At 70.2% G+C, this 53,568-nt stretch carries 65 protein-coding genes and 3 pseudogenes (1 of these 68 only partly in view); 32 read left to right on the forward strand and 36 right to left on the reverse strand.

The window, feature by feature from the left end; translation table 11 throughout:
• A pseudogene (locus BMY61_RS31390) lies at nt 1-245 on the forward strand (SUKH-4 family immunity protein); the annotation flags it as partial.
• 6 nt (nt 246-251) lie between these two features.
• Here BMY61_RS31390 and BMY61_RS31395 read toward each other — a convergent pair.
• Nucleotides 252-464: pseudogene (locus BMY61_RS31395) on the reverse strand (transposase); the annotation flags it as partial.
• Nucleotides 465-588: 124 nt separating this feature from the next.
• Nucleotides 589-1,382, reverse strand: a protein-coding gene (locus tag BMY61_RS44395; protein WP_143094636.1) for an IS5 family transposase whose coding sequence is annotated in 2 segments (ribosomal slippage) — nt 589-1,034 and nt 1,034-1,382 — 795 coding nt in all. Because the reading frame shifts where the segments join, the coding sequence is not laid out codon by codon here.
• Between the two features lie 87 nt (nt 1,383-1,469).
• Here BMY61_RS44395 and BMY61_RS47990 point away from each other — a divergent pair.
• The 3 genes from BMY61_RS47990 (at nt 1,470) to BMY61_RS31420 (ending at nt 2,932) form a co-directional block, all read left to right on the forward strand.
• A complete protein-coding gene (locus BMY61_RS47990) occupies nt 1,470-1,649 on the forward strand; it encodes a hypothetical protein (RefSeq protein ID WP_042446939.1) in 180 nt (59 codons plus the stop codon).
• Between the two features lie 375 nt (nt 1,650-2,024).
• Nucleotides 2,025-2,477, forward strand: coding sequence for an STAS domain-containing protein (locus BMY61_RS46610; RefSeq protein ID WP_052438647.1), 453 nt, complete (start codon nt 2,025-2,027; stop codon nt 2,475-2,477).
• Entirely contained in the window at nt 2,474-2,932 is a 459-nt protein-coding gene (locus tag BMY61_RS31420; RefSeq protein WP_052438646.1) for an ATP-binding protein, read from the forward strand. Before BMY61_RS46610 ends, BMY61_RS31420 begins: the two co-directional genes overlap by 4 nt.
• 602 nt (nt 2,933-3,534) lie before the next feature.
• On the opposite strand, the gene BMY61_RS31425 is transcribed toward BMY61_RS31420, so the two are convergent.
• The 5 genes from BMY61_RS31425 to BMY61_RS31450 all read right to left on the reverse strand — a co-directional run bounded on the left by BMY61_RS31425 (nt 3,535) and on the right by BMY61_RS31450 (nt 7,729).
• Nucleotides 3,535-3,903 carry a low affinity iron permease family protein gene (locus tag BMY61_RS31425; RefSeq protein ID WP_042447096.1) on the reverse strand — a complete coding sequence of 123 codons (369 nt, stop codon included), beginning with the start codon at nt 3,901-3,903 and terminating at the stop codon, nt 3,535-3,537.
• Nucleotides 3,904-4,146: 243 nt separating this feature from the next.
• A complete protein-coding gene (locus BMY61_RS31430) occupies nt 4,147-4,539 on the reverse strand; it encodes a zinc-binding dehydrogenase (protein ID WP_052438645.1) in 393 nt (130 codons plus the stop codon).
• A gap of 885 nt (nt 4,540-5,424) precedes the next feature.
• On the reverse strand, nt 5,425-6,159 hold the full coding sequence (locus BMY61_RS31440; protein ID WP_042446935.1) for a class I SAM-dependent methyltransferase: 735 nt from the start codon (nt 6,157-6,159) through the stop codon (nt 5,425-5,427).
• Nucleotides 6,160-6,944: 785 nt separating this feature from the next.
• Nucleotides 6,945-7,304, reverse strand: a complete 360-nt coding sequence (locus BMY61_RS31445; RefSeq protein ID WP_143094616.1) for a hypothetical protein — start codon at nt 7,302-7,304, stop codon at nt 6,945-6,947.
• A 203-nt stretch (nt 7,305-7,507) separates the two neighbouring features.
• Nucleotides 7,508-7,729: a protease inhibitor I9 family protein gene (locus BMY61_RS31450; RefSeq protein WP_042446931.1), complete on the reverse strand. Its 222-nt coding sequence runs from the start codon at nt 7,727-7,729 to the stop codon at nt 7,508-7,510.
• A 193-nt stretch (nt 7,730-7,922) separates the two neighbouring features.
• Between BMY61_RS31450 and BMY61_RS31455 the strand changes: the two genes are divergently transcribed.
• From BMY61_RS31455 to BMY61_RS45405, 4 genes are all read left to right on the forward strand, one after another.
• A complete protein-coding gene (locus tag BMY61_RS31455) occupies nt 7,923-8,792 on the forward strand; it encodes a patatin-like phospholipase family protein (protein WP_236655989.1) in 870 nt (289 codons plus the stop codon).
• 18 nt (nt 8,793-8,810) lie between these two features.
• The gene (locus BMY61_RS31460) at nt 8,811-9,845 is read left to right on the forward strand and encodes a 1-acyl-sn-glycerol-3-phosphate acyltransferase (RefSeq protein WP_177240398.1); all 1,035 of its coding nucleotides are present in this window, start codon (nt 8,811-8,813) and stop codon (nt 9,843-9,845) included.
• Between the two features lie 516 nt (nt 9,846-10,361).
• Nucleotides 10,362-10,712, forward strand: a complete 351-nt coding sequence (locus tag BMY61_RS31465) for a hypothetical protein (RefSeq protein WP_177240399.1) — start codon at nt 10,362-10,364, stop codon at nt 10,710-10,712.
• A 103-nt stretch (nt 10,713-10,815) separates the two neighbouring features.
• Nucleotides 10,816-11,175, forward strand: a complete 360-nt coding sequence (locus BMY61_RS45405; RefSeq protein WP_143094617.1) for a hypothetical protein — start codon at nt 10,816-10,818, stop codon at nt 11,173-11,175.
• Between the two features lie 86 nt (nt 11,176-11,261).
• On the opposite strand, the gene BMY61_RS31475 is transcribed toward BMY61_RS45405, so the two are convergent.
• On the reverse strand, nt 11,262-11,627 hold the full coding sequence (locus BMY61_RS31475) for an SsgA family sporulation/cell division regulator (protein ID WP_177240400.1): 366 nt from the start codon (nt 11,625-11,627) through the stop codon (nt 11,262-11,264).
• Between the two features lie 431 nt (nt 11,628-12,058).
• Between BMY61_RS31475 and BMY61_RS31480 the strand changes: the two genes are divergently transcribed.
• The 4 genes from BMY61_RS31480 (at nt 12,059) to BMY61_RS31500 (ending at nt 15,156) form a co-directional block, all read left to right on the forward strand.
• A complete protein-coding gene (locus BMY61_RS31480) occupies nt 12,059-13,054 on the forward strand; it encodes an acyl-CoA desaturase (protein WP_042446920.1) in 996 nt (331 codons plus the stop codon).
• Between the two features lie 561 nt (nt 13,055-13,615).
• Entirely contained in the window at nt 13,616-14,074 is a 459-nt protein-coding gene (locus tag BMY61_RS31490; protein ID WP_052438644.1) for a class I SAM-dependent methyltransferase, read from the forward strand.
• Between the two features lie 357 nt (nt 14,075-14,431).
• Complete coding sequence (locus BMY61_RS31495; RefSeq protein ID WP_042446916.1) at nt 14,432-14,623, forward strand: hypothetical protein; 192 nt, start codon at nt 14,432-14,434, stop codon at nt 14,621-14,623.
• A gap of 137 nt (nt 14,624-14,760) precedes the next feature.
• On the forward strand, nt 14,761-15,156 hold the full coding sequence (locus BMY61_RS31500) for a cupredoxin domain-containing protein (RefSeq protein WP_082014973.1): 396 nt from the start codon (nt 14,761-14,763) through the stop codon (nt 15,154-15,156).
• Nucleotides 15,157-15,510: 354 nt separating this feature from the next.
• Here the strand turns inward: BMY61_RS31500 and BMY61_RS31505 are convergent, their stop codons facing one another.
• The 8 genes from BMY61_RS31505 to BMY61_RS31540 form a co-directional block, all read right to left on the reverse strand.
• Complete coding sequence (locus tag BMY61_RS31505) at nt 15,511-15,927, reverse strand: SsgA family sporulation/cell division regulator (RefSeq protein ID WP_082014972.1); 417 nt, start codon at nt 15,925-15,927, stop codon at nt 15,511-15,513.
• 142 nt (nt 15,928-16,069) lie between these two features.
• The gene (locus BMY61_RS31510; RefSeq protein ID WP_042446912.1) at nt 16,070-16,366 is read right to left on the reverse strand and encodes a putative quinol monooxygenase; all 297 of its coding nucleotides are present in this window, start codon (nt 16,364-16,366) and stop codon (nt 16,070-16,072) included.
• A complete protein-coding gene (locus BMY61_RS31515) occupies nt 16,363-17,415 on the reverse strand; it encodes a hypothetical protein (RefSeq protein ID WP_042446911.1) in 1,053 nt (350 codons plus the stop codon). The genes BMY61_RS31510 and BMY61_RS31515 overlap by 4 nt, the downstream gene beginning before the upstream one ends.
• Before the next feature lie 14 nt (nt 17,416-17,429).
• A complete protein-coding gene (locus tag BMY61_RS31520; RefSeq protein ID WP_042446910.1) occupies nt 17,430-17,900 on the reverse strand; it encodes a hypothetical protein in 471 nt (156 codons plus the stop codon).
• 10 nt (nt 17,901-17,910) lie between these two features.
• Entirely contained in the window at nt 17,911-18,330 is a 420-nt protein-coding gene (locus tag BMY61_RS31525; RefSeq protein WP_075004139.1) for a cupredoxin domain-containing protein, read from the reverse strand.
• Nucleotides 18,331-18,380: 50 nt separating this feature from the next.
• On the reverse strand, nt 18,381-19,022 hold the full coding sequence (locus BMY61_RS31530) for a hypothetical protein (RefSeq protein WP_143094618.1): 642 nt from the start codon (nt 19,020-19,022) through the stop codon (nt 18,381-18,383).
• 26 nt (nt 19,023-19,048) lie between these two features.
• Complete coding sequence (locus BMY61_RS31535; protein WP_052438642.1) at nt 19,049-19,765, reverse strand: class F sortase; 717 nt, start codon at nt 19,763-19,765, stop codon at nt 19,049-19,051.
• Between the two features lie 6 nt (nt 19,766-19,771).
• Entirely contained in the window at nt 19,772-20,572 is an 801-nt protein-coding gene (locus tag BMY61_RS31540; protein ID WP_082014971.1) for a hypothetical protein, read from the reverse strand.
• A gap of 420 nt (nt 20,573-20,992) precedes the next feature.
• Between BMY61_RS31540 and BMY61_RS31545 the strand changes: the two genes are divergently transcribed.
• The 4 genes from BMY61_RS31545 to BMY61_RS31560 all read left to right on the forward strand — a co-directional run bounded on the left by BMY61_RS31545 (nt 20,993) and on the right by BMY61_RS31560 (nt 24,390).
• Nucleotides 20,993-21,412: a hypothetical protein gene (locus BMY61_RS31545; RefSeq protein ID WP_143094619.1), complete on the forward strand. Its 420-nt coding sequence runs from the start codon at nt 20,993-20,995 to the stop codon at nt 21,410-21,412.
• Nucleotides 21,413-21,424: 12 nt separating this feature from the next.
• On the forward strand, nt 21,425-21,916 hold the full coding sequence (locus tag BMY61_RS31550) for a hypothetical protein (RefSeq protein ID WP_052438641.1): 492 nt from the start codon (nt 21,425-21,427) through the stop codon (nt 21,914-21,916).
• Between the two features lie 399 nt (nt 21,917-22,315).
• Nucleotides 22,316-23,929 (forward strand): FG-GAP repeat domain-containing protein, encoded by a 1,614-nt coding sequence (locus BMY61_RS47180; protein ID WP_042446907.1) that lies wholly within the window; start codon nt 22,316-22,318, stop codon nt 23,927-23,929.
• A 191-nt stretch (nt 23,930-24,120) separates the two neighbouring features.
• Nucleotides 24,121-24,390 carry a hypothetical protein gene (locus tag BMY61_RS31560; RefSeq protein ID WP_042446905.1) on the forward strand — a complete coding sequence of 90 codons (270 nt, stop codon included), beginning with the start codon at nt 24,121-24,123 and terminating at the stop codon, nt 24,388-24,390.
• 91 nt (nt 24,391-24,481) lie between these two features.
• Here BMY61_RS31560 and BMY61_RS31565 read toward each other — a convergent pair whose 3' ends face one another.
• Nucleotides 24,482-24,742, reverse strand: coding sequence for a hypothetical protein (locus BMY61_RS31565; protein ID WP_042446902.1), 261 nt, complete (start codon nt 24,740-24,742; stop codon nt 24,482-24,484).
• Nucleotides 24,743-25,064: 322 nt separating this feature from the next.
• Nucleotides 25,065-25,946: an SDR family oxidoreductase gene (locus tag BMY61_RS31570; RefSeq protein WP_042446899.1), complete on the reverse strand. Its 882-nt coding sequence runs from the start codon at nt 25,944-25,946 to the stop codon at nt 25,065-25,067.
• A 160-nt stretch (nt 25,947-26,106) separates the two neighbouring features.
• Here BMY61_RS31570 and BMY61_RS31575 point away from each other — a divergent pair, with 160 nt between their 5' ends.
• From BMY61_RS31575 to BMY61_RS31600, 6 genes are all read left to right on the forward strand, one after another.
• The gene (locus tag BMY61_RS31575; RefSeq protein WP_042446896.1) at nt 26,107-26,700 is read left to right on the forward strand and encodes a TetR family transcriptional regulator; all 594 of its coding nucleotides are present in this window, start codon (nt 26,107-26,109) and stop codon (nt 26,698-26,700) included.
• Nucleotides 26,701-26,776: 76 nt separating this feature from the next.
• Nucleotides 26,777-27,085 carry a ribosomal protein L7/L12 gene (locus tag BMY61_RS31580; protein WP_052438640.1) on the forward strand — a complete coding sequence of 103 codons (309 nt, stop codon included), beginning with the start codon at nt 26,777-26,779 and terminating at the stop codon, nt 27,083-27,085.
• A 229-nt stretch (nt 27,086-27,314) separates the two neighbouring features.
• A complete protein-coding gene (locus tag BMY61_RS31585; protein WP_042446893.1) occupies nt 27,315-29,588 on the forward strand; it encodes an MMPL family transporter in 2,274 nt (757 codons plus the stop codon).
• 138 nt (nt 29,589-29,726) lie between these two features.
• Nucleotides 29,727-30,995 carry a sensor histidine kinase gene (locus BMY61_RS31590; protein ID WP_063773236.1) on the forward strand — a complete coding sequence of 423 codons (1,269 nt, stop codon included), beginning with the start codon at nt 29,727-29,729 and terminating at the stop codon, nt 30,993-30,995.
• The gene (locus BMY61_RS31595) at nt 30,995-31,690 is read left to right on the forward strand and encodes a response regulator (RefSeq protein WP_042446890.1); all 696 of its coding nucleotides are present in this window, start codon (nt 30,995-30,997) and stop codon (nt 31,688-31,690) included. The genes BMY61_RS31590 and BMY61_RS31595 overlap by 1 nt, the downstream gene beginning before the upstream one ends.
• Before the next feature lie 316 nt (nt 31,691-32,006).
• Nucleotides 32,007-32,513, forward strand: a complete 507-nt coding sequence (locus BMY61_RS31600; RefSeq protein ID WP_143094621.1) for a hypothetical protein — start codon at nt 32,007-32,009, stop codon at nt 32,511-32,513.
• Nucleotides 32,514-32,692: 179 nt separating this feature from the next.
• Here the strand turns inward: BMY61_RS31600 and BMY61_RS31605 are convergent, their stop codons facing one another.
• The gene (locus tag BMY61_RS31605) at nt 32,693-33,025 is read right to left on the reverse strand and encodes a hypothetical protein (protein WP_042446883.1); all 333 of its coding nucleotides are present in this window, start codon (nt 33,023-33,025) and stop codon (nt 32,693-32,695) included.
• A gap of 90 nt (nt 33,026-33,115) precedes the next feature.
• Nucleotides 33,116-33,583 (reverse strand): hypothetical protein, encoded by a 468-nt coding sequence (locus BMY61_RS31610; protein WP_042446880.1) that lies wholly within the window; start codon nt 33,581-33,583, stop codon nt 33,116-33,118.
• Between the two features lie 256 nt (nt 33,584-33,839).
• Here BMY61_RS31610 and BMY61_RS31615 point away from each other — a divergent pair, with 256 nt between their 5' ends.
• Nucleotides 33,840-35,405: an oleate hydratase gene (locus tag BMY61_RS31615; protein ID WP_042446877.1), complete on the forward strand. Its 1,566-nt coding sequence runs from the start codon at nt 33,840-33,842 to the stop codon at nt 35,403-35,405.
• Between the two features lie 163 nt (nt 35,406-35,568).
• Here the strand turns inward: BMY61_RS31615 and BMY61_RS31620 are convergent, their stop codons facing one another.
• Together BMY61_RS31620 and BMY61_RS31625 are read right to left on the reverse strand one after the other, a co-directional pair.
• On the reverse strand, nt 35,569-35,952 hold the full coding sequence (locus BMY61_RS31620; protein WP_042446874.1) for a limonene-1,2-epoxide hydrolase family protein: 384 nt from the start codon (nt 35,950-35,952) through the stop codon (nt 35,569-35,571).
• A 48-nt stretch (nt 35,953-36,000) separates the two neighbouring features.
• Complete coding sequence (locus BMY61_RS31625) at nt 36,001-36,909, reverse strand: alcohol dehydrogenase catalytic domain-containing protein (RefSeq protein ID WP_042446872.1); 909 nt, start codon at nt 36,907-36,909, stop codon at nt 36,001-36,003.
• 87 nt (nt 36,910-36,996) lie between these two features.
• On the opposite strand from BMY61_RS31625, the gene BMY61_RS31630 reads away from it, so the two are divergent.
• Together BMY61_RS31630 and BMY61_RS31635 are read left to right on the forward strand one after the other, a co-directional pair.
• Nucleotides 36,997-37,539, forward strand: a complete 543-nt coding sequence (locus BMY61_RS31630) for a MarR family winged helix-turn-helix transcriptional regulator (RefSeq protein WP_042446869.1) — start codon at nt 36,997-36,999, stop codon at nt 37,537-37,539.
• A 127-nt stretch (nt 37,540-37,666) separates the two neighbouring features.
• Entirely contained in the window at nt 37,667-38,296 is a 630-nt protein-coding gene (locus tag BMY61_RS31635) for a TetR/AcrR family transcriptional regulator (RefSeq protein WP_042446866.1), read from the forward strand.
• Between the two features lie 7 nt (nt 38,297-38,303).
• Here the strand turns inward: BMY61_RS31635 and BMY61_RS31640 are convergent, their stop codons facing one another.
• From BMY61_RS31640 to budC, 5 genes are all read right to left on the reverse strand, one after another.
• Complete coding sequence (locus BMY61_RS31640; RefSeq protein WP_082014970.1) at nt 38,304-39,812, reverse strand: MFS transporter; 1,509 nt, start codon at nt 39,810-39,812, stop codon at nt 38,304-38,306.
• Nucleotides 39,809-40,636: an alpha/beta fold hydrolase gene (locus BMY61_RS31645; protein ID WP_052438639.1), complete on the reverse strand. Its 828-nt coding sequence runs from the start codon at nt 40,634-40,636 to the stop codon at nt 39,809-39,811. Before BMY61_RS31645 ends, BMY61_RS31640 begins: the two co-directional genes overlap by 4 nt.
• Nucleotides 40,637-40,674: 38 nt before the next feature.
• Nucleotides 40,675-40,839: a hypothetical protein gene (locus BMY61_RS45415; protein ID WP_236655988.1), complete on the reverse strand. Its 165-nt coding sequence runs from the start codon at nt 40,837-40,839 to the stop codon at nt 40,675-40,677.
• Nucleotides 40,840-40,970: 131 nt separating this feature from the next.
• A complete protein-coding gene (locus tag BMY61_RS31650) occupies nt 40,971-41,429 on the reverse strand; it encodes a cupin domain-containing protein (protein WP_042446861.1) in 459 nt (152 codons plus the stop codon).
• Nucleotides 41,430-41,706: 277 nt separating this feature from the next.
• The gene (budC, locus tag BMY61_RS31655) at nt 41,707-42,492 is read right to left on the reverse strand and encodes a meso-2,3-butanediol dehydrogenase (protein ID WP_042446858.1); all 786 of its coding nucleotides are present in this window, start codon (nt 42,490-42,492) and stop codon (nt 41,707-41,709) included.
• Nucleotides 42,493-42,667: 175 nt separating this feature from the next.
• Between budC and BMY61_RS47995 the strand changes: the two genes are divergently transcribed.
• Entirely contained in the window at nt 42,668-43,627 is a 960-nt protein-coding gene (locus BMY61_RS47995; protein ID WP_042446854.1) for a helix-turn-helix domain-containing protein, read from the forward strand.
• A gap of 118 nt (nt 43,628-43,745) precedes the next feature.
• Here BMY61_RS47995 and BMY61_RS31665 read toward each other — a convergent pair whose 3' ends face one another.
• On the reverse strand, nt 43,746-44,378 hold the full coding sequence (locus BMY61_RS31665) for a TetR/AcrR family transcriptional regulator (protein ID WP_042446851.1): 633 nt from the start codon (nt 44,376-44,378) through the stop codon (nt 43,746-43,748).
• Between the two features lie 73 nt (nt 44,379-44,451).
• Between BMY61_RS31665 and BMY61_RS31670 the strand changes: the two genes are divergently transcribed.
• Nucleotides 44,452-45,231 (forward strand): MBL fold metallo-hydrolase, encoded by a 780-nt coding sequence (locus BMY61_RS31670; protein ID WP_042446848.1) that lies wholly within the window; start codon nt 44,452-44,454, stop codon nt 45,229-45,231.
• Nucleotides 45,232-45,331: 100 nt separating this feature from the next.
• Nucleotides 45,332-46,198, forward strand: a complete 867-nt coding sequence (locus BMY61_RS31675) for an oxidoreductase (protein WP_042446845.1) — start codon at nt 45,332-45,334, stop codon at nt 46,196-46,198.
• An 8-nt stretch (nt 46,199-46,206) separates the two neighbouring features.
• Here BMY61_RS31675 and BMY61_RS31680 read toward each other — a convergent pair.
• The 3 genes and pseudogenes from BMY61_RS31680 to BMY61_RS31690 form a co-directional block, all read right to left on the reverse strand.
• Nucleotides 46,207-46,374, reverse strand: a pseudogene (locus tag BMY61_RS31680) (aldehyde dehydrogenase family protein); the annotation flags it as partial.
• A gap of 199 nt (nt 46,375-46,573) precedes the next feature.
• The gene (locus BMY61_RS31685; RefSeq protein ID WP_042446832.1) at nt 46,574-47,044 is read right to left on the reverse strand and encodes a nuclear transport factor 2 family protein; all 471 of its coding nucleotides are present in this window, start codon (nt 47,042-47,044) and stop codon (nt 46,574-46,576) included.
• Between the two features lie 110 nt (nt 47,045-47,154).
• Nucleotides 47,155-47,337 (reverse strand): hypothetical protein, encoded by a 183-nt coding sequence (locus BMY61_RS31690; RefSeq protein ID WP_042446829.1) that lies wholly within the window; start codon nt 47,335-47,337, stop codon nt 47,155-47,157.
• 91 nt (nt 47,338-47,428) lie between these two features.
• On the opposite strand from BMY61_RS31690, the gene BMY61_RS31695 reads away from it, so the two are divergent.
• Entirely contained in the window at nt 47,429-47,995 is a 567-nt protein-coding gene (locus BMY61_RS31695) for a TetR/AcrR family transcriptional regulator (RefSeq protein WP_042446823.1), read from the forward strand.
• Between the two features lie 61 nt (nt 47,996-48,056).
• Nucleotides 48,057-48,722: an NAD(P)H-binding protein gene (locus BMY61_RS31700; protein WP_042446820.1), complete on the forward strand. Its 666-nt coding sequence runs from the start codon at nt 48,057-48,059 to the stop codon at nt 48,720-48,722.
• A 66-nt stretch (nt 48,723-48,788) separates the two neighbouring features.
• On the opposite strand, the gene BMY61_RS31705 is transcribed toward BMY61_RS31700, so the two are convergent.
• Nucleotides 48,789-49,115, reverse strand: coding sequence for a putative quinol monooxygenase (locus BMY61_RS31705; protein ID WP_042446817.1), 327 nt, complete (start codon nt 49,113-49,115; stop codon nt 48,789-48,791).
• Between the two features lie 103 nt (nt 49,116-49,218).
• Entirely contained in the window at nt 49,219-49,593 is a 375-nt protein-coding gene (locus BMY61_RS31710; protein WP_042446814.1) for a nuclear transport factor 2 family protein, read from the reverse strand.
• 130 nt (nt 49,594-49,723) lie between these two features.
• Here BMY61_RS31710 and BMY61_RS31715 point away from each other — a divergent pair, with 130 nt between their 5' ends.
• Together BMY61_RS31715 and BMY61_RS31720 are read left to right on the forward strand one after the other, a co-directional pair.
• Nucleotides 49,724-50,539, forward strand: a complete 816-nt coding sequence (locus BMY61_RS31715) for a MerR family transcriptional regulator (RefSeq protein ID WP_042446803.1) — start codon at nt 49,724-49,726, stop codon at nt 50,537-50,539.
• Between the two features lie 254 nt (nt 50,540-50,793).
• Complete coding sequence (locus BMY61_RS31720; protein WP_042446792.1) at nt 50,794-51,075, forward strand: hypothetical protein; 282 nt, start codon at nt 50,794-50,796, stop codon at nt 51,073-51,075.
• A gap of 171 nt (nt 51,076-51,246) precedes the next feature.
• Here the strand turns inward: BMY61_RS31720 and BMY61_RS31725 are convergent, their stop codons facing one another.
• The 3 genes from BMY61_RS31725 to manA form a co-directional block, all read right to left on the reverse strand.
• Nucleotides 51,247-52,278, reverse strand: coding sequence for a WD40 repeat domain-containing protein (locus tag BMY61_RS31725; protein WP_042446789.1), 1,032 nt, complete (start codon nt 52,276-52,278; stop codon nt 51,247-51,249).
• Between the two features lie 99 nt (nt 52,279-52,377).
• The gene (locus BMY61_RS46620; protein ID WP_177240401.1) at nt 52,378-52,863 is read right to left on the reverse strand and encodes a hypothetical protein; all 486 of its coding nucleotides are present in this window, start codon (nt 52,861-52,863) and stop codon (nt 52,378-52,380) included.
• A gap of 97 nt (nt 52,864-52,960) precedes the next feature.
• Nucleotides 52,961-53,568: the 3' end of a mannose-6-phosphate isomerase, class I gene (gene manA, locus BMY61_RS31740; protein WP_042446786.1), read on the reverse strand. Its footprint extends 613 nt past the window's final position; the window shows 608 of its 1,221 coding nt (coding positions 614-1,221); its start codon lies beyond the right edge, outside the window; the stop codon is at nt 52,961-52,963.

Genomic DNA, 53,568 nt, shown 5'->3' on the forward strand with positions numbered 1-53,568 from the left:
CAACCGAGTCTTCGACCGCCAATCACGTGAACAAGGACCTCGAAGCCTTCCACCGGTGCGTCGCGGCCACCATCGCCCGCTTCCCGTTCTACGAGGAAGGCGAGGAGGGCAGGTTCGACGAGGCAGCGGACGACCTTCGCGAGCTCCTCGCCACCCTCGATGACACCGCGCTCGCACACAACGGGCTATGGGAGACCCTGTGCGACGACGTCGCGATGGGCGACTACGCGAACTGGGAAGACTGAAGCACGTCAGCCCCCCGGTATCAGACCCGTGGCCGTCAGGCAGCCGTCGACCAGATCCGGTCGGTACTGGATCCTCTTGAGGCGACGCTTCACGGCTCGGGTGATCTGGCTCAGGTCCGCGGCGGCGAGGCTGCCGATGTCGCGTTTGACCAGCGACCACACGCCCTCCTGAGGGTTCAGGTCCGGGGCGTAGGTCGGTAGCTGGAAGACGGTGAGCCAGGCGATGATGGCCACTGGCTGTGTCCTGCCAGGGCGTACCAACGACCGGGACCTCTTGATAGCCCGTCAGCCTCCCGTACCGGCCCCGACTCAGCCGCAGGAGCCATTCGCGCCATAAGAGGAGCTAACACAAAGCGCGGACTCGTCTGTAGGTGATGACGCAGCAGGCCAGCTCGAGGAAGGCCTCATGGATGTCGTCGCGGACGTCCCAACGGATTCGGAGTCGGCGGAAGCCGTGGATCCAGGCGTTCGTCCGCTCGACCACCCACCGGACAGAGCCGAGGCGGGACCCGTGCGGGACTCCGCGTCTTGCGATGACCGGCTTGATCCCGCGCTTCCACAGCAGGCAGCGGTACTTGTCGAAGTCGTAGCCCCGGTCAGAGCGGTGGCGTGGCCGGCCGCGGGCGCCGTGGATGCGGGGGATGGAGTCCAGAAGCGGGAGCAGTTGGGTCACGTCGTGGCGGTTGCCGCCGGTCAGCGAGATGGCCAGCGGGGTCCCGCATCCGTCGGTGATCACGTGGTGTTTCGAGCCGGGTCGGGCGCGGTCGACCGGGCTCGGTCCCGTTTTGGGCCGCCGCGACGGGCCTGGTGGTGCGAGCCGTCGATCACCGCCCGCGACCAGTCCAGGTCACCGGCGCGATGCAGCTCGGTCAGCAGCACCTGGTGCAGCCGGTCCCACGCCCCGGCCGCATTCCAGTCCCGCAGTCGCCGCCAGCGGGTCATGCCCGAGCCGAAGCCAAGCTCCTGCGGTAACCATTCCCACTGGATCCCCGTGTGCAGCACAAACAAGATCCCCTGCAGACACTTGCGATCGTCCAACGGCAGTCGACCAGGGAACCGACTTCGCCGCTGCCGCAATGGAAGCAGTGGCTCGATCCGCCCCCACGGGTCATCCGCCACCAGCCACGGCGGCCCCATCCCCTTGCCCACACCCTGACCAACGATGGATCAAGGGCAGGAACATGGCACGCGGCGCGCTTTGTGTTAGCTCCTCTTCGGAGGCTCATGGTCGTCGTGATTCTTGTCCTGTTGCTCGCCCTGATCCTGGGCGGCGCCAGGTTCGCATTCGCCGTACATGCGCTGTGGTGGATCGCACTGGCGGTCCTCGCCCTGTGGCTCCTCGGCTTCCTCTTCCGGACGGGAGAAGGAGTAGGAGGCGGACGTCGACGCTGGTACCGATGGTGACCGCCGAGACTCCACTTCAGCCGGATCGCGCGCCGGCCGTCTGAGACACGGCAAAGACCAAGGCGGTGGTCAGCGCTGACCAGCACGGCGCGCGTCCCCCGGCGGCCCTGGCGCTCCCGCCGGTGGATGTCCTCGATCGATGCCGTCATGGGCGTTGCCCGCAGGCTCTTCGGCCCGCTGCCCCCAGGCCGCACACTTCGAAACGACTTCGCACGAGACCGTTTCAGGTCGGGCCTCGGGGTATCCGCCCCAAGACGAACATCGACGGATCGGAGGCGGCTGGCATGGACAAGGCCACCGGACGGCCCCGGAGGAGCTCATTGGCGAGTCGGGGTCGGAATGACGACGAGACCGAGACTGCAGGGGAGGTGTTCCGTGCGTGACATCGAGTTCCCTGGCTCTCTTGTCGGATTGCACGCGGGGCCTCGGCTGAAGGCCGACGTCCACGAATCCGCCGGAACCGTCTTGTGCGTGCTGAATGGCGACCTCGATCTGCACACCCGATCAATCGTCCAAACCGTGGTCAACGACGCCCTCACGAGGCCTCCGCCCGTGCTCTGCATCGACATGGGTGGTGTCCACTTCTGCGATTCCGCCGGGCTCGCGCTGCTCCTGTCACTGCGCGCAGAGTGCAAGAGGCATGGAGGAACGCTCGCGCTCGTCGCGCCCAGCGCGCGCGTTAGCAGGCTGCTCGAACTCACCGACGCCGCCGCGCTGTTCCCGACCTATGCCGACTGGAGGGCCGCGACGGCCGGCCCGCCGTCACTGGAGCTGAAGCCTCGCGGCCTGGAGCACGCGCAGCACAGGCGCGTAGGGAGAGCGCCATGAGCCACGCGCGGGCGACCGCGCCCTCACCGGGGCCTCGCCACCTCGCCTTCTCGGACATCGAATGGCACGAGGGTCACGAGCGCGTCACCGCAGGCATCGACTTCGTGCGCCGGGCGGTGTCCGAATGGCAGGTGGGAAGAGAGACGCTGGGGGGTGATGAGGAGCAGGCAGTCGATGTGCTCCTCGTCGCCGCTGAACTGCTCAGCAACGCCGAACGCCACGGCGGCGGAGCCACCGCGATCGACCTCGAACCGCGAAGCGGCGTGCTGCGCCTGACCGTCACCGACGCCAGCCCCCTGCCGCCGCGGCCGGTGCGGCCGCACCGGCCGGAACGCACGGGCGGTCATGGCCTTCACATCATCGACTGCCTGTCAGCTGCGTGGGGCTGGGTAAGCTGCCGCTCGGGCAAGGCTGTCTGGGCGGAGCTCTCTGCCGATTCCCTGCAGGCGAGGTAGGGCCGTGGGGGCACGTGATCTTGGAGCTAGAGGAGCCTGCCCAGATCAGCACGTCGCGGTCGGAGACTGACTGGGCCCGAACGGCAAGGAGCACCCGAAGTTTCCCAAGCTCCGTGCCCAGGCGTTGGGTCCGCTCCGACCGCCGGGGCGGCGTGCGGTCTTCATCTGCGGCTACCGGGATATGGCGGCACTCTGAACGTACGACAGGCTCAAGGCGCAGCCCCGGCCACCATGGGGCGGCCGGGGCTGCGGCGGGGTCATGTGGTGTCAGCGGCCCCGGACGATGTCCGTGGCCCGTAGCCCCTCCGGGCCCTGCAGGACGTCGAACGTGGCACTCCCACCCTCGGCCGGCTCGCCGTGGCCGTTGCCGCTGGGTCGCCGAGTAGCGCGCGAAGACGTCCGGGCCGCCGACGTTCTGCGCGACAAGCCATCGTCGTTACCGGGCATGCCGAGGTGGGCTGACCTGGGGTGGAGGCACGTCGGGCCGCGCAAACTGGCAATCCGGTGCCCGAGCCGACCGGCGGCGCGGAGAGACGCAGCCACGCGGCGCAGCTACGACGTAGATGCGCCAGAGGCGTTGTCCAGCGATCAGTGTCGGCACGTCAGGTCTCTTCCTCCATCCGGATCGCGTCGTCCAGGGACTGGACGGACTTGTCGGTGTGGCCGCTGCGCTGCTCTAGGAGGGCAGCGGCGATCGCGTCGAGCTTGCGCTGGATGGCGTGCTCGGCCCTGCGCTCGGTGTTCTTCAGCAGCGCCAGCAGGACCAGGGTGACGGCGGTCATCACGTCACCGGCGAGCAGCTGCCAGCTGAGCGTGAGTCCGGCTGCGTGGACGGCCAGGAATGCGGCGACCAGGGCCAGGCACAGCAGGGAGAACAGTGGCGAGCTGGTGAAGTTGGAGGCACGCTCGGCCATGCGTTCGAATGGCCCGTGGCCGCCGTCGGCACGCTCGGCGGGGTGCTGGAACGACATCACTCCCACACCCCCACCGCTTCGCCGGCGACCGGATCTCCGTCTGCGTGGGGTGAAGGCGCAGGCCAGGCCCTAGGCGAGGTACGGGACCGCGTCGGCCGCGCCCGGGCGCCGGCGTTGCTGGTGGGGTGAGCAAGCATGGCAGGCTCCTGACGATGCGGCGGGGTGCGGCAGGACCGTGGTCCAGCCGTGGGTGCGCTTGTCGAAGTGCTCGTAGGCGCGTGGGGCCTGATCCAACGGCAGTTAGTGCGAGACGATCCTCGCCCCGTGGAGCGGACCACCTCGACGAGCTTGTCCAGGACCATCTCGGGGTGCTCCTGTTCCGGCAGGGTCGTGGGCCTGGTAGCCGACGGCCTCCACCCCACAGCCGACGCCCTGCCTGCCGGTGGCCTCCCCGATCACGTCAGCCGGGTCCGCGTCGGCGAAGTCGACCGCGGCGGCGCCGAGATCCGCGGCCAGGCGCGGTCGGTCGGATTCCTCGTCGAGAGCGAACACCCGGGCGGCGCCGCGCAGGATCGCGCTGTGCACGGCCATCGGCCCGACCGGTCCGGCGCCGAACATTGCGACGGAGTCCCCAGTGCTGACGTGGGTGAGCTCCGTGCCGTGGCAGCCGGTGGGGAAGATGTCCGACTGCATCGCGAAGTCGCTTTCCCACCGCTTGCCGGTAGCGGCCTGAGCAGGTTGCCGACCGTGACTTGCGGGGGCGCTCGTCCACGGCTGGATGCGGACCTGACCCGGCCGCGGCACGCGGACACGACACCTGGCTCAGGTCCGGCTCCGCAGTCTCCGCCAGGCCAGCAAGCCGGCCACTGACACGGTGGCGCCGACCGCAAGCGCGTTCCCGGGGCGGAGCCACTGCGTCGGCGCGGCACCGCGGCCGGCCTCCTTTACAGCGTCCGGGGTCGGCGCCACGATGTGTGCCGGCGCTCCTGCGCGGTCTTCAAAAGTGCTGCTCATATCGTTCCCCTTCCGGGAATCCTTAGCGCCACTGCCCGCTCGTGACCATGTAGTCGCGAGCGCGATTCACCAGCCCTGTGCTGGCTGCCAGGACCTCGTTCATCGGCGGGGTGTCCGTAGCCGCGGGGCGGGCTGCCCTCGATGCGCCGGGCACTGCGCTCGTCCGGGAGCTGTCGACGTACTCGGTGCCCATCTCCCGAGTGCCCCCGACGCTTCTGCGCCATGGGTTGTGGCGCTCGCACGGCTGGGTGATCGATGCGATGCCCTCCGTGATCCGAGGAACTCCCACGCTCATCGGTGCCTCCTCGCCAAACGGTCGAGCCGCGCCTGCCCCGCAGCAGTCCACCTAATCGCCTGCATTCGATCGGTGCAGTGGGCGGGTCCCGCGGCCACCACAGCCCGGACGCTGTCGGTGCGCGAAGTGCACGTCGCCGTTCCGGCCTGGTCGCGCCCGATCATGGCTCCGCGACGGAACCGCTGGTGCGGGACGGCTGCTCGGCAAGGCTCGACTGAGGGTGTGGTCCTTCTGGGAGCTTTCGACCGCTGGGGTGGTGGTGCGGACGGCTACTCCTGCGGTTTGCGTGCCGCGAGGAGGTCGGCGTGGGGGGCTTGCACACTGTGCAGTCCTGCCTCTTCGAGTTCCTCGGCGATCTGAGCTGTGCTCGCGGCCCACATGTGGAAGGCCTCGCGTTCCTGGCGCAGCGTGTGCCCGTCGCGTTCAACGCGGTAGGTGAAGACGGTGCGAATGATCCCTTGGTCGGGTTCCCGGGTGATCTCGGCGGTGTAGAGGTCGGGTCCGACGCGGACTGGCCCGAGACGGGTCACCGTCTCGCGTTCGGTCGGCAGGTCGGTCGGCGGCGGGTCGAACAGCAACAGTCCTCCGGGCAGAAGCGCTTGACGAACGGCCCGCCAGGCCGCGCGGCGGGTGGCAGGGTCGAGGCAGCCGACGATGTTCGAGGCGACGGCCAGGTCCGCGATCTCGTGAAGGTCCGCCGTCTCGACAGGTTCGGGGTGAACGGTGAGGCGAGCGCGCTGGTCGGCGCTGAGGGAGGCGATTCGGGTCAGCAGCGCGGAGCGCATCGCAGCCGCGGGTTCGACAGCGTGCACGGGCGCGGCGGAGGCGGTGAGCAGAACCTCGGTGATGATGCCGGTACCGGCGCCGATATCGAGGACGGCGTGCCGGGCGCGGCGCGCAGCCTCTGCGAAGCGCCGCTCGGCCTGGCGGCGATCGGTCTCGGCCTGGAGGATGTCGTAGAACTCGACCGAGACGCTGTAGCCGGCATCCGAGGCGTCACTCATGATGCCGCCCGACCACGGATCGGGGCGTCAAGCGATTCGGGTCGGCGCTGGCACTGCTGTCCAGGCTGGTGGACACTTGACGGCTGCCCAGGTGGATGTCCGGGCGCCGGTTGCGCTTTGGGTGCTCGCCGAAGCCAGCGAGCAGGACCGCGTTGCGAGGCCGATTGTTCTGGCAGTCTCTGGGGCCGACCGGGACCTGGCCGAGATGTGGCGCGCCCTGGAAAACACCTGCCTACGGCCCGGCCAGGGTGTGGACGATCTGGGCCAGCGCCCTGCCGCAAGGAGGTGGGCCACTCGTTGGAGTCCGGCAGGATCGGGCCGGCATCGGGCATCACGGCCGCCATCACACTCACCTCCTGCCGTCCGGCACCTCGACGTTACGGCTTGTCTGCACGCCCCGCAGGTGATCATGGTCGGGCCTCGGGAGGGAACTGGACGTGGACGGCCTCTGCGGGCGCGTCGGTGGCCGGCCAGTGATCGTGAACGGGAAGATGCTGGGCAGGCCCCGCGGTCTGTCCGGAGGCTCCACGGGCCGACCGCCTCGGATCGTACATGTCCTTCCCTGGCACGCTGCAGTGCCGCCCCGTCAGCATCGGAGATCGTGACGTGATCCACCTGCCGGTCCACCGGACCAAGAGCTGCGCTGTCCTGGAGCGACCGCGCCCGGACTGTCAGGCCCGTTCGGGACGTGGACCTGGGAGTCGGAGAGGGACGAGGATCCCGAGGATGTCGCGGATCCCGGCGGGGCCGGGGCGGGGCCCCGGGACCCGGCGCCGTGCGGTTTGTCACGTTGGCGGTAAGCCGGCGGCGCGTGCGGGGGCCAGCGCCGCGGCGAGGTTGGTGGCGATGACTGGCCCATATCCGTCGGCGGCGTTGTCGGCCAAGGCCTGGCGCAGCCGGTCCCGGTCCCCGGTCACCAGCGCACAAGCCGTCGCGCGACCGCGGCACATCCGCTCGATCCGCAAGGCGGTGCTCACGTCCACCGGCCCCAGCTCGCCATCGCCGAAGTCCACCACGACGCGCGCCGCATGAAGGCGCAGCTCGTCGTCGACGGCGCGGCACAGCACCGGGCGGTTGTCCACGGTGAGAGGGCCGTGAACGGTGACCACGACGATTGCGCACGCGTCGCGGGCGATGCTGAACACCACTGCGGTCCCTTCCCTGGCCCCTGGGCAGGCTCGGGTGATCCCGTCACTGTAGGGGGACCGGGCCCTCGCTTGGCCTTCTTGCCATGGGGACACACCGGCTCCCATGAGGGACGCCCCCACCCGCCGTCCCGGCGCGGTGAGGCACAAGCAGGCAGGCTGCCACTCAGCTGGGGCGTTCTGTCCGGGCACCCCTGAGCGGTTCACCCCGTCCGGTCCGGCGGATTCGCCTCGACGTAGTCCACGTCGCCATCGGCTTCGACGGCGGCGAGCACATCCGGGGGAAGTTCGGCAGCGAACGCCGGGATGCTGCCGATGTCATAGCGGCTGGTCACCGCGCCGCCCTTCGCGCGGACGTGGTCGGTGAGCCGTTTCGCCGCATCCACGTCAGTGGTGTTGAGGACCACGGTGTAGCTACGAGCCATGATGCGGCTTCCTCTCGAATCGCAGGGCGGCCGACGGCGCCGCCGTACGAATCGCGTCTGACCGCCGGGCGGGTACCCAAACGCATGGAGGCCCAGAGTGGCTCCCGCGATTCATACGTGCGAGCTGACGTTCACGCCCTCGCTCGGGGATGGGAAGACCAGCGCGGGGAAGGCGCGGAGCATGGAGCGGAACGTGGACACGCCCAGTGCTGAGGGCGATGCCGACACGCCGGGCCCGTGCGCGTTCGTCCTCGGCGGCGGTGGGGCGCTGGGCGCCTGTGAAGTCGGGATGCTGCGGGCACTGCTCGAAGCGGGTATCGCGCCCGACCTGGTGGTGGGCACCTCGGTCGGTGCTGTGAACGGCGCGGTGGTGGCCGCATCGCCGACTATGGGGGCGGTGGCGGGGCTCGGGGACCTGTGGGGTCGCGCCGGGGTGTTCTCCGGTTCGGTGATCGGCCGGATGAGCCGTGCCGCGCGTAGCCGCACGTACCTTTACTCGGCGGAACCGCTTCGTCGGCTGCTGGAGGCAAACCTGCCCGCGGGGATCTGCCGCATCGAGGAGCTGCCCGTGCGCTTCCAGTGCGTGGCGGCCAGCATCGAACGCGCGGCCGAGCACTGGTTCACCCGTGGGCCGCTGGTCGATGCCGTGCTGGCGTCGTGCGCGGTACCCGGGCTGTTCCCGCCGGCGCAGCTGGATGGCGAGCACTTCCTCGATGGCGGTCTCGCCAACAGCATCCCTGTCGGGCGTGCCGTGGCCTTGGGCGCCCGCCGCGTGTTCGTGCTCCAGGTAGGACGGATCGAGGAGCCGCTGGCGGTCCCGAGACTGCCCTGGGAAGTCGCGTCGGTGGCCTTCGAGATCGCCCGCAGGCACCGTTTCGCCCGGGACATGGAGGACCTGCCGGACGGCGCCGAAGTGCACCTGCTTCCCACCGGTGGCACGCTGGGGCGCGCCGGTCCCGTGGGGCAGCTGCGCTACCGAGACTTCGAGCTGTCCGCGTTGCGCATCGACCGCGCATACCAGGCATCCGCCGCCTACCTCGCCGACCGTGGCCTGGCGCGGTGAACGACGATGCCGACCCACGTGGCGTATCACCTGGGTACCTGCGCCCGACGCCTGGTCTCCGTGCCGCTCACCGTCGTCGTCGCGGCGCTCGCGCTTGTCGCAGTGCTCCTCGCACTGGTGACCGCACCACTGACCGCGCTCGCGCGACAGCCTTGGCGCCTGCTGCGCATCACCACGTTCCTTCTGGTGTACGCCTGCGTGGACCTGGCGGGCGTCGTGGCGGCCTTCTGGTTCTGGGCGCACTGTGTTCTGCGGCCCGACCCCGGACAGTCGAAGAGCCAGCGGCTGGGGGAGCACAGCTACGAGCTGCTGGCCCGGCTGCTGGACCGGCTGTATCGGGCAGCTGAACGGATCTTCGAACTAAACCTACGGGTCAGGCCGCCCGTTCCACAGATGGGACGGGCGGCGGCACCGCTGCTGGTATTTGCCCGGCACGCCGGACCCGGCGACTCGTTCCTGCTGCTCCACGCGCTGCTGTGCGAGGCTCAGGTGCACCCCGCCGTGGTGCTCAAGCGGTCCCTGCGCTGGGATCCATGCCTGGACATGCTCATCGGCCGCACGCCGCACGTCTTCGTCCCTTCACCCGCTCCGGAAACAACAACGGACGCCATCGCCAACCTCGCAGCAGCGCTTGTCCCGGGCGAGGCTGCGGTGATCTTTCCCGAGGGCGGCAACTTCACCCAGCAGCGGCGCGCCCGCTCGATCTCCTGGCTGCGCCGCCACGGCAAAGCGCGCCGAGCCAGCCTGGCCCAGCAGCGCCCGCACGTGCTCCCACCGAGGTGGGACGGGCCGTTGGCGCTGCTGGGCGGGGCCGCCGCAGGGATGGACGTCGTCATCGTCGCCCACACCGGACTGGACCCAATGGACACGCCGTCCCGGATCTGGCGCGGAATCCCGCTGCGCGCACCGGTGAGCGCCACCTGGTGGTGCGTTCCCGGCACCGCCGTACCGGCCGGTCGCGCCGCGGCAGGAGAATGGCTCGAGCAGCAGTGGGCCCGGGTGGACACCTGGATTGACGAGGAGTCCGAGCGGACCGGCCAGCTGTCCGCCTGAGCACGGGCGCCGCAGGCACGGTCGTGTGCAGTTGCTTGGCGATCCGGCGTCCGTACTCCTGCGAGCCGCCGGTGACGGTGGATCAGGTAGCGGCCAGGTAGGCGAGCGCGATCTCCCCGGGGCAGGACCACACGGCGGAGACGACCGGCTCCGGAAGCGCGCGACGAGGTGGGGCGAGATCCCATGCCGCCGGCGAATTCGACGGCGTACCTCGGCCAGCCTCCGCAGGTAGCGCGGGTCGGCGCCGCGCCCGCACAGCCACATGACCCGCACTCGGATGGGCGCCGGAACGCGGATTCCCGCCCGCGCGCACCCGTCCGAACCCCATAGCAGCCGCGAACAGTCAGCACAGGAGAAAGCGGGCTGTGAGCCTTGCCCGACGCACGAAGGGATGTGGAGCGCCGTGGAAGGACCGCACAGCTTCAGCAGGGACGACGGAACGGAACACAAACCGCTGTTTCCCGGCAGCCCCGAGGTCTCGGGACAGCGCCCCGACGCAACGCGATAACCGTAGCCTTGGCCCTGATCATGGCAGCCGTAGGCCTGGGAGCCCTCGCCGCACGGCCGTGGCGTAGCGCGGCTGCGTTGAGCGGTATGTTCTTTGCCCTGCTGTTCTGGGTCATCGGACAGGGTGCCGGCCTCCTGTCCAGTGGTCACGCCACAGACCCCAACACCGGGCCGCTACTCGTCCTCCTCGGTGTCGCCGTGCTCGGCGCGCCAACCGATCTCAAGCTGTCTCGCGTGCCTGGGTGGGCGCTGCAGCGTCAAGCGCAGAGTGAGGGCAAAGTGGCCGTTGCCGTTGTCGTGCCGATCCAGGTGATCATCGGTTCGAACGGGGTGATGGGTCGTGTGCTTCAGCGGGTGTGATGGTTCACTCGAGACACGCCGAGGGGTCTTGTGGTGACGCTCGGTCGCGAGGAAGCTTCGTGGCGCCGGGACGCGACGAGTTGATGTTCATCCTGGGGGCGGCATGAAGTTGCGAGAGTTGTTCCAACGCACGCGGGTCTCTCAAGACGTTCCGGCGGATGCTCGTCTTGTCGCGGAGTGGTTGCAGGCGGTGTCATCGGCTGGCGAGCCGGGAGCCGACGAGGCGGTCGCGCGCTGGCGCGGGACCGGCAAGCTCAGCAAAGAGGAGGTCGAGCGTTATGCCCTTTGGCATCGCCTTCGGCTGACGGCAGAGTTTCGGGCGGCACAGGCTGATGCCTCCTCGGCCGATCTGGATCGCGTCCGCGCCGAGGCAGCTGTCCTGGCTGCGGAGTTTGAGACCCATCTCCAGTGGATGCGCCAGCACGGAACCTCACCTGGGCATGCTGGACGGTCGAAGACCTGAGCAGCGCCTCACCGGGCCCAAGGGATTCGACAGTCAAGGACCGCGGCGTTGGCGCGGTCATGCCGCTCATTCTGATGCCGGTTACGTCATGGCACGAGGTCTCGTAGCTCGGCGTCCCAGTCGATCGCATTGCCCTCGTCCCCCACGGGCACGATCCGCAGCGTACGGCTGAGGAAGACGCGAAGGTCACTGCTGGCAATCAACAGGAGCCTTCCCTCGGTTCCCTCGGGGAGGTCGAGGAGGGTCCAGTCCGCGGCGAGCGGTCGGATCCGAAGAAGCTGGCCGCCACTGGGTTGGCTGAGGCCGAGGGTGACGAGCTCGCGTTCGAGCTGCCACCTGTGCAGGCGGCGGTCGACGTCGATCTCGAGCGTGACGGCGTAGGCCTCGGCTCGGCGGTACCGCAGGTGGACCCGTACCGGCTGGGCGTGCCCGCATTGGGTGCTGATCAGCACACCAGTCACCTGGCAGTGCAGTCTGACGTGGTTGCGCTTCATTGCACTCACCTGCCTTGACTATCTCTGTTTGGCATTCGTCGCCAGACGCCGACCGGATGGGTCAGAGCGAAGCCGCCATCTACCATCAGGCGCGGCACCACCTTCCGGGAAGAGCCCGAAATGAGACGACAGCTCGTTGCTGGCCCACTCTGAGGTCCGTGCCGCCGCCGCAGGGCCGCGGCCTCCATGCACCGCCCCTCCGCTCGGCCTGCGCGGGCAGGCGGAAGGGCGCGGCCATCGCACTGGGACGCCCAGGGACACCGCGCTAGTCTGGACATACAGGCATCGTCTTGGGCCCGACCTGCGCCGAAAGCACGGGTGAGGTCACCTCGACGGTGCAGCTGCCCCCGACCCTGGCTGCTTCGAATTCGAGACGGCCAGGAGCGCCAGTGACCACCACCAATCAAGCAGCACACGCCCCGCTGTCACCGGCAGCGCAACCGCAGCCGACCTATGCGGGCAGCGAGCCATTCCCCACGACGCCAGCTCCAGTCGAACTGCAGCCGCGGGCCGGGCAGGTAGCGATCACGGCCGTGATCGTGGCCTTTCCCTTCCTAGCGTTGGTGCTGGCGGTTGTGGTCCTGTGGGGCCAGCTGATCGGTCCGGTCGACATCGCGCTCGCCGTGGCGCTTTACACCGTCACCGGCCTGGGGATCACTGTTGGTTTCCATCGCTGCCTGACCCATCACAGCTTCACCCCGGCCCCCAGCCTGAAAGTCGTGCTCGCCCTGGCGGGCTCGATGGCGTTCCAGGGCGACGTGATCAGCTGGGTCGCCACCCACCGGCGCCACCACGCCTTCACCGACCGCCCCGGCGACCCGCACTCGCCCTTCCGCTACGGAACCACGCTCCGGGGCCAACTTCGCGGCTTGGCCCACGCCCACGTCGGCTGGCTGTTCACCAGCGACACCACTCCGGCCGCGAAGTACGCTCCCGACCTCGCGGCCGACCGCGCCATGCGCGCGGTCTCCGCCGCCTTCCCCGCGCTGTGCGTCATGTCTCTCGCCGTGCCCTTCGGTCTGGGATGGGCCATCGGAGGGACTCTCCGCAGCGCCATCGCGGCCCTGCTGTGGGCGGGCTTGATCCGGGTCGCGGTGCTCCACCACGTCACCTGGAGCGTCAACTCCCTGTGTCACATGATCGGTGAGCGCCCGTTCCGGACCCGCCGCCACGACCGCGCCACCAACCTGTGGCCGCTCGCCGTGCCGTCTTTCGGGGAGAGCTGGCACAACGCTCACCACGCCGACCCGACCTGTGCCCGCCACGGCGTGGACCGCGGACAGATCGATCTGAGCGCAGTTGTCATCCGCCTGCTGCAACGGGCTGGCCTGGCCACCGACGTGCGCTGGGCGAACCCAACTCGCCTGGAAGGCCGCCGCAAGTGAACCCCCTGAACGTCGTTACGAGTGCCCGACGCGCCCCGGGTGCGGAGGCTGAGTGCCTAACCAGCCGGCACCGCAGATCCGCTTCCTCCACGAACTTCGTCGAGAAGGTCAGCGACCTGCTCAACAGGACAGCCCAAGGGGACGCCACGGCGTTCTCGGCGCTGTACGACATGCTCGCTCCCGGCATCTGGCGCGCGGCTCTCGCCGCCTGCGGGAACGACGGTGACGCCCGGAAGGCAACCGAGCAGGTATTCGTCGAGACCTGGCATAGGGCGCCGTCCCTGGCGGCTGACTCCGGATGCCCACTCAGCCAACTGATAGGACTCGCCAACCAAGTCCTGCGCGAGCAAGGCGATTCGTGCGTTCCACCGTGAGGACACCCAGCGCAGGGCTCGCTCTCCGCGCGAACAGCAGTGCTGGGTCGTGGGGCGGCGACGGGTCCCAGACCACCCCGCCGGCCGGGGCACCGTCCGCTCGACCTGAAAGAGTCACTACCAGGCTGGCAAGGATGTCGACGGCGAGGCCCGGCTCGCGGACACGCTCCTGCCCCGTGGCGCCCGGGTGCTCGACGCCGGCGCGGGCATGGGCCGGGTGGCCGCGGCGCTCGTGCAGCGTGAGCACGACGTGGTCGCGATCGAGCCTGACGGGGCGCTGGTCGAGCAGGCCCGGGAGACGTACCCCGGACTGCCCATCGAGGAGCGGAACATCCTCGATCTCAGTCCGGATGACGGTCCATTCGACCTGGTCGTCTGCGTCGGCAACGTGATCGTCTACCTGGCCGAGGGTACGGAGCGGACGGCGCTGGCGGCGATGCGCGACGTGCTCGGTGAGCGCGGTCGCATCCTGGTCGGCTTCCACCTCCAGGACCCGCCGCCGCACGCCCGCGTCTACACGGCGGCGGAGTTCGAGGCGGACGTGGCCTCCGTCGGCCTGCGCGTCGACCTGCGGGCGGGCAGTTACGAACTGCACCCCGCGAACGACACCTATGGCGTCTGGATCCTGAGCCGCGCCGGGGGATGAAGAGGCTCTGATACGGGCCCGGGCGCCGAGACGGCTCCGGTGGGCAGAGCGGTCATGGGCCCGAGCGCGAAGCCCCGAGCCTTTGCGGCCCGGGCTTTCGCATTCGCCGCGCAGGAAGCGGAGTTCGGCGCAGCGTCGCGTCGGGCTACGCAGTGGCTCCTGCGGGCTCGGTGACCAGCGCCACGTCAGCCTCGGCGGAGAGGTAGCGCTCGGCGTCGAGTGCGGCTTGGCGACCTGAGCCCGAGGTCACAGGCCGGTGTCGCGCGCGCTCGCCCGCTCCCCACAGGGAGACCCGGTGAACAGAGGATGGCGGGCGGGCCAGTGTGACTTGAATGCCGCAGTTTCAGGTCTGTACGGGTGGAATACGGCGATGTCCGGACCCGTGGCGATGATCAACTGGTCCTGGATGGCATCGCCACCGCCGCCACGATCGCACCGGTCGAGGCCATGCACGCGGCGATCCTGAACTACGTCCTGGGGCAGTACCCGGTCCCGGACGATTTCCTGGGTGTCGACAAGGCGGCCTCCCCGAGCCTGCTGACCGTCTGAGGCACCATCAGAGCTGGGCCGGTCACCCTGGGAACGGGACCGGCCCGACCCGGCGGGCTGCTGTCCTGGGAGCGCCGGCAGCCCGCCACGCTCATTTCCCATCCCTGGCCACCACTCTCGGCGAGAGGCAGCGTCCGATGCCCCGTTCACGCACCCGCCTGACAGTCGCCCTCGTCGCCGCGCTGCTTGCCGCCGCCTCGGCGGGCTGCTCCAGTGCCTCGACCTCCGTGTCCGCCCCCGCGTCCGCGGCGTCCGTGACATCCGCGGCCCCGTCCGGACAGGCCCGGATCGTGATCGCGAATTTCGCATACCAGCCCGCCGATCTGACCGTCGCGCCAGGACAGCTGGTCACCGTGACCAACCACGACTCGACCGCGCACACCCTGACCGCGACCGGGGCGCACGGCTTCGACACCGGAAAGATCGCCGCCGGGGCGAGCGGCACCTTCACCGCGCCCACCACCCCCGGCAGCTACCCCTACATCTGCACCATCCACCCGTTCATGCACGGCACCCTGACGGTCCGGCAGTGAACGCACCGCGGGGTCCGCTGGTCCGCCTCGCAGCAGGAGCCGGGGCGGTCTCGGCACTGCTGCTCCTGGTGCGGCGGCCCAAGGTGGGCGACCGCTTCGCGTGGGCGATCGGGTGGCCGGCACGTCCCCGTCCGTGCGCGTCCGGCCGAGGCGTGGTGAGACAAGGGTCGGGCTGCACAGGAGCCTGACCTGACGTCATCGGCGCGAGCAGAGGGGACGTGGTCAAGGACCCCGGGCGTACGCACTCGACGTGAGCCTCGGGACGTCCAGCCCGCCAAGTCCGGGGCCACAGGCATGTCCGGGGCCGCCGGCAAGTCGGGACGGCCCAAGCCGCCGGGGCCGTCGTCGGCCCCGTCAGGTGTCGGCCGAAAGCTGCCGGAGCACGGCGTCCCAGTCCAACCAGGCGCTCTCGGCGCCCTCGGCGACGACGTCGAACGTGGCCGCGACGAAGTCGCGGAGGTCCTCCGTCGCCACGAGTACGATCGCGGACCGGTCCGGGCAGCCGAGCTCGATCAGGGTCCATTCGGGCGAGAGCGGACGGACCTGGACATCGCCCTCGCCCACCCGGTGATCCAGACCCCCGACGACCAGTTCGCGCGCGATCACCCAGGTCACGGGCGGTCGTGGCGTGCCGATGGAGCCCACGGCGACGGCCACGGTGACGGCGAAAGGGTCCGACGGGTCGAAGCCGCACTCGATCCGCGCCGGAGCGCAGCCCTCCGCCAGGACCAGTCCGGTCATCCTCCTGACGACGCCCTGCCCGTCTGTCATGCGCGCTCCTCGCTCCACCCGGGCGCGCCGACGACGCCCCGTCAAGGTGCGATTCGAAGCAGCGGTGTCGGCGGACGGGTGGAGAACCGTGCCGCCAGGCAGCTGATCCCGTGTAACGTCCCCGTCCCCGTGGCCAGGTCGGCTACTTGACGGCGAGGACGTCGACGCGGTCGATCTGCGGGGGCGTGGCGAGCATCGTGGGGGCGGCTTCGCCGAGGGCCGCGGCGATGCGGCCCTTCAGGTGGGCCTCGCGACCCTCCTCGTCGGCGAACGTGTCGAACACGCCGAACAAGGCAGGTCCGAGTTTGAAGGCGTACCAGGTGAGGGTTCCGCTCTCCGCGCGGGCCAGCTGGACGGCCTGGGTGAGCATCTGCTCGACATCGTCGGCGTGCTCGGGCTTGGCCTCGATGCGGGCCAACAGGCCAAGGTGTGCAGTCATTGCGGATCCTTCGTCGATGGTGCTGACGCTTGCTTGCGACGAGTCGACGATAGGTCGCCCCTGGGAACGGACGCGGTTGACCCGCCCAGGCGCAGACCGGTCATCCCGGAAGAGCGCAACGGGAGTCCCGGCGTGCGGGAGCCGAGCACGGCGACGGCCAGGAGCACGAGCAGCGGCCCGGTGTTGGGGTCGGTGGAACGGCCGCTGGTGAGGAGCCCGGCGCCTTGCCCCAACAACCAGAACAACAGGGCGAGGACGACCCCGGTGTACGCGGCGATCCTGCGCCAGGGCCGCGCGGCCAGGACTCCCAGGCCGACGGCCGCCATGACCAGGGCCAGCGCGACGGTCGTCACGGCGCTGTGAGTGGCCAGGGCCGAGGCGAGTGCGCGGTCCAGGGTCGCCAGCGGTTGCGGTGCGGAGTCGGCAGACGAAGCGATGGCCGGCACTGCGCCGTTGCCTGGCAGGACCTGGAGGATCGCGCCTGCGCTCCACAGCAGGGCCCAGACCGGCGCCGCCCAGGCGGAGGGCGGGGTGTCGGCGCGCCACCGATGGCCGGCGTCGACCGCGCCGGAAGCCGGCTGCGGCCAGGCCAGGACAGCGGCCATGGCGTACAGGAGCACGGCTCCTGGCGCGCCGGTCAGCAGGAGGGTGTGACCGCCGGCGAGGCCGCCCAGCCCCTCGCCCAGGAGCCATACCGAAAGGGCCCAGGCGATGGAGGCGGCGAGCGCCCAGCGCGCGGTGCGCGCCCAGAGGAGTCCGGCTCCGAGCGCGAGTTGGCCGAGTGCGAACACCGTGTTCGTCAGCACGGGTGCGGCCGCGATCAGGTGCGCTGCCCAGTGGACGGGCGCGGCGACGCCGACGGGCTGGCCGGCGGCGGCGGGGTCGATGATCTGGTGGGCGAAGCCGCTGGTGAACATGTACGACTGCAGTTGCAGGGCTCCGTCCAGGAGCCAGAGCACTCCCAGGGCGATCTGGATGTGTCGGCGGGTGACGGTCATGGCGGCCTCCGGGGCCGGGTGGTGCGCGGGCGCGGCGGTGTCGGGGAGCATGCACGCTGCTGGGGTCATGCACCGGGGCGATCATGGACGGATGGGTTGCCAGTTGCCTCTTCGGGATCGTGGGGGGTGCGACGGCCGGCGTTCCGTCGGGGTCGTCCGACGATCAACGGGGTCAGCGCCGCCAGTGCGACGGCCTGGCCCAGCAGGGCGAGGACCTTGTCGGTGAACCAGATCGGCTCGTACATGTCGGGCAGCGGGCCGAGCGCGCCGGGGTCGCTGTAGCGGTAGAACAGGATCGCTGCGAGCCCGGCGGCGGCCGTCAGCCAGGCGAAACCGTCGCCGAACCGGTGTCGCCAGAACAGCACGAGCAGCGCCGCGATGACGGCGGCGACGCCTTCGACACGGAACAGGGTGCCTTCGCTGATGGTGGCGGAGGCGACGGCGGAGTACTGGTGGGCCAGTTTCAGGTGGACGTAGGCGTCGACCGCGAGGCCCGCCGCCGCGGCACCTCGCAGGAGCATGCGCAGGGCGGTCATGAGGGGCTCCCTAGTGGACCGTCAGTGTGCCGTGCATGGACGCGTGGATGGTGCAGACGTAGGGATAGGTGCCGGGGGTGGCAGGTGCGGTGAACGTGGCCGACTGGCCGGGGTTGACGGGTCCGGTGTCGAAGGCACTGCCGGGGCGCGCGGTGAGGGTGTGCGTGGTGGAGTCGTGGTTGACCACGGTGATGCTCTCCCCGGCGTGCACGGTGAGGTTCGCCGGGCTGAAGGCGAAGTTGTCGATCACGATCTGCGCCGTCGCGGCGCTGGGCCGCGCACTGGGGGGACCCGGGCTGCTGGGAGCGCTCGGGGTGCTCGGGGGAGTGGCCGGGGTCGGGGTGGACTGGACGGCCGCGGAGGAGCAGCCTCCCGCGGCCAGGATCAGTACGGCCGCGGGGAGCGCGACCTTGAGAGGAACTCTTGGCATGTCATGTCCCTTGACGTGAACGTGAACGTGAGCGTGGTCGGGGTCCGGGGCTACTCGTTCCAGCAGCCGAGGATGTCGCTGGCGACCTCGTAGGCCAGGTCGGCTCGGGAGAGCTGGTGTGGTCCGGACGCGGCCGGCAGAGCGGTGGCGTCGACCCGAAGGGTCTTGCCGTCCTTGAGGACGACGACCGTGCCGTCGGCGGACTCGTACCCGGGGTTGCCCAGAGCCTGGGCGGCGGTCAGCGCTGTGGTGTGGCCGAGGTGGGTGCGCAGCGCGTCGAAGTAGGCGGTCGCGGTCGCGGTGTCCGGTGACTCCTCCACCGACAGCACCAGCCGGCCGGTCGGCAGGTGGTACGTGCAGGTGAAGAGGTGGCCGGTCCATGTGGTGGTCGTGGTGGGCGCTCTCGACGGGGCGAGGATGTTCGTGACGTCCTTGCGGATCTCCGGTGAGCACACCATCAGCGCGGACGCCGACGGCCCGGCCGCCTGCCCAGCGGGCATTCGCATCCCCGTCGGCATGGACGCACTCAGGGACGCCGGCGGGCGGGCCGGGCTTGCGGAGGTGTGGGCCGTGCCCGCACATCCTGCTGCCAGTGCGGCCACCGCCGCGGTGGCCGCGAGCCCGTAGGTGCGGGCGCCTCGTCGTCCGCCCTTTGCCGGGGGCGCGCTGACGGTCCGTTGTCGGGTGCGCATCGTCTCCTCCTCGTGTGTCGGCGCGGTCAGCCCCGGTGGATGCCGGTGAGCGTCGCGAAGGCGACGGTGTTGTCCAGGTAGTGCTGGGTGGCGTGGTCGAACCGCCCGCCGCAGGTGATCAGCCGGAGCTGGGGGTCGGTGGTGTTGCCGTAGACCGTCAGGGTGGGGAAGGCGTCCTTGGCGTAGACGTTGACGCCGTCGATCCGGAACACCGCCACGGTGCCGTCGCTGCGGGTGATGGAGACGGTGTCACCTGGGCGCAGCGCGCCCAGGGAGTAGAAGACGCCTTCCGCTCCGGTGGTCCCGTCGATGTGGCCCACCACCACCGCCGGCCCGACCTGGCCGGGGACCGGCGAGTCGCGGTCCCAGCCCGGCGCGGAGACGTCGGAGAGCGGCGGTACCTGCAGGGTGCCGTCGGAGTTCTGACCCAGGCTCAGCAGGGCGTGGTGGACGCCGATCGCCGGAATGCTGATCGCGGTCGGCGTCACTGCGCGGATCGCCGGCAGGGGTGGAACGGCGGACGGGCCGCCGATCGGGCCCGGTGCGCGGGCGGGCGTGGCGGCCGGGGGCAGGTTCGGCGGGTTGCTGCTCGGCAGCGCGGCCGAGGCGGGTGGCCTGGGCGCGTGCTGCTGACCGGAGATCCCCGCGGCCAGTGTCCCTCCGGCTGCGAGCAGCAGGGCGGTGGCCGCCGACGCCAGCAGGCGCCGGCGGCCACGACCCGACAGTCGTGTCAACCAGGACATGAGCGTCTACTTCTCGACGGTGATCCGTCGGCGCAGGACCAGGGCGCCACCCGCGGCGGCTGCCAGGCCCGCACCGGCCGCGTACAGGCCGATGTCGTGGACCCCGGAGGTCCCACCGCCGCCGGTGTTCACTCCACCACCGGGAACCATGGCCATCTGGGAGACGGCCAGCGGCCCGCACAGCGCGGGGGAGGTCGCCGCCAGCGGAAGTGAGGGCACCAGGTCGCTGGGCTCGGCCTGGGCCTTGGCACTCAGCGTCGTCGGGTCCAGTCCGTGGACCACGATGACAGCCTTGCCGGCCTTGATCGATGCCACGGTCGCCGCGTCGAGGGTGATGGTCCGGGAGTAGTGGAAGCTCCCGCCGGACGGCGCGGTCTTGACGTCGGTGCCGGCCGCCGGGCTGGTGTCGCCGCTCACGCTCAGCGTGGTGCCGATCGCCCCGTAGGCCGGGCCGCCCTCGGTGGTGCTGATGACGCCGTCGCCGTTCGTGTCCGCGGAGGTGGTCGGGCACGTGCCCATCCCGTTGATGTGGATGTGCTGCACGTGCGGGTACGGCGCGTTCATGAACGTCGCGGCCAGGCCGTTGACGTCCTCCGTGATGACGGCCTGGGAGCCGTTGAGCTGGAGCATCAGCATGCCCGAGCCGCTGGCGTGGTTGAGCGGGTTCAGCGTCGCCATGTAGGTGGTGCTGCCGCTCGACTGCGCGCTCGCGGCCGAGGCGCTGAAGGCGGTCAGCGGCAACGCGAGCAGCGCCACCGGGGCCGCCATGGCCAGCACCTTGGCCGTCGTCCTCTTCATGTGCGTCATTGCGCTCTCCTGAACTGCACGGTGGTACTCGGATTTCGATGACTCCTCGGGAAGCGCTGCACCCAGGGCTCCACGTGCCGGTTCCGGTGGAACCGGAACAGCGGTGGTGGGCAGCGCGCGCCTCCTGCCGGAGTCAGGGACGTGAAGAAGAAGCCGAGCGCCAAGGTCCGGGGCGCATCCAATCGAGCCTCTGCAGGTGATTCGGAGCCGAGCGCGCGGCGGATGGGTCCGGGATCGGCCGCGCCGTGCGCGCCGACGAGTCCTTCGATCCGGACAGCGGGGTGATGCGCCGTTCGGCGAGGCCCTGGCAGCGCTTCGGAGGGGTCTTCATCGCCGGGGTCTGGCGGTACCGTCGAAGCCGGGCCGGCCGGCCCGGGGACGGGACTGCGGGACGGCGGGACAGCAGGCAGGGTGGGCGAGGTGAGCCGAAAGGGTCCTGGATTCGACGGGCTGGTCCGTCAGCACCTGGCGTTCCTCTCCAACGAGTGCGGCTTCACGCTTCCGGCGCGGGCGGCCGACAATCCTGCCTACCTCGTGTGGCATCGCGAGCCGCTCTCCTATCGGATCGGGCTGACCCGGGATCTGTATGTGAATGCGACAGCGCAGATCAAGCTCTCGTCCGTTGTGCTCGTGGCCGACATTCCGCGCCTGGTCTTCACCGCCGGCTTCGGCCCGCTGAACGCGGTCTCGGTGCACGCGTGGGCCGGGCGGGCCATGGAGAAGTCCGTCCAGTCCCACGCCCACTACCTTCGCCGGCTCACTCCGCTGCTGGCCGACCCGGTCACCGCGCTGCCGTTGATGGAGAAGGCCGCGGCGCGCCGCCGCCCGCCGCCGCTGTAGGGAGGTGAGGCCTTGTACGCGGTCAACCGGCTCCGCGACCCCAAGTTCCACGGCTTCCGCATCCAGGTGCTGCCCCACCCACTCGATCAGGTGGCCCACGCGGCAGTGACCGAGTACACCGACGCGGACCCCTCCACCCGCAGGGCGATCCTGGACGCTCTCACCCCCCGGGCTGCCGGCGTCCTGAGTGTCTACGGCGAGCGCGCCGCAGCGCTGGCCGTACGCGGCTGCGACACCGAATTGCTGCGCGCCGCCGGGATCGCGGTCGGGATGGCGGATGCACGCCTTGAGGACTACCGCGACAACCTGATCGTCCTTGCCGCGCTCACCCACAGCGCGGGGCTGCTGCAGACCACGCAGGAACAGCTCTTTGACCAGATCGAGGCCATGGTCCCTCCGCGTGTCCTTGCCCGCTTCCGTCGATACACGGCCGACGGCCCGCTCACCCTTCGGTCCATGGGACTTCGGGCATGCGGTGACGGGCCCACCTTCAGGTACCGGTGATCCGGAACGGTCCGGGCCCGCGCCCAGCGCGCGCATCCCGCCGTGCGGTGCTGCGCGTGATCGGCGCGTTCGGGATCCGGTGTGCGCGTGAGGGTCGGGGGTGTTGGCCTCGATGACGGCGCCGGGTGGATGCGGGTGGATTCTTCGCTGTTGGGATTTTTGGGGCATCGGCGTGGGAGGGGGTTGCGGGGTGGTGTCCGGGGGGTTTTATGATCACCGTGCTACCTGTGGTTCGAACGCGGCTGATGCGCTCTCACCTGGGAGTTTGGCTCTGGGAGGGGATCTGCTGATGCGTCTTCGTTCGTCCGTTCCGCGTCTGCTTGTGACGGGTTCGGCTTGCTTGTTGTGTCTTGCTCCGGTGTCGTCCGCTGCGGCGGATCAGGCCGGGCGGGAGTCTCGTTGCAGGCGCCGCCGTTGTTCGGGAGTGAGCCGTACCACCTGACCGCGACCGTTGGGGCTGCTCCGGCGGCGGCGTCGGACGCGGTGCTGGTGTTCCACTCCTCGGATCCGACGCTGCAGGTGTTCACCGACAAGGGGGTGCTGGACTCGCAGTCGACGGTGACGGACGGTCAGGGTGCGACTTTCACTGTGCATCTGTACAACCAGTACAAGCCGGTGACCGCTGGAGAGTCGTTCACGCGGCAGATCAGCCTGTACGAGCAGCAGCCGATGGTGCCGTTGACGGTCACGGCGCAGGTGGTGGACCACTCGACGGGGCAGATGACTTCGAGTAGTGCCGTGTCGACGGTGTCGCCGGTGTATGCGGGTGCGCTGGGGCAGTGGCAGGCCCCAGGTGGCGTGCAGGGCTACAACACGGCGGTGATGCCGTTGGCGCAGCAGACGCGCCTCAACCAGTACGCGCTGTCGTTCTTCGGGGAGACGGCGACGGCTTTGCCGGGCGCGTACCCGGTGCTGTCGTTCACGGCGGCGCGGCTGAAGGCGGCGGGTTACACCGCGCAGCAGTTGGCGGGTGCGCTGGAGGTCAAAGCCGTAGCGGGGCTGGGGGGTGGTTCGCAGCCGGTTGTGGCGCCGGTGATCGGTGCGGACGGCTCGCTGTCGTACGTGCTGCCGGCTGCCGACCTGCCCGCCTCGGATCCGAATCCGGACCGCTTTTGGCAGCTGACGTTCTACGCCACTTGCGGGATCGCGCCGGGCACGGTCACCGGCAGCGCCACCCTGCATGCCGCGGACGGCACGGTCGTGGGCGGGATGAACCAGACCTTTGCGATCGCGCGTCACGCCTGCCTGACGCACGACTTCACGAGTGACGGGAAGGCCGATCTGCTGGCGCGTGACCGTTCGGGGGTCTTGTGGCTCTACCCGGGTACCGGGCACTCCACCACCCCCTATGGCGCCCGGGTCAAGGTGGGTGGCGGCTGGAACGTCTACACGACACTGGTTGCCGCCGGTGACCTGACCGGCGACGGACGCGATGACCTGCTGGCCCGCGACAGCGCCGGACGCTTGTGGCTGTACCGGGGCACCGGCCAGACGACGCGGCCGTTCCTGCCCAGGGTCGCGGTTTCGCTGCCCGGCTACCACCCCTCGGCGCGTCTGGTGGCGGGCGGCGCGCTCTTCGCGGACGGCCAGGCCGACGTGGCGGACGCCGCCAGCGGCTTGGACTTCCATGGCACCGGATCCGCGTCCGACCCGCTGAGCGACATAGCGGCAACGGCGCCCAGCCTGGGCTCCTACAAAGCGGTCGCCGGTGCCGGGGTCGTGGACTGGACCCCGAGGTTCGCGGCCCGCGACAGCGGTGGGGTGCTGTGGCTGGTGGGGGACCCGGACCTGGATGCGCCGACACCCGCCCGGGTCCGCGTGGGCGGTGGCTGGCAGATCTACAACAGCATCGTGCAGTCCGGCGACGCCACCTCCTCCGGGCATGACGACCTGGTCGCGCGCGACGCGTCCGGCCACCTGTGGCTGTACGCCGGCACCGGCAACTCCGGGCGGGCCTTCCTGCCGCGCACGCTCGTCAGCGGTGGGTGGCAGGTCTACGACCTCCTCGTGTGACCACCTGCGCCGGCGCAACCCAGGCGCACGGCACTCCGAGGTCCGCGCTGCCCAGTGACGCGAACGCACGCCTATCCGCAGCGAGAAGGGCATCCATGGGCGGTCGGCCTCATCGGATGCCGGCCTGACGAGCTCACCCGGACACTCGTTAATCGCTTGGGCCCGCCGACCATGACTGGCACCATGAGCGCATGGAGCTGGCCGAATCGCTCAGTGAGTGGACCGACTACGACATCGCCATGTTCGAGTTCGGACGTTCTTTGGGCATCTTCCCTGAAGGAACGACATTCGGCGGCATCAGGGGGATGTTCTTCATGGAGACCCCACTCTCCACCGCGATCGGCGAAGCGATGGACGCACTCGTGAAGATCGGGGTCCTGGCCTACCGGGAGGCTGAGTACCGGTGGGTCGGGCCCGTCGATTTTTCGGCGGTTCGCAGGGCCACCAGCGGCGACGAATGAACGGCCGGCCCGCTCAGGTGGCGACCCCCAGAGCCTTACCCATGCCGTCTGACCTGCCACTGCGAACGGCCGACTTTCCCGGTCACCGCACCTAGCCGGTGACCTGCTCGCCGGTCCACCGGCCGGTCACCGGCGCCTGCCAGCGCAGGTGCCGGATGCCGACCCCGGCGAGGATGTGTTGCGCGCCGGAGTCGACCTGGCGGGGCTTGTGAAAGCGAGCATTGATCACGCCCCGGCCCGCGAGATGGTTGCGGCAGTGCTGCCAGGGCTCGACCTTGCACTTCGGGCAGCGGATCTCCAGGCAGGCCCGCAGCGCCCGCGCGACGGCGTCCTGCTTGTCGGTGTCGTCCATGGCGACGAGCGTGCCAAGAACTGACGAAGCCACGCCGGGATTCACCAGAACCGCTGACAGCCGCGTGCTGATCGTGCACCATCTCCCGGCGCGACGAACCCACTGGCGGAGGATCGACGGCAGTCGGCGGTCGGGGCAGGGGACACCGCGCCGGTCGTGCGCGGTTGCCGCAGCCTGGGAGGCGGCTGCGGGAAATGGCGGTGACCGTTGTTCAAAGAGCGATCGCCTCATGCACGTCGGAGCGGGAGATTACGCGACTGATTCACCGCGCCGAATGGATCAATGCGGAAGAGGGCTTCTCGCGCCTGCTGTCAGTATTTGGTCAACGGAAGTAGTGGCCTTGTTCGATGTCCTCGATGAGGCCGGGGTGTGTGGGCTTCCATCCCAGGAGTTGCTGGGTGATGGTGCTGGACGCGGGCATGTCGGTGCTGAGGAGACGCACGAGCATCCCGCTGAACTCCTCGGCGGGCAGGGAGTGTGCGGGCAGGTCGAGGTGTCGGCCGATGGCCTCGGCGATCTCGCGGACCGGCACGCCGCTGTCGCCGACGGCGTTGAGGACGGAGCCGGCGGGTGCCTGCTCGACGGCCAGTCGGTAGAGGGTCGCGGCGTCCTTGACGTGGACGGCGGGCCAGCGGCTGGTGCCGTCGCCGATGTAGCCGCAGACGCCCTTCGCCCGGGCCGTGGCGATGAGCTGGGGGACGAAGCCATGACGCTCCCCCTCGCAGTGCACCGAACGGGGCAGCATGACCAGGGAGGTGCGCACGCCCGTTTCTGCTGCTGCGAGCGCTGCCCGCATGTTGGCGATGCGGGCGGCTACGGGTCCTGCCGCGACGAGTTCGTCGTGCTCGGTCGCGGGCCGGCCGGGTGTCACCAGTGTGGCGCCGGAGATCACCAGGGGCTTGCCGGAGCCGGCGAGGGCGGCGGCGAACGTCTCGATGGCCTCGGCGTCCGTCCGTGTCGCGGCCTCGCTCATGCTGGGGGTGACGAAGGCCAGGTGGATGACGCCATCGCTGCCCAGGGCGCCCGCACGCAGCACGTCGGTGTCGTTCAGATCGCCGCGCAGCACCTCCGCGCCCATCGCGGCGACCGTGTGCGCGGAGGCGTCCGAGCGGGCCAGCCCGAGGACCTGGTGCCCGTTGTTGATGAGCTCGGGGACGACGGCTGAGCCGATCCAGCCGGAGGCACCGGTGACGAAGATGCGCATGGGGGACTCCTTGGTGAGGGCGCGGCCGAGGACGCGCAGATCGGATTCGCTCGCGGGAGAGTGATGCGACCCTGTTGCATCAACGGTAGCGCAGTCATGCGACGAAGTCGCATCATTCGGCAGGATGATGCGACCTGGTCGCTTCGCATAGACTGCGACGGTGAGCAGATGGGCACCGGACGCGCGTGAGCGCCTGGAGAGCGCGGCGCTGGACCTGTTCGTGGAGAACGGGTTCGACGAGACGACCGTCGCGCAGATCGCGGATCGCGCCGGCTTGAACCGCGCCACGTTCTTCCGCCACTTCACCGACAAGCGTGAGGTCCTGTTCGGCGGCGAGGACGTACTGGCCGGCCTGTTCGCCGACGGCATCCGCGCTGCTGCTGCGGACGCGACCCTCGCGCAGTGCCTGTGCGCGGCGTTCGCGGCCACCGACCCGGTCATGACCCCACAGCGGAGGGCCAAGGCCGTCCAGCGCAGGCGGGTGGTCGCGGCCAACAGCGACCTGCAGGAACGGGGACTGCTCAAGCACGCCCGGATCGCCGCGTCGATCAGCACCGCCCTGCGCGAACGCGGCACGGACGAGCTGACCGCCCGACTGGGCGCGGAAGTGGCAATGCTTGCCTTCGCCATCTCCGCCGAACGCTGGATGAAGGCGGACGACGACGAACCGTTCCCGCCACTCGCCCAAGCAGCCCTGAGCGACCTTCAGGCGCGTGCCGCCGAGCTCGACGCCCGACCCTGCCCCTCCACGTGACGCGAGAATCCGGCGCACACCGTCCCGCGCATCACAAAGGACAGCAGGCCCTGCCTTCACGCATGAGGTTTGCGCTGTGAGGGGCACCGAGCCCGAGCAGTTCCTGTTGGTGTGCGACGAGATCCCCCAGGACATCGTGCTGCTCGAGGTCGGCCCGCGGCCCCTGGACGTGGCGAAGGCACTCCGGGAGCTCGTGGGCGGAGGTCTGTGGCGCGCCAAGCAGACCGTGACCCAGGCGCCACCCGTGCGTCTCGCCGAGTGTGTCGGCGACGAGGTGATCTCGAAGTGGGTGGGCCCGCTGCGCGACGCAGGCGCCGTGATCCAACTGCGGACGTGGTGGCGACACCGACCCGGGCTACCACCGCTGCCCGTGGACCGACCTTAGGGCGAAGCGGAACCGCTGGCCGGCAAGCCCCTCGTTCCAACTTCAGCTCGGCGGCTTCCTTTCGTTGTGCGTGGTCGGGGTGCACAACCTTCCGCATCTGGGGGCGTACCGCGATCGCGGTACGTGGAAGTGTCCACGGTGGGTTAACGACGGCAGGGGCCTGGGCCGGAAGTCTGGAAGGGCGTCGATCTGCAGGCGCTTCCAGCTCCCTTCGCCCAGGAGGTTCTTCATGTCGGCCCTTGCCCGGTGGTGCCATCGGCACCGTCTCGCGGTTCTGCTCGGTTGGGTGGTGCTGCTGATCGCCCTTGCCGGAGCGCTGGGGACGGCGGGTACCAACTTCGGCGACAGTCAGATGTCGCAGAACACCGAGTCCGCGACCGCCTCCACGCTGCTCCGGCACGCCTCGGCCTCCAGTTCCGGCGACAGCGGCTACGCGGTGTTCCAGGCACCGCACGGCAAGGTGACCGACGCCCCCGTGCAGAGCGAGATGTCCGGCTTGCTGGACAAGATCGCGCACGAGCCCGGCGTGGCATCGGTCACCAGTCCCTACACCTCCACGGGGGCGGCGCAGATCAGCTCGGACAAGACGATCGCGTATGCGAACGTGCAGTTCGACCGTGACGCGACCAAGGCCCAGCAGAGCGAGGTGTCGTCGCTGGCACTGGCCGACGACGGATCAACGGTCCACGTCACGCTGGGCGGTCAGGCGTTCGGCGCCCAGGTGGCGGCGGGTGGCCCGTCGGACGCGATCGGCATCGTGCTGGTGTTCGTGATCCTGCTGCTGGTCTTCCGCGCGGTCTGGGTCGCGGTGCTTCCGATCATCACGGCGGTCGCCGGAGTGGGGACCGGCGCGCTGACGGTGATGCTGCTGAGCCACCTGATCACCATCCCCTCGACCGCGCTGACGCTGGGCGCGCTGATCGGCCTGGGGGTCGGGATCGACTACGCGCTGTTCATCGTCAACCGGCACCGCGGGAACCTGATGGCCGGCATGAGCACGGGCCAGTCCGTCGCCGCCTCGCTGAACACCTCCGGGCGCGCGGTGGTCTTCGCCGGCCTCACCGTGGTGGCAGCGCTGCTGGGCATGACGACGCTGAACCTGGGCGAGGTCACCGGCATGGCCGAGGGCGCCGCGGTCACCGTGGTGCTGACCGTGTTGGCCGCGGTGACTCTGCTGCCGGCGCTGCTGGGGTTCATCGGCCCGAAGGTCCTCAGCCGTGCCCAGCGTCGTCGCCTGGCCGACCCTGCCGACCCTGCCGACCCTGCCGATCGTGCCGACCCTGCCGACCCTGCCGACCCTGCCGATCGTGCCGGCCACGCCGCGCCCGAGCGCACGGGGGTGTGGCCGCGCTGGGCCGCCCAGGTGCAGGCCCGGCCCAAGGCCATGGCTGCCGCCGGCCTGGTGGTGCTGGTCGCGCTGGCCTTCCCGGCGCTGTCGCTGCGCCTGGGTTCGGCCGACGACGGCAACCTGCCCGCGTCGTCCACCAACCGGCAGGCGTACGACCTGCTGTCCGAGGGGTTCGGTCCCGGCTTCAACGGCCCGCTGCAGATCGCCGTGCAGGTTCACGGGGACGGCGACCAGGCCGCGCAGACCAAGCTGGTCACCGCGCTGGAGCACACGCCGGGCATCGTCAGCGTCAGCGAGCGGCCGGTCAACGCCGCGCAGGGCGTGAGCGAGATCATCGCCATGCCCTCCACCTCGCCCGAGGCCGCCGCGACCTCCACCCTGATCAGCCACCTGCGCTCGGACGTCATCCCGCAGGCCGAGCAGGGCAGCACCATGAAGGCGTACGTCGGCGGCACCACCGCCGGCAACGACGACTTCGCGTCCACCGTGACCGGCAAGCTGCCGCTGTTCATCGCGGTCATCACCGTGCTGGGCCTGCTGCTCCTGATCGTGGCCTTCCGCAGCCTGCTCATCCCGCTGCTGGGTGCCGTGCTGAACGTACTGAGCATCGGCGTGGCGTTCGGCGCGACCGTGCTGGTCTTCCAGGACGGCTTCGGGGTCTCGCTGCTGGGGGCCGGATCGGGCGGCCCGGTCGAGGCGTTCGTCCCGCCGATGATCATCGGCGTGGTGTTCGGCCTGTCCATGGACTACCTGGTGTTCCTGGTCTCGCGGATGCGCGAGGAGTGGGTGCACACCGGCGACAACCAGCGCGCCGTGCGCGTGGGCCACGGCGAGACCGGGCGGGTCATCGCGGTCGCCGCGGCGATCATGTTCTTCGTCTTCGGGTCGTTCGTCTTCGGCGGTGCCCGAGTGATCGCCGAGTTCGGTGTCGCCCTGTCGGTCGGGATCGTGCTGGACGCCCTGCTCATCCGCATGGTGGTCGTGCCCGCCCTGATGCACCTGTTCGGCAGGGCGAACTGGTGGCTGCCGCGGTGGCTGGACCGGGCGCTGCCCACCATCTCGGTCGAAGGCGAGAGCCACAGTCCGGCGCCCGCCGTCGTGCTGCCGCGATCGGACCGCGGCGCCGCCGAGCCGGTGTCCGACGGTCGGCGCTAGCCGCAGCCGTGGTCCGCGACAGGCCTGCCATGTCGCGGACCACGGCCCTGTCGAGCCAGCGGCCCGACCGCACCCGGTTCCCGGCCGGGCGGTACCCGCCACCAGCAGCAACGCCGTAGCGTGAAGGAGATGACAACGATGCGAGAGACCTTGGCCCAGCTGGGTGCCGACCGCCGCGCGCGCGATGCAGCGCCGGCGCTCGTGCTGGCCCTGGTCTTCGCGGTGACGCCCGTCTTCGGGGCCCACGGCTCCGACACCGACACGTGGGCGACGCTGCTGGCGGTCATCTCCTGCCTGCCCCTGCTGGTCCGCAGCCGCTGGCCGTTGGCGGTGGTGACCGCCACGGTGGCGCTGGACGTGCTCCGGATCGTCCTGACCCCGCACGCGGAGATCATTCCGGCCGCGTCCCTGGTCGCCCTGTACACCCTGGCCTCGCTGCGGCGGCGCGCACTGGCCTGGCCGGTCGGCATCGCCGCGGCCGTAGTGATCACCGCCGTCTACGCGTTGGCGCACGGACAGAGCGGCACCTCCGGAGTCGTGCTCGGTCTGTTCGACCTGCCGCTGCTGGCCACCGCGCTGGGCGACATCGTCCGCAACCGGCGCGCCCACCTGGCCGAGGCCGAGGCGCGCGCCGAACGTGCCGAGCGCACCCGCGAGGAGGAGGCCCGGCGCGCGGTCACCGAGGAACGCCTGCGCATCGCCCGCGAGCTGCACGACATCACCGCGCACCACCTGACGCTGGTCAACGCCCAGGCCGGCGTCGCCCACCTGCTGATGCGCACCAACCCGGAGGCCGCCTACCAGGCACTGGGGCAGATCAAGGAGACCAGCCTTGCGGCCCTGGACGAGATGCGCGCCACCGTGGGCCTGCTCCGCAGCGCTGAGGACGTGCCGGAACCGGTGAACCCGCTGCCCACGCTCGCCGATCTGGACGACCTCCTCGCCTCCTTCCGGGCCACAGGTACCAGGCTCGACGTGGAACGGCGCGGAAACCCGGAGCCCGTCCCCGCCTCCGCCCAGCTCGCCGCCTACCGGATCGTCCAGGAGGCGCTGACGAACGCCCGCAAGCACGCCCCCGGCGCCGCGGTCCACGTCCTCGTGGAGTACCACCGGGACGAGCTGCACCTTGCCGTGGTCAATGACCCCCACCGAGCGGCAGGCCACCGCCATCGCAGCAAGCCCGACGAGCCCTCCGGCGGGGCCGGCCACGGGCTGATCGGCATGCGCGAACGCGCCGGCGCCCTCGGCGGCAGCGTCGAAGCCGGCCCTGACGCTGCCGGACGCTACCGCGTCCGGGCCCGGCTTCCCCTGAACCTCACCCACCCCGTGACGCCGAACCGCAGCGCGGAGCTCACCGCGGTGAACGACTCCGACCCCAGCGACCACACCACCGAGAGGGACTCGTGATGGAGAACATCCGCGTCGTGCTCGCCGACGACCAAGCGCTGCTACGCGGGACCTTCCGGCTGCTGATCGACGTCCAGAGCGACATGGAGGTGGTCGGCGAAGCAGCCGACGGACACGAAGCGGTCGCCCTCGCCCGCACACAGCGCGCGGACGTCGTGCTCATGGACATCCGCATGCCAGGCCTGGACGGCATCGCCGCCACCCGCCTGATCGCCCAGGACGAAGACCTGGCCGGCGTCAAAGTGCTCGTCCTGACAACCTTCGAGGTCGAAGAGTACGTGGTGGAGGCCCTGCGCGCGGGAGCCAGCGGCTTCCTCGGCAAGGGCGTGGACCCCGCTCAGCTGCTCGACGCCATCCGCCTGGTCGCAGACGGAGAAGCCCTGCTCTCGCCGACCGCAACCCGCGGCCTGATCGCCCGCTTCCTCGCCCGGCCCGAACCCGGCAGCCCCTCCGACCCCGCAGCACTCGCCGCCCTGACCCCACGCGAGCTCGAAGTCCTGCGGCTGGTGGCGACGGGGCTGTCCAACCAGGACATCGCCGAGCAACTGTTCGTCACCCCCGGCACCGCCAAGACCCACGTCAACCGCACCATGGCCAAACTCGGCGCCCGCGACCGCGCCCAACTCGTCGTGACCGCCTACGAGACGGGACTGGTCCACCCAGGCAGTCGGCCTGCTTCGGCGAGCCGGGAGTAAGGGCCGCCTCCAACGCCGCCTCAAAGGCGCCTCCGGGACAGCCCGGAGGCGCACCCAGCTGCGTCGGGTGACGCCTTGGGGACAAGGCCTCGTGTCGGCCCCCGAGGCGCGCCGGGCGATCGGAGGTGTCAAGTCCGCCAGCCGCGCGGCTCTGACACACCAACCGCCGAACAGAGGTCGCGCCGGTAGGAAGCCCCACTTGTCATCTCTTGTCGTCAGGGCATGTCCACCACTGTCGTACAACACCCCGGCGCGCTCCGATGAGGCCATGCCAAGGCGGCACCCCGCTGCCTGGCCACTCGGAGGGACTCACAGCATGCGCATCAGGAAAGCCGCAGCGATGCTTGCCGCCACCTCGGCCGCCGTCGTGGGCCTCAGCGTCGCGACTGCCGGAACGGCCTCGGCCGCGGTCGGCGGCGGAGGCTGCCGCACGACCGGATACGCCCCCGAGCCCGGCGACATGATGATCGACCCGTGCGTCTACGGCCCGCTGGCCACCTGGAGCGACAATCGGGTGTACCCCGTCGTCACGACCTACCAGAACGGCTTCAACAGCGGTGACCCGACCGCGGTCCTCCCCTGCGCGCAGCTCCTGAGCACCGATGGCCATGGGCATACGACCGGAATGGTCCACGACTTCGGCTGCGCCCCGCAGTGGGAGAGCACCGGGGACACGGAGTGGGACGCCAGCCAGCAGGGCAACTACTTCTCCGCCCAGCCGGGCACCTACGTGGTCGCCTCCGGCTTCTGGGCCACCATCAACGGCCACTACGGCTACTACGGCGGTGCGGAGTCTGCGGTGATCACCGTCTGGAACGCCTGAGGAGCAGCCGCTCGTAGCCCGACCGGCTTGCACGAGTCGGGCAGCTGAGAGTGCACAGACCCCGGCCGCCCGTCAGGGGCGCCGGGGTCTTCGTGTTGCCGCTGTCCGCCGCGGACGATGTCCAAGCCCTGCGGGCCCGTTGGGCCCTGCTCGACGTCGAACGGTGCTCGGTCGGCGGACTACCGGCCCACCGATCCACCGGCTTCGAGGGCGGCCAGCGCCTTCTCCGCATAGGCCGGCCACGCCTCGGCGTGTGTGTCGGGGAGGGCGACCCAGTCCTTGAAGGGCCGATGTTTGCCGGAGGGGTCGAACAGCTCGGCGCCGGGCAGGGCAAGAGCTTCCGCGTGGGCGGGAGAACTGTCGCCGAGCCGGAAGGCGAGCAGGTCGCCCTTGAGGCAGGCGAAGGCCTTGCCGTGGGCCTTGAGTGCCCGCTTGCCGAACATCGCTCCGGCGGTGGCGCCCAGTGGGGCCAAGTCGACGGCGATCTCATCGAACAGCTGATCGGGTGTCATATCGCCAGAGCCTACTGGGGCTACTGGACCAGGTGCATGTCCCGCGCCGGGCATTCGAGGTCGTGCGACCAGCGTTGCTCGCCGGTGGTTTCAGCTCTTGCTGCCTTGGTCGAGGCTGGTCCTGGCGGTGTTGCGAATCCGCTTGGTGCGGCCGGCTGCGGCGAGGACTTCGACGGCCTCGGTGTTCGTTCCGGCGGCGGTCTTGAGCTGGAGCCAATTGGATGAGGCGAGCAGGTCGTCCTGCTGCCAGGGCGCCTCGAGCGTGACGGCGCGGAAGAGTGACCACTCCCGCAGGCGCTGAGCCAGAAAGGGGTGGTCGATGGTGGCCTGGGCCATCGCCTGCGCCCACCCCTCGTAGGCAGGCTCCCGACAGAGGCCGGCGGCTCGGCGGTCCAGGTGCCGCAGCACGGCGGACCGGGCCATCGTCCGGTCCGGATCAGCGAGCACGCGGCCGACCAGCTCGATCTCGTCCGGGTCGGCAACGTGCCCCAGTTCGTCGAGGTAGGCCGCGAAGCGGACGTGCTCGTCCGGGTTCTGCAGGATGTCGTCGATGTTCATGCGGCTTCTCCTCGCGTTCGAGCAGGATCCCGTTCTTGAACCGTGCGACGGCGCGGGCCAGGGACACCAGGTGCATAGCAGGTCGTCCGTTTCTCGGGCGACGCGGGCGGGGGAGTGGTCGGCGGGTCGCCCGTTTGGGCCGCTCTCGATGCCGTGGCCATGCCGGGACTGCAGGATGCGAGAGGCGGCTCGCCGTCGAGGCTTTCGGCGCGGGCGCTGTCGTGGGGGGCTTTCGAGTGCGGACGAGGAGCTTTTCATGGCGAAGGCATATCTGGTGGGCAGCGGCATCGCGTCGCTCTCGGCAGCGGCGTTGCTGATCCGCGAGGGGAACTTCGCGGGCTCGGACATCGTGATCCTGGAGGAGCAGGAGCGCCTTGGCGGAAGCCTGGACGCGGCGGGCTCGCCGGAGACCGGGTACACGATGCGTGGCGGGCGCATGTTCGAGATCCACTTCGAGTGCACCTACGACATGCTGTCCACCATCCCCTCCCTCGACGACCCGTCCAAGTCGGTCACCGAGGACACCTTCGCGTTCCACGAGGACTTCGCCTGGGACGACCACGCCCGCCTGGTCGACGCCGAGGGGAACATCGTGGACGCCCATTCGATGGGATTCAGCGAGCGCGACCGCCTGGAGCTGGTCAAGTGCGCCGCCACCCCGGAGCACCTGTTGGACGGCAAGCGGATCACGGACCTGTTCAGTGAGGAGTTCTTCCACACCAACTTCTGGTGGATGTGGTGCACCACCTTCGCGTTCGAGCCCTGGCACTCCGCGATCGAGTTCCGCCGCTACGTCAACCGCTTCGTCCACCTGTTCAAGACCTTCGACTCCATGTCCGGGATCTACCGCACCCGGTTCAACCAGTACGACTCGATCGTGCGCCCGCTGCTGGCCTGGCTCACCGACCAGGGCGTGACCGTGCAGCAGGGCACCACCGTCACCGACATCGCGCTCGCCGACGACAAGGCCCTGACGGCCACCGCGATCACCTGGACCCGCGCCGGCGTCAGCGAGCAGGTCACCCTCCAGGACGGTGACCTGGTCATGGTCACCAACGGGTCGATGACCGCGAACGCCACCACCGCGACCACTGACGCCGTCCCCGCGCTGGACACCTCCGGCTCCAGCGGCGCCTGGAGGCTGTGGGAGTCCATGGCCGCCCAGCGCCCTGGCGAGCTGGGCGACCCGAAGGTGTTCAACTCCTCGATCCCGGACTCGACCTGGGAGTCGTTCACGGTCACCACCAAGGACCCGACCTTCTTCGAGCTGATGGAGAAGTTCTCCGGCAGCGAGGCCGGCAAGGGCGGCCTGATCACCTTCAAGGACTCCTCCTGGCTGCTGACGATCGTGCTCAACCACCAGCCGCACTTCCACGAGCAGCCCGAGGACACGTTCGTGTGGTGGGGCTACGCGCTGTTCCCCGACAAGGTCGGCGACTACGTCAAGAAGCCGATGCGCGACTGCACCAGCCGCGAGATCCTCCAGGAGGCCCTGGGGCACCTGCACTTCGAGCAGGCTCCACAGATCCTGGCCAACTCCACGGTGATCTCCGCGATGATGCCGTACATCACCAGCCAGTTCCTGGTCCGCAAGGCCGGCGACCGCCCGAAGGTCGTCCCTGAGGGCTCGACCAACCTCGCCTTCATCGGCCAGTACGCCGAAGTCCCCGACGACGTCGTCTTCACCGTCGAGTACTCCGTGCGCACCGCCTGGACCGCCGTCACCGGCCTGCTTCACCTGGACAAGCAGCCCCCGCCCATGTTCAAGGGCCGCCACGACCCCAAGGTCCTGGTCGAAGCACTCGCCACGATGCACCGCTGACACACGCCACCCCGGGTGTCCGAGCGCGAGCCCCCGCGCCTGGACACCCGGGGCACTCAAGCCCCTGGACCGGCCATGCCGGGCGGGTGCGTGAGCCTGTCGGCGCCGCCGGCGCCGATGCGTCGGCGGCGGCCCAGCCTGCGACGCCTGATGTGGTCCAGGGTCATCCCATCCGGCTGGTGAACTGGTTCAGATCGAAATAGTCGCGCCATGCGTTGATCTTGCCGTCAGTGACCTCGAAGGTGCCCATGACCGGCAGCTCGAACGATCTGTCGGCGAGCCTGAAGACGTCCACCCGCTCGGTCATCACGACCGGTCCACTGGCTGCGATGTTGATGACGTGGAATTCGATGCGCTCGATACCTGGCGGGCCGGGGCGGATGAACGAGCTGATGGTGTTGGCGATGGCGTCTCGCCCGGTGGTCGGCTCGAGCGGAATGTTGTGGTAGACGGCGTCGTCGGTGAAGAACTCCGCCAGCTCGGCGGCCCCGGCGTTCTCCGCCCACGCCGCGCAGAACCTGCGCACCAGCTCGATCGGGCTCTCCATCTGGATCCTTCCGCGGTTGATGTGTGAACGGTGTCCTGCGATGGGCCGCTAAGCGGTGAGGATGAGCTTCTCGTGCGCCGTGCCCGCTTCGAGGAGAGCGTGCGCCTGCGCAGCGTCCCGCATCGGCAGCAGCCGCTGTGCACGCAGACGGAGTTGCCCGGACGCAAGGAGTGGCATCGTCTGCTCGACCGCGTCTGGGGCGCGGTCCGGGGCGGGGGCGGAGAGGGTGACGCCGAAGTCGGCCGCGTGCTCGTCCGCCAGGGTGATCACGCGCGCGGGGCCGCCCGCGAGTTCGACGGCGTCGCGCAGACCACCCTTGCCTGCGGCGTCGAAGACGGCGTCCACCTTGGCGACGTGCGCGCGCACCTGCGCGAGGAGCGCCGATCCGTAGCGGACCGGGATCGCGCCGAGTTCCTTCGCGAACTGTTCGTCGCGAGGGCCGGTGGCGCTGAAGACCGTGAGGCCCTGGGACACGGCCAACTGCGTGGCGATCACGCCGACCGAGCCACCGCCGCCGAGCACGAGCAGGGTCTCGCCGGAGGTGACGCCGAGTTGGCGCAGGACGCCGACGGCGGCCTCGGCCGAGGCGGGCAGCGCTGCGGCGTCGGCCCAGCCGACGGTGGCCGGTTTGACGGCCCAGGCCGAGGCGAGGGCGTATTCGCCGTATCCGCCGAGCGCGGGCAGTTGGGCGGCGACCTCGTCACCCACCGACACACCGGTCACGCCCGCGCCGAGGGCGTCGACGGTGCCGGCGGCCTCGAAGCCGAGAACGGCGGGGTCGGGCAGCGGGAAGACCCCTCGCAGGTCGCCGCGCCGGATCTTCAGGTCGGTCGGGCCGACCCCCGCCGCGTGCACGCGCATCCTGATCTGGCCGGGTCCCGGTGCGGGCAGGGTGACTTCCGACCACACGAGCGTCCCGGGCGATCCGTATCCGGTGAGCACTGCTGCGTACGGCATGGGTACCTCCTGCTCCTGGCGGTCCGCACGCGATGATGTGGAGGCGGCACGCCTTGACGGTGGTCCTTGACTGAAAGCTTAGGTGATATGTCACGCAATTCCAACGGTGGCGCGCCGGTGCCCGAGGGCGGGTGGCTCGACAGCGAACAGCAACGGGCCTGGCTCGCGTACATCCGGGTGCAGCTGCGGCTGACCTACGAGATGAATCGCCAGCTCCAGTCCGACAGCGAGCTGTCCCTGCCGGACTACGACGTCCTGACGGCCCTGAGCGTCGCCGACCGGGGCCTGATGCCGATCAAGGTGCTGGCCGCGCAGATCGGCTGGGAGCGCAGCCGGGTCTCGCACCACGTGCGGCGGATGGCCGAGCGGGACCTGGTGAGCTGCAGCCTGTCCACGAGCGACAGGCGCGTGACCGAGGTCAGGCTGACTCAGCACGGCCGGGAGGTGCTCGAGGCCGCGGCTGTGGGACACGTCGAACTCGTGCGTCGCCTGTTCTTCGACGGCTTGCCGCGCGAGCTTGAGGGGCCGCTCAGCCAGGCGCTGGAGAGCGTCTATACGAACATCATCGCGCAGGGCACGCTGCCGCCGCCGGTGGACTGGCGCCCGCACGGGGTGGATGACCGGCGCTGACAGGTCCGACGGAGACCGGCCGTCCGCCAGGGCGGTGTCGTAGGTTGAACGACCTGCTGCTCCGCGTCACCGCCTCTATGATGCGAGCTGAGTCTCATTATTGTAGTCGACTTGCTAGTCTTGGTTCATGGGCACAGGTGAACCGACGACCCCGCAGGCCTCGACAGGCCGTGTGAACCAGAAGCTGCGCACGCGCAGGGCGATCCTGCAGGCCGCGGTGGAGCTGATGCGCAGCGGGCACGAGGTGACGATGCCTGAGGTCGCGAAGGCCGCGTTGGTGTCCGAGGCCACGGCCTACCGGCACTTCCCCGATCTGGTGAGCCTGCTTCAGGAGGCCATGGCCGGGCAGATGCCGTCCCCCGCCGAGGCGCTCGCGTCGGTCGCGGACTCCCGCGACCCGGTGGAGCGCGTCGCGGTCGCGACCGAGCACCTGCTGCGCACGGTGCTGACCTACCAGGGGGCGACCCGCGCGATGATCGCGGGCACGATCACCCGGCCCGAGTCGGCCGACGCCCGGCCGGCCATGCGCTTCGGTCTGATCGACCTCGCCCTCGCCCCGCTGGACGACACCCTCGCCGCCACCGACCCGGCCGCGGTGCGGCAGTTGAAGAACGACCTGGCCGTCGTCGTCAGCGCCGAGGCCCTGTTCGCCCTGACCGACCTCGCGCACATGGACCCCGAGCAGGCCATCGTCAGCGTCATCCGGACCGCGAGCACCCTGACCCGGGCCACCCTGGACGCCGCCGCACCGCGCTGATGAGGCGTCATACCGACGCGGCGTCAGGGATTCCAGGCGGGCGCTTCGGCGTCGGCGTGGTGCTCGTCGCGGGTGTGGGCTCGGCGGGGAACCGTGCGGCGACCCGGGCAGCGCCTGCGGTGGCGCTCGGAGTGGTCGCCGCGAAGCCGATCGCCGCGATCAGCAGTCCGCCGGCGGAGAGGATCCACCACCCCGGGTGACTGGCCGCGGCGAATCCCGCGTGGTCAGGGGCCGCGCGGGTGTGTGCGGCGACGACGGAGCCGAGAAGGGCGACGCCGAGCGTGTTGCCGACCTGGCGGCCGGTGGTCGTGATCGCGGCGGACACCCCGGCCTGGGCACGGGGCATCCCGGCCACGGCCGTGGTGGTGATCGGCGCATTGACGAGACCGAGGCCGATACCCAGCAGCATGTAGGCGGCGAGCAGGACGGCCCAGGGCGTGGTCGGGCTGAGGCTCGTCAGCGTCAGTGCCGCGGCGGTGATCAGCAGGCCTGCCGCGACCATCGGCAGGCGCGGACCGCGCGCGGCGGTCAACCGCCCGGACAGCGGAGAGGCGAGCGCGATACCGACCGCCAAGGGCACTGTCAGCAGGCCGGCGTCCAGCGCGCTGCAGCCGCGTACGTCCTGCAGGTACAAGGTGTTGAGGAACAAGAAGCCGGACAGGGCGAGGAACGCAGCGACGGCGACGACGAACGATCCGGCGAACGGCACGGACCGGAAGAACAACGGGTCGACCAAGGGCTGTTCGCGGCGTCGTTCGTACCAGGGCAGCGCCGCGGTCGCGACGGCCGACACGGCGAACAGGGCGACGATGGGGGCGGCACTGTAGCCCTGGTGGGCGCCCTCGATGAGTGCGAACAGCAGTGAGGTCAGGATGGTGACGACGAGCAGTTGACCCACCGGATCCGGCCGTCGCGTCGTGGAGGCGCTGGATTCCGGCACGAACACGGCTGTGAGGGCCAGGGCGGCTACGCCGATCGGAATGTTGAGCCAGAAGATCGAGCGCCAGCCGGCCGAGGCGACCAGCAGGCCGCCGACCACCGGGCCGGCGGCCACGGACAGGCCGACCGTCGTACCCCAGAGCCCGATCGCGCGGGCGCGTTCGCGCGAGTCAGGGAAGGCGTGCGTGATGATCGACAGGGCGACCGGGTTGAGCATGCTGGCGCCCAGGCCCTGCGCGACCCGGAAAGAGATCAGCCACCCGAGGTCCGGGGCGAGGGAGCAGGCCAGCGAGCCGAGGGTGAACAGCGCGAGGCCTGTCCGGAACACCCGACGTCGTCCGATGCGATCGGCGGTGGATCCGGCGAGCATCATGAAGCAGGCGACCGCCAGGGTGTAGCCGTCGACGGTCCACTGGAGTCCGCTCACCGGCGCGTGCAGATCACGGCCGACGGCGGGCAGGGCCACGTTCACGGCCGTGGTGTCCAAGGCGGTGATCAGCAGGCTCAGGCAGCACACCGCCAGCACCACACCTGACCGCCGGCGGCCGCCGCCTGCCGGGGGCGTGGACGTCGTCACGCCGGCTCGCGGTCACGCTCGACCTGGGTGTCGACGAAGTCGCCGATCGCGGCGAAGACGGCGGCAGGCTGCTCGATGTGGGGGAAGTGGCCGGCCTGGGCGACAGGCAGGAAGCTGGCGTGTGGGAAGGAGTCGGCCAGGCTGCGCTCGTAGGCCAAGGGCGCGATGCCGTCCTGCTCGCCGGCGAGCACGAGCACGGGGACGGTGACCCGGTGCAGACGGCCCTGGAGCTTCGGGTCGTAGCAGAACGGGTCGCCCGCATACACGGCCAGGGTGCGCTGGTTGGCGGCCATCGCAGCGAGCTGCTCGGGGCCGAGGGCGGCCGGGTCCAGGCGGAACTGCGGGTTGTGGAAGGCAAGTTCGCCGGTCTTCACCGGGCCGAGCTCGGCCGGGTCGGCGATCCGCACCGGCGGCTCGGGGGCGATGCCGGTCGAGGCGAGCAGCGTCAGGCAGGAGATCCGGGCGGCGTTGTCGCGCAGCGCCATCTCCGCGGCGATCCAGCCGCCCACCGAACTGCCGGCCACCATGACGCCGCGCAGGTCGAGCGCGTCGAGCAGGTCGAGGTAGGCGGTGGCCAGGTCGGCGACGGTGTCGGTGGACTCGGGGCGCGGCGTGCCGTCGAAGCCGGGGTGGGTCGGCACGACGACGTAGGCGTGCTGCGACAGGCCGGCCGCGAAGCCGGCCATCGACCGCGGCCCGGCGCCGCCGTGCAGCACGAGCACGCCGGTGCCGGAGGTGTTGTCGCCGAACTCCTGGACGGTGACGGCGAGGCCGCCCGGCAGGTCGATGGTGCGGGTCGTGGGGGTGGAAGCGGGGGCGGTCATGGTGTTTGCCTTTCGTGGGAGCGGAGCAGGGAGTGGGCTCAGAGCTCGACGCGGATGCCGGGCTCGACGATGCGGACGCTGGTGCCGGGAGCCAGGTCGCGGGCGGCGGCGAACGTCTCGGCGAACCTGATCACGGACTGCGGACCGGCCCCGCCGTGCAGGAGCAGGAACGGCTGCCCGGAGTCGTGGTCGGCGACGGTCACCTCGACCGGACCGATACCGCCGAGCGCGACGACGAACTGAGTGGTGGTGGCCGCGGCCTTCTCCCCGCTGGTTGGTGGACGTGGACGACTGGTGGAAGGTGGGGGAGCGGGGCGATCGTGGGTGCGGGGGTTCAGGCGAAGTCGGTAGCCGGTTCGGTGGCGTACCGGCTCATGGCCTCGACGGTCGACTCGGGGGTGAGCGGGCGTCCGCCGGCGATCATGTCGCGCAGATCCCGGAAGTAGTCGACGTAGAGGTCCGGGGTGAAGGTGTTGAGCAGCACCGTGGTGCTGTCGGTCGGGTTGGCGAAGGTGTGCGGAGCGCCGGGCGGGATCATCACCAGCGTTCCGGCGGGCGCGTCGTACACGGTCTCGCCGACCGTGAACCGGGCAGCGCCGGACACCACGTAGAAGCCTTCGTCGTGCCGGGCGTGCCGGTGCTGGGGCGGCCCGTCGGTGTGCGGACCGAGCGTGATCTCCCCGATGCCCAGGCGGTGCCCGGTCGTACTGCCGTCCTCCAGGATCCGCATCACGGTCGGACCGAGCTGGATCGACTCGCCGGCCTCGGGGCCGACCACGGAGACGTCTGGCATGTGAACCTCCAGGGAAGAGAGCTTGTCAACATTGTGAGAGCTGACTCTCATGAGAGTATGCGCTGCTCCGCGTGATTCATGCAAGTGAACTCTCATGATGAGATATGACAATCTTCTGGTTGACGGTGGACATCAACCCAGGGCACCGGTCTGGCGCAGCAGCCCCGCCGCGTCGGCGGCGGCCCAGTGCTCGGCCCACTGACCGTCCCGGTAACGGACCAGATCCATCACCCGGAGCTCGATCGAGTAGCGGTGGGATTCGCACCGGGACTCGAGGTCAGGCGTCGACGGCGTGGAGGTTGGTCTGGCCGTCGGACGCGGTCAGGCCACCGTCGACGGTGAGGTGCGCGCCGTTGACGTATGCGGCGTCGGGGCCGGCCAAGAACGCGATGACGGCGGCGACTTCGGCCGGTTCGCCGGCGCGACCCATGGGCACGCGGTCGACGAAGCGCCGATGCAGTGCGCTCCCCTCGGCCAGGGCGTCGCGGTAGTACGGGCGGCTGAGCGTGAGGCCGGGGTGGACGGCGTTGACGCGGATCCGTGGGCCGTGGTCCAGCGCCATCGAGTTGGTCAGGCCGACCACGGCGCTCTTGGTCATGTTGTACGCGGCCTGATGCCACTCACCGCGCAGCCCCGCCACCGATCCGACGTTGACGATGCAACCGTGCACGGCCTCCAGATGGGGCAGAGCGGCGCGCGAGGCGAAGAACACGCCGTCGATGTTGGTCGCCAGCATGGTGCGGTAGCTGTCGACATCGATCCGGTCCACAGTGCCCGGGACCGCCACACCCGCGTTGTTGACCAGCACGTCCAGCCGGCCGAACCGCTCGGCCGCCTCGTCCATCACCGCGGCCACGGCCTCCTGGTCCGAGACGTCCGCGACCCGGGGATGCATGCGCGCCGCACCCGGGCCCGCCTGCGCGGTCTGCTTCAACGTCGCCTCGGTGCGCCCCACGAGCACGACGGTGTACCCGTCGGCGGCGAACCGGTGCGCGGTGGCGGCCCCGATACCCGTACCGGCCCCCGTGATGACCGCCACGCGGCCGAAGAACTGTCGATCCATGAGCCTGTCGCCCTCCCGATCGTTCGCTTCGAGCGGGGGATTGCCCCCACCAACGAGGCTAGGAAGACTGGACCTGCGCGGGCTTGCACCACAGCGCCAACCGAACAGAACATCGGCGCCACGCCGACCGCGCCGACCACCCACCGCGGCCACGGACGTCAGGGGACGCACGTCGATGGACACCACCGGACCGGACGGCACCGAGTCACGTGCGTTCGCCGCATTCCGGCAAGGATGGGAGGCGGAGTTCGGCACCACCGCCCCGCTGCCGGCGTTCAGCCCGGCCACGAGAGGCGACTTCCGAGTCAGGAGCCGCGCGGTTCGCGTGCACGACGTGGCCGTCACCGACCTGCGCGGCGCGTCGGTCATCCGCACCGAGGGCCCGCTCGGCGGGCCCGAGGACGTGGTGCGGCTGTACGTCGTCAAACGCGGCGCCTGGACGCTCGGCGGCGCCCACGACGGCACCGAACGCACCATCACGGCCGGCCAGTTCCTTCTGAAGCACGTCGGAAGCCCGTCGCACTTCGAAACCCTCCCCGACACGACGGCGAAGGTCCTGGTCCTTCCGGCGGCCAAGCTCGCACCCCTGCTGGGGAACCGCACCGTCTCCGGCGCGGCGGGCGCAGCGGAAGTGCGCCTGCTGACCGCGCACACGAACATGCTCTACCAGACGATGCCGGACCTTGGCCCGGCCGGAGCGCAGGCCGCCCACAGCACCCTGATCGAGCTGGCCAAGGCGGTGGCCCGCAGCCGGTTCGACGCCACCGAACCCCTGCTGGCCCCCGCTCTCGCCCACGCGGCCAAGGACCTCGCCGACGCCCGCCTGACCGACCCGGGACTGTCCACGGCGTTACTGGCACGGGAGTTGAACGTGTCCGTCCGCACCCTGCAACGCGCGTTCGCCGCGACCGGCGATTCGGTGATCTCCTACATCCGTCGGCGCCGGCTGGAGGAAGCCCGGCTCGCGCTCGCCACGCCGTCCGGCCGCGGCCGACTCAGCGTCTCGGAACTCGCCGCACACTGGCAGTTCTCGGACAGCAGCCACTTCATCCGCACCTTCAAGAAGCACTACGGCAGCACGCCGAGTGAGTACGCCCGGTCCCAGGAGTCGCCCGGCGCCCAGACCAGTTGTTGAGGCAGCCGGTCGACGACGTGCGTTGATTACTTCGCCCGCTGCTCGTCGGCAGCGGTCCGACGGGCACGGACGACTCTGCGTCAGGCGAGCAGAGCCAGGCGGTGGGCGTCGGCCTGGATCACAGCAGTGTGGCGGTGAGCATGTCGGCCAGCCAGCGCTGGTAGGCGCCGCCGTCCCAGCCGGCCTCCACGGTGAGCTTCGCGAAGAGCGCGGTCGTCGTGAGAGCCCAGCAGGCGTCCGTGGCGTGGACCGGGTCGGCGCCGGCGCGCAGGGCGCCGCGGTCGGCGAGGTGGTCGACGAGGGCGCGGACCGCCACCCGCCGCTCCTGCTCGCCCGTCGCCAGCACGGCGGCGCCCTCCGGACCCGCCTGGGCCAGCAGTGTCGCCAGCGGCGTCACTCGCTCATGGATGGCCCGGACCGCGCCGGCGAACAGCCACATCTTCCTCGCGGGCTCGTCGGCGGCGAGCACCTCGCGTGCCTGCTCGCGGTCGAGCATGGCCACGGGCTCGTCGTCGCCCGCCAGCGTGATGTCCCACAGCGCCTTGACCAGTCCCTCCTTGCCGCCGAACGTCTTGTAGACGGTCTCGGCCGAGACCCCGGCGCGGTCGGCGACCGCGCGGATCGTGGCGGCCTTGAAGCCGTCGGCGACGAGCAGCTCGCCGAACGCCCGCACCACCGCCGTGCGGGTACGCCGCGCGGCGGCGGCGCGCCGGGTGGAGTCGTACGGCTTGCGGCCCGGTGTCGACGGCATGGAGCATGGCCTCCAGAGATTAGATACAGTTGACTGTAGTCAAATATTTGACGCGCGCAGCAGTGAGGGAATCATGTCTCGTCGCACGCAGCCCGATCGGGTCCACCAGGTCGCCCCAGCTGTCGAACGCCTCGGTGACGGCATGGTCAACTTCTATCTGGTCGACCACCCCGACGGCCTGGTGCTGGTCGACGCCGGGCTCCCCGGCCACCTGGGACAACTGCGGGAACACCTGGCCCGCTCCGGCAGGTCCCTGCACGAGATCAAGGCGGTTCTGCTCACCCACGGCCACCCGGACCACACCGGACTGGTCACCGCCGCCCAGCAGGCCGGCGCAGACATCTGGATCCACGAGGCCGACGCGGCGATCCTCGCCGACGGACCACGCAGTGCCATGCGCCACGCGAAGCCCGAACGCTCCATGTTCCCGTACCTGCTACGCCGTCCCGCATCGATCAGCGGCCCGCTGCACCTGGCCCGCATGGGCGGCTTCAGCGGCAGACCGGTGCACGGCGCGCACACGTTCCAAGGCGACCACCACTTCGACGAGATCCCCGGCCGGCCCCAGGCCGTCGCCCTGCCCGGCCACACCGACGGCACCGTCGCCTACCACTTCCCGGCACTCGGGGTGCTGTTCACCGGCGACGCCCTGGTCACCCGCGAAGACATGATCGGGCACACCGGCCCGTCCCTGGTCTCCCGCGGGTTCACCCACGACGGCGCCGCCGCCCTCTCCTCCCTCGACCGGCTCGCCGAACTGCCGCCGGCACTGCTCCTGCCCGGCCACGGCCCCGCCTTCGCCGACGGACCGCAGGCCGCCGCCACCCAGGCCCGCCACATGGGGCTCCACTGAGATCCGTGCGCCACCCCTGACGACGCACATCCATCGGACCGATACCCGTGCGCGTGGCTCCAGGCCCGCCCGGCGACGGCACGGACAAGAAGGGCACACCATGACCAGCAGCGCTCCCGGCGGCACCCTGACCCTCGCCGACGGCCTCACTGTGAGCCGGATGGGCTACGGCGCGATGCAGTTGGCCGGTCCCGGGGTCTTCGGACCGCCCAAGGACCGCGACCGGGCCCTGACGGTGCTGCGCGAGGCCGTCGAACGGGGCATCACCCACATCGACACCAGCGACTACTACGGTCCCTACGTCGTCAACGAGCTCATCAGGGAAGCCCTGCACCCGTACCCGGCGGACCTGCACATCGTCACCAAGGTCGGGGCCAGGCGCGACGAGACCGGCGCCTGGCTCCCCGCACAGCGACCCGCAGAACTCACCGCCCAGGTCCACGACAACCTCCGGCGCCTCGGCCTCGACACCCTGGACGTCGTCAACCTGCGCATCGCCTCCTTCGACGGCCCGTCCGACGACTCCATCGCCGAGCAGTTCGGCACCCTGGCCGACCTGCGCCGCCAGGGCCTGATCCGCCATCTCGGGCTCAGCGGAACCACGGACGCCCAGCTCACCGAGGCACAGGCCATCGCCCCGGTGGTCACCGTGCAGAACCTCTACAACCTCGCCAACCGCAAGGACGACGCACTCGTGGACCGCTGCGCCGCCGAGAACATCGCCTTCGCTCCCTTCTTCCCCCTCGGCGGCTTCCAGCCGCTTCAGTTCCACACCCTCACCGAGATCGCCACCGAACTCGACGCCTCTCCGCAGCAGGTCGCCCTGGCCTGGCTGCTCCACCGCTCGCTCACCACCGTCCTGATCCCGGGCACCTCCTCCCCGGCCCATCTGCGCGAGAACATCGCCGCCGCCGACCTCTCGCTGCCCGCCGCCGCAGTCGCCCAACTCGACGCCATGAGCCGGTAGAGCGCAGATCAGAGGGTGACGGTCTTGTACTCGAGGTAGGTGTTCAGGCCGGCGAAGCCGTACTCGCGCCCGATTCCGCTGTCCTTGAACCCGCCGAAGGGGCCGTCGAAGCCGACCGGCGCGCCGTTGACCGTGACGGTGACGGTGCCGGTGCGGATGCGGCGGGCGACGGCGACGCCCTCTGGTCCCGCGGCTCGGGGCCAGATCCGCGTCGTCGCCGATCTCGACCCTTGGTGGGCGGCTCGAGCCACTGCCGGTGAGAGCGGCGCCCGGCCGGGCGGCGGTGTCGGCCCGGTCGACGGGACCGACTCCGGGCTCAGGTCTCCCACCTGCTCGTGGAGCGTTGGGCGGGGACGGCGCCCTGGGTGATGGTGCTCAGGGGGAGCAGGGGCGGGTCTCGGTCCAGTCGACCATGAGGCGGCGTTCAGCGAAGTACCAGTTGCCGTCGGCCTGCTTGACGAACTGGTCGAGGTAGCGGATGGAGGCGATCATGATGGTGCGCTGCGGGGGCTCGTCGCGGGAGATGTGGTGGGCGATGCAGTAGCTTTCGCCGGTGGCGCGGTCGCCGTCGAGAGTGACGGTGCTCTGGCCGTTGAAGTGGGTGGTGGCCTGGTAGGTGTTCAGGTTGTCGAACACCGGGGCCAGGGAGTCGCGGCCGTTCAGTTCCTGGGTGGGTTCGGCGGCGGTGGAGTCCATGTAGACCAGGAAGCGGGTGTCCTCGGTGAACAGGGCCACCTGGCCCTTGGCGTCGCGGCGGTCGGCGCAGTGGGCGTAGGCGTCGACGAGCTCGCGGATGGCCAGCCGGTCGGCGGCCTCCTGCGGCGTGACGGGTGCATGGGGGGACATGGCGTCTCCGTTCGTATTCGGGTGCTTCAACTCGGGTGTCAGTGGTCAGGGCCCGGTAATCCGTACGGTATGAGGCTCAGTCAGAGCCGCTGGGCAGACGCGCGGGCCGGTCATCCGGCGGCCGGTGCGGGGCGGATGGTGGTCCAGGTGTAGCCGGTGCCGGCCTCGGTCACGCTGCCGAGGACGCCGTCGGTGGAGACGACGCAGGTCGGCTCGGCCCTCTCCGCCGGTGCGTGGAAGATGTCCCCAGCGATCAGCACCGACTCGGCGGGGCCCAGCGTGCGCTGTTCCATGGCCATCCTCCCAACTAACCGGATAGATACCAGCGTAGATCTGCCTCTCCCATGAAGCAACCAACTGGATAGTTAGTTGTAGGGTTGGCTCATGCCACCACGCGATGCCAACGCCACCAAGGCCCGACTGCTCGACGCCGCCTTCGCCGAGTTCGCCGCTTACGGCATCGCCGGCGCCCGCGTGGACCGCATCGCCGAGAATGCCGGCGCAAACAAGCGGATGATCTACATCTACTTCGGCAACAAGGAGCAGCTGTTCGACGAGGTGCTGCGGCGGGCAGTCGAGGCCGGCATCGCGGCTGTGCCGTTCGACGTCGAGGATCTTCCCGGCTACGCGGGAGCGATCTTCGACCACCTCGTCGCGCGGCGGGACCTGATGCGCCTGCGCCTGTGGAAGCTTCTGGAACGCCCCGACGCCGACGGGCTCGAAGCGAAGGCCTTCGCGGGCAAGACCGCCAGCGTCGCCGAGGCGCAGCAGCGTGGCGACCTCGCCCAGGAGATGCTGCCCGACGACCTGCTGACCATGGTCCTGGCCGCGGCCCAGGCATGGTTCTGGGCCGACGAGGGTGGCCGGCTCCAAAAGCCGGAACGCCTGGCCCAGCACCGCTCGGCGGTCGTCGAGGCCGCCCGCCGAATCATTGACCCCGCCGCCGACTGACGACCGATCAGCCGCCGCGCTGACCAGCACAACCCCCCCCCAGAACAGAAGGAGTGTCGCGGTGAAGGTCATCCTGTTTGGCGCCTCGGGCATGGTCGGACAGGGAGTGCTCCGCGCCTGCCTGGAAGACCCCCAGGTGACGGAGATCATCGCCGTCGTCCGGCGGCCACTGGGCCGGAACGAACCCAAACTCCGCGAGGTCGTCCACGCGGACTTCGTCGACCTGTCCCCGCTGGAGGAGGACCTGGCAGGGGCCGACGCCTGCTTCTATACCCTCGGCGTCTCCGTGGCGGGGCGAAGCCACACAGAGTACGAGCTGATCACTTACACGTACACCGTGGAGGCCGCCCGCGTGGTGGCCGCCGGCAACCCGCACCTGACGTTCGTCTACGTGTCGGGAGAGGGAACCGACAGCTCGGAACAGGGCCGCGCCTACTGGGCCCGGGTGAAGGGGAAAACGGAGAACACCCTGCTGGCCATGGACATGCGCGCCTACATGTTCCGCCCCGGCATGATCCAGCCCCTCCACGGGGAGACGTCCGGCACCACCTGGTACCGGCTCTTCTACAAGATCACGTCCCCGCTCTACCCGCTGCTGCGTCGGGTGGCGCCCCGCTACGTGACCAGCACCGAGCAGCTGGGGCGCGCCATGATCGCTACCACCCGCCTCGACGGCGTCGGACCGCACATCCTGCCCACCGCCCAGATCAACCATCTCGGGACCTGACCACGCCATCGGCCCACCGGGGTGGTCGGGGCGGTTGAGGCTGGTCCTGCGAGCCCGGTCCCGCTCTCATGCCTGCTCGTTGCGCGCGGCGATTCCTTGTCCGTGGTAGAGCTCGTCGTAGTAGTGGAGCACAAGCGGTCGGGTGAGCATGGCCTCGAAGGTCGCGGTGAAGCCGCGTTCGGTGCGCCAGGCGAGGTAGTCGGTGTAGTTGCGGGCCTCGGTCCACTGGGTCAGGCCGGTGACGTGGTCGGGATCGTTCTGGTCGTGCAGGATGCGGATGTCCTCGCAACCCTCGTGCTTGAGGCTCTCGCCCAGGATGTCCAGCAACAGTTGCGCGACGTCGTCGCCGCGACCGGGTTGGGCGAACAGCTCGGCGGTGACCAGCGTGCTCATGGGGATGTTCCTTCTCCGACGGTGACGGGCTCGGCCCGCCGCCGGAGCGTGTGCGGGCCGAGGCCTGGGTGGGGTGGCGGCAAGGCTGCCGGCGGGCCTGTCCTCAGTAGGGCGAGGGCTGGTTGTGGATGATGACCAGCGAGGTGATCTTGCCGCCGGCGTCGGTGAGGTAGTTGGTGAGGACCAGTTCGTCGGGCAGGTTGGTCTTGTCGTAGGTACCGTCGTAGCGCGCCCGCACGATGGTCATGTTGCCGTGGCGCGAGAGCTCCGTGACGTCCATCGTGACCTTGTCCCCGACGATCTCGCGGTCCAGCCAGGCGCGGATCGAGGCGGGGTCGGCGAACTCGCGGCTCGCGTCGTTGACCACGGCGTCGTCCGCGAAGGTCGCCATGATGGCGTCCACGTCGAAGGCGTTCACCGCCTCGATGTAGGCGGCGACGACGTCGGGCAGAGCTGCAGCCTGGGCGTTGGTGTTCATGGGGAATCTCCTCGCAAAGCCTCGGCGCGGTGCGGCGCCTACCACCGACCCTGAGCCCTACCCCCGCGGGAGGGTCAACCGGGGACTGTCCGCTGGACCCTCCGGCAGGGGGAGGGTTGACACTGGTGCCATGCACACGGGCATGACGGTCGGCGAGTTCTCCCGCGCGACCCATCTGAGCATCAAGACGCTGCGGCACTACCACGACGTCGGGCTGCTCGCGCCGGCCGACGTCGACCAGGGCACCGGCTACCGGTACTACTCCCCGGACCAGGTGCCCACCGCGCAGGTGATCGTGCGCCTGCGGGACTTGGACATGCCGGTGGCGGACGTGAAGGCGGTGCTGTCCGCCGAGGACGTGGGCACCCGCAACGAGCTGATCGCCGCGCATCTCGCCCGGCTGGAGGACCGTCTCGCGCAAGCGCAGAGCGCCGTCGAATCCCTGCGCGACCTGCTGGCCCGGCCCGCGCGCGGATCGCACATCGAGTACCGCACCGTCCGTGAGCAGGCGGCGATCGGGATCCGCGAGGTCGTCGACCGCCAGGACCTCGCGGGCTGGTGGCAGGGGGCGCTGGGCGAGCTGCGCGGCTTCACCACCGCCCGTCGACTGCGCCCCACCGGCCCGATGGGCGGTCTCTTCGCGACCGGGCTGGTCGAGGACGAGCGCGGCGAGGCGCTCGTGTTCGTCCCCGTCGACGGCGCCGTGCGCCCGGTAGGGCGGATCGGCGCCGTGGTGGTGCCGGGGGCGGAACTCGCGGTCGCGGTCCACCGGGGGACCCTGCAGACCATCGACCTCACCTACGGCGACCTGGGCACGCATGCGGCCCGCCACGAGATCGGCGTCGACGGCCCGCTGCGCGAGTTCTACCTGCGCGGCCCCCTCGACGTGACCGAGGACGAACTCGTCACCGAGGTCGGCTGGCCCATCTTCCGCGCGAACGGCTGACGGGCCCGTTGACTGGGCGCCGGAGGACACGGCCTCCTCCAGATGCAGGGCCCGGACGGCGACCGAGCACAGGGTCCTGACGGCGCCTCTCCGCTCCGGCGCCCCGCTGAACCGCTCGCTGTCGCGCGGCGTATGCCTGGTCGAGGCCGACGACTTTCATTCGCGTCGGACCTCGACGCGTCCGGCGGTCGCCGTGTGTCCGCTGACCAGCCGCGACACGAAGACTGGGATCACGCCCGGAAGGAAGCCGCGCCATGACCGTCGACGTGCGAGAGCAGATCAGTTCCGGTGCAGCCGGTACGGACCGGGGGCGGCGACCGGAGAACGGGTGGGCGGCCTTCCTGGTCGTCGTGTCGAGCGTCGGCCTCGTCGTCCTGACGGCCGGGATGTGGTACGCCTCCTTGCCCTTGCTGGGCTGTGTGGAGCTGATCTTGGTGATCGGGCTGGGCGCGGGCCTCGCCCGGTTGCGTCGGAAGGACGGCGAGCCAGGACGCTCCTTCTCCTTCTCCCCGCACCTCCGAGATCCTCGGCGGTAGCCCCGAAAGTCATCCGCGCGGCGGCCAGGCACGAAGCCCGTTGACCGTCCGGTAGTTCGTAGTCCGCGAACCCCGCCGTGCGGCCGTCGCGTGCGCCGCCGGAGCGGGCTCTGGCGACACGGTCGTTCGTGGCTCAGCTCCGACCGCCCAGTCCGAGCCACTGATGTTTTCTCAGCGATGACCACTGCCAGTCCGGCTCAGGTTGTCAGTCAGGTTCCGATACGGAAGACGCGTAATTCTGATGCCTCCGTCCTGGGCCCCCACGGCCAGCACCACGCTTCCGTGTTCGTCGACGACGGCGTCGACCGCGGTCCCATCGCCGAGTGCGGGGAGCACAGCGCCGGTCAGGGCGTTCCACTGGCGTACGTGGCCGTTGTCGTCTCCGATGATCACGCGCGCCTCGCCGTTGATCACGGCGCACTTCAGGGCTGTCACACTCGCAAGGTCGTCAGCGAGACGCAGGATCTCACCGCGGCGCTCGCCCGTGCGCGCATCCCAGCGATGGACGGCTGCGCCGGAGTCGCAGGCGGCGAGCAGCAGCTGGCCGTCCGCGAGTTCCAGGAAGGACAGGTCATTGATGATCTCCTCGCCTGCGGACCAAGGGGCACCAATTTGCTCGCCGGTGACTGCGTCCCACAGGCGGACTTGGCCGGTCTCGTCCCCGGAGGCGATGACCGACGTGCCGTCGGACAGGAGCGTCCCGGTGACGGCCCGCACGCCACCCTCGTGACCCGGAAGCGGTCTGCCCAACTGTCGCGCGCTCGCGGCGTCCCACCGGTAAACAGACCCGTTGTCCGAGCCGCCGATCAGCATCGCGCCACCCCCGGGCAGGAGGCTCGAAGCCACGGCGTACACGGGGCATTCGGTCATCCCGATACCTGGCGGCAGCAGGCGACCGGTCTCCCCGCACCATCGGAACATGCCGATCTCCGTGCCGGCGGCAACGATCAAACGACCGTCACTTCCCTGGACCGCTGCCAGGGACGAGACCCACCAGTTCGCCACGCTGTCGTCGGTCGACCGCCAGATCAGATCCCCGCTGACAGGGTCCCAGCGGTGAAGGTACGCGCTCTCGCCCTGCCCCGACGAGAACAGGGTGATCTCGCCGGTGGCCTCCGCCCGATTGATCACGATCGGCCAAACCGGCCCCCGGTGCGCGCCGATGATCCTCACGCCGGCCTCTTCAGCCACTGCTCTGGCCATATCTGCTCCCCCCTACGACCCACCCCGTGCACGAGCAGGCCGAAACGAGCCGGACCTGACTGCGGACGGCCGCGCTGCGCCCGGTAGGACAGGACAGTCTCAGCACAAGATCGTGTCCGCCACCCGGAAGGCTTCACGTTGGTCAGCTATGTTGCCACGTTCGATGTCCCGCGCCACGTTGTGCATCACCTGTCCCCACTGCTTGCCGCGCACCGGCGCCGCATCGGCACTCCGCGCGGCAGTCGGGTGCTGGGCCCGTTCCGGCAGGCCGTAGTTGCACGAGGGCATCGACGTCCTGGCCGACCGGGCACCGACCTGCACGAGGTTCTGGACGGCTGCCGGCACGACGGCCTGACCCACGTGATCCTGGACGGCACGCTGATCGAGTTCGACCGCGTCCCCGGTGTGTGCGGCGACCTCGGTGCAGGCATCGGCGTTCTCGTCCCGGTCCGGCGCCCGAGGGGCCGTGCCGAGCAGGCGCTGCACCCGGACACTCGCACCACCAACAACCTGTTCAGGGGCATTCGCGCCCTGGGAGAAGGCGCGGCCGCCGAGCTCGAACAGCGCTGACGCACCCTGCAGCACGTCACCCTCAGCCCTGGCGGGATCGGCGACATCGCCCGAGCCGCCCTCGTCCTCAACCGAGTCTGGACATGACCATCGCCGAGAAAACGTCACTGCCTCACAGGTTCACCGTGGCTTTGTAGATCGTCGCGGCGCCCCTGGTGCTCGTGGCTTGGATGGACGGGCTGTCGGCGGCTACGAAGCACGATTCACCGGGGGCCAGCGACAGATGCCCGCCTGCCGCGTCGGTCAGTGAGACGTGCCCCGCCGTGCACAGCAGGATCTGCGGGGTGTCCGTGGGCAGCACCCGACTGCCCCAGGCTCCGAGGCGGTAGCGGGACAGACGGAATTCGTCGGTCGGTGCCGGATACCGCTCTTCACCCGGGTGCCCGACCACACGGTGCGGTTGCATCGCCGATGGGTTGCTCGCCCGGAAATCCACGACTCGCAACAGCTCCGGTACGTCGATGTGCTTCGGCGTGAGCCCGGCGCGCAGCACGTTGTCCGAGTTGGCCATCAGCTCGACTCCCAGGCCGCGGAAGTACGCGTGCGGGACGCCCGCGCCCAGGTAGACGGCGTCGCCCGGTCGGAGCACGACGTGGTTCAGCAGCAGCGCCGACAGCAGACCGGCGTCGGCCGGGTAATGGTCGGCCGCCACCGCGTAGTCGCGCAGCATCACCACCTTCGCGAGGTCTGTCGACTCCGCGGCCAGGCGCAGCAGTGCTG

Origin of the sequence: Streptacidiphilus jiangxiensis (assembly GCF_900109465.1) — a bacterium.
GTDB classification, from domain to species: domain Bacteria; phylum Actinomycetota; class Actinomycetes; order Streptomycetales; family Streptomycetaceae; genus Streptacidiphilus; species Streptacidiphilus jiangxiensis.

Bases quoted from the DNA above. Each gene is read 5' to 3' on its own strand.
- BMY61_RS47990 (WP_042446939.1), top strand. From the start codon at position 1,470: ATGGTCGTCGTGATTCTTGTCCTGTTGCTCGCCCTGATCCTGGGCGGC.
- BMY61_RS31420 (WP_052438646.1), top strand. From the start codon at position 2,474: ATGAGCCACGCGCGGGCGACCGCGCCCTCACCGGGGCCTCGCCACCTC.
- BMY61_RS31425 (WP_042447096.1), bottom strand. From the start codon at position 3,903: ATGTCGTTCCAGCACCCCGCCGAGCGTGCCGACGGCGGCCACGGGCCA.
- BMY61_RS31430 (WP_052438645.1), bottom strand. From the start codon at position 4,539: ATGCAGTCGGACATCTTCCCCACCGGCTGCCACGGCACGGAGCTCACC.
- BMY61_RS31440 (WP_042446935.1), bottom strand. From the start codon at position 6,159: ATGAGTGACGCCTCGGATGCCGGCTACAGCGTCTCGGTCGAGTTCTAC.
- BMY61_RS31450 (WP_042446931.1), bottom strand. From the start codon at position 7,729: ATGGCTCGTAGCTACACCGTGGTCCTCAACACCACTGACGTGGATGCG.
- BMY61_RS45405 (WP_143094617.1), top strand. From the start codon at position 10,816: ATGAAGTTGCGAGAGTTGTTCCAACGCACGCGGGTCTCTCAAGACGTT.
- BMY61_RS31500 (WP_082014973.1), top strand. From the start codon at position 14,761: ATGCCCCGTTCACGCACCCGCCTGACAGTCGCCCTCGTCGCCGCGCTG.
- BMY61_RS31505 (WP_082014972.1), bottom strand. From the start codon at position 15,927: ATGACAGACGGGCAGGGCGTCGTCAGGAGGATGACCGGACTGGTCCTG.
- BMY61_RS31510 (WP_042446912.1), bottom strand. From the start codon at position 16,366: ATGACTGCACACCTTGGCCTGTTGGCCCGCATCGAGGCCAAGCCCGAG.
- BMY61_RS31515 (WP_042446911.1), bottom strand. From the start codon at position 17,415: ATGCTCCCCGACACCGCCGCGCCCGCGCACCACCCGGCCCCGGAGGCC.
- BMY61_RS31520 (WP_042446910.1), bottom strand. From the start codon at position 17,900: ATGACCGCCCTGCGCATGCTCCTGCGAGGTGCCGCGGCGGCGGGCCTC.
- BMY61_RS31525 (WP_075004139.1), bottom strand. From the start codon at position 18,330: ATGCCAAGAGTTCCTCTCAAGGTCGCGCTCCCCGCGGCCGTACTGATC.
- BMY61_RS31530 (WP_143094618.1), bottom strand. From the start codon at position 19,022: ATGCGCACCCGACAACGGACCGTCAGCGCGCCCCCGGCAAAGGGCGGA.
- BMY61_RS31535 (WP_052438642.1), bottom strand. From the start codon at position 19,765: ATGTCCTGGTTGACACGACTGTCGGGTCGTGGCCGCCGGCGCCTGCTG.
- BMY61_RS31540 (WP_082014971.1), bottom strand. From the start codon at position 20,572: ATGACGCACATGAAGAGGACGACGGCCAAGGTGCTGGCCATGGCGGCC.
- BMY61_RS31560 (WP_042446905.1), top strand. From the start codon at position 24,121: ATGGAGCTGGCCGAATCGCTCAGTGAGTGGACCGACTACGACATCGCC.
- BMY61_RS31565 (WP_042446902.1), bottom strand. From the start codon at position 24,742: ATGGACGACACCGACAAGCAGGACGCCGTCGCGCGGGCGCTGCGGGCC.
- BMY61_RS31570 (WP_042446899.1), bottom strand. From the start codon at position 25,946: ATGCGCATCTTCGTCACCGGTGCCTCCGGCTGGATCGGCTCAGCCGTC.
- BMY61_RS31585 (WP_042446893.1), top strand. From the start codon at position 27,315: ATGTCGGCCCTTGCCCGGTGGTGCCATCGGCACCGTCTCGCGGTTCTG.
- BMY61_RS31590 (WP_063773236.1), top strand. From the start codon at position 29,727: ATGCGAGAGACCTTGGCCCAGCTGGGTGCCGACCGCCGCGCGCGCGAT.
- BMY61_RS31595 (WP_042446890.1), top strand. From the start codon at position 30,995: ATGGAGAACATCCGCGTCGTGCTCGCCGACGACCAAGCGCTGCTACGC.
- BMY61_RS31600 (WP_143094621.1), top strand. From the start codon at position 32,007: ATGCGCATCAGGAAAGCCGCAGCGATGCTTGCCGCCACCTCGGCCGCC.
- BMY61_RS31605 (WP_042446883.1), bottom strand. From the start codon at position 33,025: ATGACACCCGATCAGCTGTTCGATGAGATCGCCGTCGACTTGGCCCCA.
- BMY61_RS31610 (WP_042446880.1), bottom strand. From the start codon at position 33,583: ATGAACATCGACGACATCCTGCAGAACCCGGACGAGCACGTCCGCTTC.
- BMY61_RS31615 (WP_042446877.1), top strand. From the start codon at position 33,840: ATGGCGAAGGCATATCTGGTGGGCAGCGGCATCGCGTCGCTCTCGGCA.
- BMY61_RS31620 (WP_042446874.1), bottom strand. From the start codon at position 35,952: ATGGAGAGCCCGATCGAGCTGGTGCGCAGGTTCTGCGCGGCGTGGGCG.
- BMY61_RS31625 (WP_042446872.1), bottom strand. From the start codon at position 36,909: ATGCCGTACGCAGCAGTGCTCACCGGATACGGATCGCCCGGGACGCTC.
- BMY61_RS31630 (WP_042446869.1), top strand. From the start codon at position 36,997: ATGTCACGCAATTCCAACGGTGGCGCGCCGGTGCCCGAGGGCGGGTGG.
- BMY61_RS31635 (WP_042446866.1), top strand. From the start codon at position 37,667: ATGGGCACAGGTGAACCGACGACCCCGCAGGCCTCGACAGGCCGTGTG.
- BMY61_RS31645 (WP_052438639.1), bottom strand. From the start codon at position 40,636: ATGACCGCCCCCGCTTCCACCCCCACGACCCGCACCATCGACCTGCCG.
- BMY61_RS31650 (WP_042446861.1), bottom strand. From the start codon at position 41,429: ATGCCAGACGTCTCCGTGGTCGGCCCCGAGGCCGGCGAGTCGATCCAG.
- budC (WP_042446858.1), bottom strand. From the start codon at position 42,492: ATGGATCGACAGTTCTTCGGCCGCGTGGCGGTCATCACGGGGGCCGGT.
- BMY61_RS47995 (WP_042446854.1), top strand. From the start codon at position 42,668: ATGGACACCACCGGACCGGACGGCACCGAGTCACGTGCGTTCGCCGCA.
- BMY61_RS31665 (WP_042446851.1), bottom strand. From the start codon at position 44,378: ATGCCGTCGACACCGGGCCGCAAGCCGTACGACTCCACCCGGCGCGCC.
- BMY61_RS31670 (WP_042446848.1), top strand. From the start codon at position 44,452: ATGTCTCGTCGCACGCAGCCCGATCGGGTCCACCAGGTCGCCCCAGCT.
- BMY61_RS31675 (WP_042446845.1), top strand. From the start codon at position 45,332: ATGACCAGCAGCGCTCCCGGCGGCACCCTGACCCTCGCCGACGGCCTC.
- BMY61_RS31685 (WP_042446832.1), bottom strand. From the start codon at position 47,044: ATGTCCCCCCATGCACCCGTCACGCCGCAGGAGGCCGCCGACCGGCTG.
- BMY61_RS31690 (WP_042446829.1), bottom strand. From the start codon at position 47,337: ATGGAACAGCGCACGCTGGGCCCCGCCGAGTCGGTGCTGATCGCTGGG.
- BMY61_RS31695 (WP_042446823.1), top strand. From the start codon at position 47,429: ATGCCACCACGCGATGCCAACGCCACCAAGGCCCGACTGCTCGACGCC.
- BMY61_RS31705 (WP_042446817.1), bottom strand. From the start codon at position 49,115: ATGAGCACGCTGGTCACCGCCGAGCTGTTCGCCCAACCCGGTCGCGGC.
- BMY61_RS31710 (WP_042446814.1), bottom strand. From the start codon at position 49,593: ATGAACACCAACGCCCAGGCTGCAGCTCTGCCCGACGTCGTCGCCGCC.
- BMY61_RS31715 (WP_042446803.1), top strand. From the start codon at position 49,724: ATGCACACGGGCATGACGGTCGGCGAGTTCTCCCGCGCGACCCATCTG.
- BMY61_RS31720 (WP_042446792.1), top strand. From the start codon at position 50,794: ATGACCGTCGACGTGCGAGAGCAGATCAGTTCCGGTGCAGCCGGTACG.
- BMY61_RS31725 (WP_042446789.1), bottom strand. From the start codon at position 52,278: ATGGCCAGAGCAGTGGCTGAAGAGGCCGGCGTGAGGATCATCGGCGCG.